The organism is Devosia salina, assembly GCF_019504385.1.
GTDB classification, from domain to species: domain Bacteria; phylum Pseudomonadota; class Alphaproteobacteria; order Rhizobiales; family Devosiaceae; genus Devosia; species Devosia salina.
In genome coordinates this window covers 857621-914967 of record NZ_CP080590.1, presented here as the reverse complement: position 1 = coordinate 914967, position 57347 = coordinate 857621, and the positions used below count along the sequence as shown (strand labels likewise).

At 62.2% G+C, this 57347-nt stretch carries 55 protein-coding genes and 1 pseudogene (2 of these 56 running past the window's edge); 34 read left to right on the top strand and 22 right to left on the bottom strand.

What is annotated here, in order from left to right:
- The 5 genes from K1X15_RS04355 to K1X15_RS04335 all read left to right on the top strand — a co-directional run.
- Positions 1 to 606, top strand: the end of a protein-coding gene (locus K1X15_RS04355; protein ID WP_220306262.1) for an ABC transporter ATP-binding protein. 1149 nt of this gene lie to the left of the window's left edge; 606 of the gene's 1755 nt are visible here — the last part of the coding sequence; its start codon lies off the left edge, out of view; the stop codon is at positions 604 to 606.
- Positions 607 to 1078: 472 nt separating this feature from the next.
- Positions 1079 to 2008, top strand: a complete 930-nt coding sequence (locus tag K1X15_RS04350) for an ABC transporter permease (protein WP_220306261.1) — start codon at positions 1079 to 1081, stop codon at positions 2006 to 2008.
- Positions 2005 to 2904, top strand: a complete 900-nt coding sequence (locus K1X15_RS04345; RefSeq protein ID WP_220306260.1) for an ABC transporter permease — start codon at positions 2005 to 2007, stop codon at positions 2902 to 2904. The genes K1X15_RS04350 and K1X15_RS04345 overlap by 4 nt, the downstream gene beginning before the upstream one ends.
- 2 nt (positions 2905 to 2906) lie before the next feature.
- Entirely contained in the window at positions 2907 to 4106 is a 1200-nt protein-coding gene (locus K1X15_RS04340; protein ID WP_220306259.1) for an aminotransferase class V-fold PLP-dependent enzyme, read from the top strand.
- 62 nt (positions 4107 to 4168) lie between these two features.
- The gene (locus K1X15_RS04335; protein WP_220306258.1) at positions 4169 to 4894 is read left to right on the top strand and encodes a FadR/GntR family transcriptional regulator; all 726 of its coding nucleotides are present in this window, start codon (positions 4169 to 4171) and stop codon (positions 4892 to 4894) included.
- A gap of 8 nt (positions 4895 to 4902) precedes the next feature.
- On the opposite strand, the gene K1X15_RS04330 is transcribed toward K1X15_RS04335, so the two are convergent.
- Together K1X15_RS04330 and K1X15_RS04325 are read right to left on the bottom strand one after the other, a co-directional pair.
- Positions 4903 to 6204 carry a PAS domain-containing sensor histidine kinase gene (locus K1X15_RS04330; protein ID WP_220306257.1) on the bottom strand — a complete coding sequence of 434 codons (1302 nt, stop codon included), beginning with the start codon at positions 6202 to 6204 and terminating at the stop codon, positions 4903 to 4905.
- 314 nt (positions 6205 to 6518) lie between these two features.
- Positions 6519 to 7016, bottom strand: coding sequence for a MarR family winged helix-turn-helix transcriptional regulator (locus K1X15_RS04325; RefSeq protein WP_220306256.1), 498 nt, complete (start codon positions 7014 to 7016; stop codon positions 6519 to 6521).
- Positions 7017 to 7296: 280 nt separating this feature from the next.
- Here K1X15_RS04325 and ectA point away from each other — a divergent pair, with 280 nt between their 5' ends.
- From ectA to K1X15_RS04275, 10 genes are all read left to right on the top strand, one after another.
- Positions 7297 to 7872: a diaminobutyrate acetyltransferase gene (ectA, locus tag K1X15_RS04320; protein ID WP_220306255.1), complete on the top strand. Its 576-nt coding sequence runs from the start codon at positions 7297 to 7299 to the stop codon at positions 7870 to 7872.
- Between the two features lie 54 nt (positions 7873 to 7926).
- Positions 7927 to 9216, top strand: a complete 1290-nt coding sequence (gene ectB, locus K1X15_RS04315) for a diaminobutyrate--2-oxoglutarate transaminase (protein ID WP_220306254.1) — start codon at positions 7927 to 7929, stop codon at positions 9214 to 9216.
- Positions 9217 to 9228: 12 nt separating this feature from the next.
- On the top strand, positions 9229 to 9621 hold the full coding sequence (locus tag K1X15_RS04310) for an ectoine synthase (protein ID WP_220306253.1): 393 nt from the start codon (positions 9229 to 9231) through the stop codon (positions 9619 to 9621).
- Between the two features lie 38 nt (positions 9622 to 9659).
- The gene (thpD, locus tag K1X15_RS04305; RefSeq protein WP_220306252.1) at positions 9660 to 10589 is read left to right on the top strand and encodes an ectoine hydroxylase; all 930 of its coding nucleotides are present in this window, start codon (positions 9660 to 9662) and stop codon (positions 10587 to 10589) included.
- Between the two features lie 70 nt (positions 10590 to 10659).
- Entirely contained in the window at positions 10660 to 12117 is a 1458-nt protein-coding gene (locus tag K1X15_RS04300) for an aspartate kinase (RefSeq protein WP_240549663.1), read from the top strand.
- Positions 12118 to 12189: 72 nt separating this feature from the next.
- Positions 12190 to 13056 (top strand): ectoine/hydroxyectoine ABC transporter substrate-binding protein EhuB, encoded by an 867-nt coding sequence (ehuB, locus tag K1X15_RS04295; protein ID WP_220306250.1) that lies wholly within the window; start codon positions 12190 to 12192, stop codon positions 13054 to 13056.
- A gap of 82 nt (positions 13057 to 13138) precedes the next feature.
- Entirely contained in the window at positions 13139 to 13810 is a 672-nt protein-coding gene (gene ehuC, locus K1X15_RS04290; RefSeq protein ID WP_220306249.1) for an ectoine/hydroxyectoine ABC transporter permease subunit EhuC, read from the top strand.
- A gap of 4 nt (positions 13811 to 13814) precedes the next feature.
- Positions 13815 to 14507, top strand: a complete 693-nt coding sequence (ehuD, locus tag K1X15_RS04285; RefSeq protein WP_220306248.1) for an ectoine/hydroxyectoine ABC transporter permease subunit EhuD — start codon at positions 13815 to 13817, stop codon at positions 14505 to 14507.
- Positions 14504 to 15280 carry an ectoine/hydroxyectoine ABC transporter ATP-binding protein EhuA gene (gene ehuA, locus K1X15_RS04280; RefSeq protein ID WP_220306247.1) on the top strand — a complete coding sequence of 259 codons (777 nt, stop codon included), beginning with the start codon at positions 14504 to 14506 and terminating at the stop codon, positions 15278 to 15280. Before ehuD ends, ehuA begins: the two co-directional genes overlap by 4 nt.
- A 506-nt stretch (positions 15281 to 15786) precedes the next feature.
- Complete coding sequence (locus K1X15_RS04275; RefSeq protein ID WP_220306246.1) at positions 15787 to 16872, top strand: PLP-dependent cysteine synthase family protein; 1086 nt, start codon at positions 15787 to 15789, stop codon at positions 16870 to 16872.
- A gap of 189 nt (positions 16873 to 17061) precedes the next feature.
- Here the strand turns inward: K1X15_RS04275 and K1X15_RS04270 are convergent, their stop codons facing one another.
- Entirely contained in the window at positions 17062 to 17922 is an 861-nt protein-coding gene (locus tag K1X15_RS04270; protein ID WP_220306245.1) for a hypothetical protein, read from the bottom strand.
- Between the two features lie 165 nt (positions 17923 to 18087).
- On the opposite strand from K1X15_RS04270, the gene K1X15_RS04265 reads away from it, so the two are divergent.
- Positions 18088 to 20067, top strand: coding sequence for a MobA/MobL family protein (locus K1X15_RS04265; RefSeq protein ID WP_220306244.1), 1980 nt, complete (start codon positions 18088 to 18090; stop codon positions 20065 to 20067).
- A 696-nt stretch (positions 20068 to 20763) separates the two neighbouring features.
- On the opposite strand, the gene K1X15_RS04260 is transcribed toward K1X15_RS04265, so the two are convergent.
- Entirely contained in the window at positions 20764 to 20988 is a 225-nt protein-coding gene (locus tag K1X15_RS04260) for a hypothetical protein (protein ID WP_220306243.1), read from the bottom strand.
- 137 nt (positions 20989 to 21125) lie between these two features.
- Here K1X15_RS04260 and K1X15_RS04255 point away from each other — a divergent pair, with 137 nt between their 5' ends.
- Positions 21126 to 22328, top strand: a complete 1203-nt coding sequence (locus tag K1X15_RS04255; RefSeq protein ID WP_220306242.1) for a hybrid nucleoside-diphosphate sugar epimerase/sugar transferase — start codon at positions 21126 to 21128, stop codon at positions 22326 to 22328.
- A gap of 6 nt (positions 22329 to 22334) precedes the next feature.
- Here the strand turns inward: K1X15_RS04255 and K1X15_RS04250 are convergent, their stop codons facing one another.
- From K1X15_RS04250 to hisH, 7 genes are all read right to left on the bottom strand, one after another.
- The gene (locus K1X15_RS04250; protein ID WP_220306241.1) at positions 22335 to 23204 is read right to left on the bottom strand and encodes an SGNH hydrolase domain-containing protein; all 870 of its coding nucleotides are present in this window, start codon (positions 23202 to 23204) and stop codon (positions 22335 to 22337) included.
- Positions 23119 to 23670: an acyltransferase family protein gene (locus K1X15_RS04245; protein WP_220306240.1), complete on the bottom strand. Its 552-nt coding sequence runs from the start codon at positions 23668 to 23670 to the stop codon at positions 23119 to 23121. Before K1X15_RS04245 ends, K1X15_RS04250 begins: the two co-directional genes overlap by 86 nt.
- Before the next feature lie 107 nt (positions 23671 to 23777).
- Positions 23778 to 24314: an acyltransferase family protein gene (locus tag K1X15_RS04240; RefSeq protein ID WP_220306239.1), complete on the bottom strand. Its 537-nt coding sequence runs from the start codon at positions 24312 to 24314 to the stop codon at positions 23778 to 23780.
- 56 nt (positions 24315 to 24370) lie between these two features.
- The gene (locus K1X15_RS04235) at positions 24371 to 25672 is read right to left on the bottom strand and encodes an aminotransferase class III-fold pyridoxal phosphate-dependent enzyme (protein ID WP_220306238.1); all 1302 of its coding nucleotides are present in this window, start codon (positions 25670 to 25672) and stop codon (positions 24371 to 24373) included.
- Entirely contained in the window at positions 25669 to 26235 is a 567-nt protein-coding gene (locus K1X15_RS04230) for a GNAT family N-acetyltransferase (protein WP_220306237.1), read from the bottom strand. The genes K1X15_RS04235 and K1X15_RS04230 overlap by 4 nt, the downstream gene beginning before the upstream one ends.
- Positions 26236 to 26237: 2 nt before the next feature.
- Positions 26238 to 26999: an imidazole glycerol phosphate synthase subunit HisF gene (hisF, locus tag K1X15_RS04225; protein WP_220306236.1), complete on the bottom strand. Its 762-nt coding sequence runs from the start codon at positions 26997 to 26999 to the stop codon at positions 26238 to 26240.
- Complete coding sequence (gene hisH / locus K1X15_RS04220; protein ID WP_240549661.1) at positions 26993 to 27847, bottom strand: imidazole glycerol phosphate synthase subunit HisH; 855 nt, start codon at positions 27845 to 27847, stop codon at positions 26993 to 26995. Before hisH ends, hisF begins: the two co-directional genes overlap by 7 nt.
- Between hisH and K1X15_RS04215 the strand changes: the two genes are divergently transcribed.
- From K1X15_RS04215 to K1X15_RS04175, 9 genes are all read left to right on the top strand, one after another.
- A complete protein-coding gene (locus K1X15_RS04215) occupies positions 27819 to 28238 on the top strand; it encodes a GNAT family N-acetyltransferase (RefSeq protein ID WP_240549660.1) in 420 nt (139 codons plus the stop codon). The genes hisH and K1X15_RS04215 overlap by 29 nt on opposite strands.
- A gap of 164 nt (positions 28239 to 28402) precedes the next feature.
- Positions 28403 to 29275 carry an ABC transporter permease gene (locus K1X15_RS04210; protein WP_220306233.1) on the top strand — a complete coding sequence of 291 codons (873 nt, stop codon included), beginning with the start codon at positions 28403 to 28405 and terminating at the stop codon, positions 29273 to 29275.
- Between the two features lie 3 nt (positions 29276 to 29278).
- Positions 29279 to 30028: an ABC transporter ATP-binding protein gene (locus K1X15_RS04205; protein ID WP_220306232.1), complete on the top strand. Its 750-nt coding sequence runs from the start codon at positions 29279 to 29281 to the stop codon at positions 30026 to 30028.
- 30 nt (positions 30029 to 30058) lie between these two features.
- The gene (gene pseB, locus K1X15_RS04200; protein ID WP_220306231.1) at positions 30059 to 31108 is read left to right on the top strand and encodes a UDP-N-acetylglucosamine 4,6-dehydratase (inverting); all 1050 of its coding nucleotides are present in this window, start codon (positions 30059 to 30061) and stop codon (positions 31106 to 31108) included.
- Positions 31109 to 31131: 23 nt separating this feature from the next.
- A complete protein-coding gene (gene pseC / locus K1X15_RS04195; protein WP_220306230.1) occupies positions 31132 to 32343 on the top strand; it encodes a UDP-4-amino-4,6-dideoxy-N-acetyl-beta-L-altrosamine transaminase in 1212 nt (403 codons plus the stop codon).
- A gap of 31 nt (positions 32344 to 32374) precedes the next feature.
- Positions 32375 to 33421, top strand: coding sequence for a pseudaminic acid synthase (gene pseI, locus K1X15_RS04190; protein ID WP_220306229.1), 1047 nt, complete (start codon positions 32375 to 32377; stop codon positions 33419 to 33421).
- A 31-nt stretch (positions 33422 to 33452) separates the two neighbouring features.
- A complete protein-coding gene (locus tag K1X15_RS04185) occupies positions 33453 to 34736 on the top strand; it encodes a hypothetical protein (protein ID WP_220306228.1) in 1284 nt (427 codons plus the stop codon).
- Positions 34733 to 35662, top strand: coding sequence for an aldo/keto reductase (locus K1X15_RS04180; RefSeq protein ID WP_220306227.1), 930 nt, complete (start codon positions 34733 to 34735; stop codon positions 35660 to 35662). Before K1X15_RS04185 ends, K1X15_RS04180 begins: the two co-directional genes overlap by 4 nt.
- Position 35663: 1 nt before the next feature.
- A complete protein-coding gene (locus K1X15_RS04175) occupies positions 35664 to 36875 on the top strand; it encodes an N-acetyl sugar amidotransferase (protein ID WP_220306226.1) in 1212 nt (403 codons plus the stop codon).
- Here the strand turns inward: K1X15_RS04175 and pseG are convergent.
- Both pseG and K1X15_RS04165 read right to left on the bottom strand, forming a co-directional pair.
- Positions 36867 to 37931 carry a UDP-2,4-diacetamido-2,4,6-trideoxy-beta-L-altropyranose hydrolase gene (pseG, locus tag K1X15_RS04170; protein WP_220306225.1) on the bottom strand — a complete coding sequence of 355 codons (1065 nt, stop codon included), beginning with the start codon at positions 37929 to 37931 and terminating at the stop codon, positions 36867 to 36869. The two genes, K1X15_RS04175 and pseG, sit on opposite strands and share 9 nt — an antisense overlap.
- Before the next feature lie 6 nt (positions 37932 to 37937).
- Complete coding sequence (locus K1X15_RS04165; protein ID WP_220306224.1) at positions 37938 to 38705, bottom strand: cytidylyltransferase domain-containing protein; 768 nt, start codon at positions 38703 to 38705, stop codon at positions 37938 to 37940.
- 97 nt (positions 38706 to 38802) lie between these two features.
- Between K1X15_RS04165 and K1X15_RS04160 the strand changes: the two genes are divergently transcribed.
- From K1X15_RS04160 to K1X15_RS04140, 5 genes are read left to right on the top strand one after another with little or no spacing between them, the layout of a single operon-like run.
- Complete coding sequence (locus K1X15_RS04160; protein ID WP_220306223.1) at positions 38803 to 39930, top strand: glycosyltransferase; 1128 nt, start codon at positions 38803 to 38805, stop codon at positions 39928 to 39930.
- Positions 39927 to 41087: a glycosyltransferase gene (locus K1X15_RS04155; RefSeq protein WP_220306222.1), complete on the top strand. Its 1161-nt coding sequence runs from the start codon at positions 39927 to 39929 to the stop codon at positions 41085 to 41087. Before K1X15_RS04160 ends, K1X15_RS04155 begins: the two co-directional genes overlap by 4 nt.
- The gene (locus tag K1X15_RS04150) at positions 41084 to 42310 is read left to right on the top strand and encodes a glycosyltransferase family 4 protein (protein WP_220306221.1); all 1227 of its coding nucleotides are present in this window, start codon (positions 41084 to 41086) and stop codon (positions 42308 to 42310) included. Before K1X15_RS04155 ends, K1X15_RS04150 begins: the two co-directional genes overlap by 4 nt.
- Before the next feature lie 53 nt (positions 42311 to 42363).
- On the top strand, positions 42364 to 44841 hold the full coding sequence (locus tag K1X15_RS04145; protein WP_220306220.1) for a hypothetical protein: 2478 nt from the start codon (positions 42364 to 42366) through the stop codon (positions 44839 to 44841).
- A gap of 2 nt (positions 44842 to 44843) precedes the next feature.
- Positions 44844 to 46343 (top strand): capsular biosynthesis protein, encoded by a 1500-nt coding sequence (locus K1X15_RS04140; protein WP_220306219.1) that lies wholly within the window; start codon positions 44844 to 44846, stop codon positions 46341 to 46343.
- Here K1X15_RS04140 and K1X15_RS04135 read toward each other — a convergent pair.
- From K1X15_RS04135 to K1X15_RS04125, 3 genes are all read right to left on the bottom strand, one after another.
- Positions 46340 to 48163, bottom strand: coding sequence for a polysaccharide biosynthesis protein (locus tag K1X15_RS04135; RefSeq protein ID WP_338033488.1), 1824 nt, complete (start codon positions 48161 to 48163; stop codon positions 46340 to 46342). The genes K1X15_RS04140 and K1X15_RS04135 overlap by 4 nt on opposite strands.
- A 796-nt stretch (positions 48164 to 48959) precedes the next feature.
- Entirely contained in the window at positions 48960 to 49193 is a 234-nt protein-coding gene (locus K1X15_RS04130; RefSeq protein WP_220306217.1) for a hypothetical protein, read from the bottom strand.
- 336 nt (positions 49194 to 49529) lie between these two features.
- Positions 49530 to 49718 (bottom strand): hypothetical protein, encoded by a 189-nt coding sequence (locus tag K1X15_RS04125; RefSeq protein WP_220307661.1) that lies wholly within the window; start codon positions 49716 to 49718, stop codon positions 49530 to 49532.
- A 176-nt stretch (positions 49719 to 49894) separates the two neighbouring features.
- On the opposite strand from K1X15_RS04125, the pseudogene tnpB reads away from it, so the two are divergent.
- Together tnpB and K1X15_RS21560 are read left to right on the top strand one after the other, a co-directional pair.
- Positions 49895 to 50068: pseudogene (gene tnpB, locus K1X15_RS21565) on the top strand (IS66 family insertion sequence element accessory protein TnpB); the annotation flags it as partial.
- Positions 50069 to 50287: 219 nt separating this feature from the next.
- A complete protein-coding gene (locus tag K1X15_RS21560) occupies positions 50288 to 50434 on the top strand; it encodes an IS66 family transposase (RefSeq protein ID WP_220306216.1) in 147 nt (48 codons plus the stop codon).
- 2 nt (positions 50435 to 50436) lie between these two features.
- Here the strand turns inward: K1X15_RS21560 and K1X15_RS04110 are convergent, their stop codons facing one another.
- The 4 genes from K1X15_RS04110 to K1X15_RS04095 form a co-directional block, all read right to left on the bottom strand.
- Entirely contained in the window at positions 50437 to 51327 is an 891-nt protein-coding gene (locus K1X15_RS04110) for a tyrosine-type recombinase/integrase (RefSeq protein ID WP_220306215.1), read from the bottom strand.
- Complete coding sequence (locus K1X15_RS04105; protein ID WP_220306214.1) at positions 51324 to 53291, bottom strand: AAA family ATPase; 1968 nt, start codon at positions 53289 to 53291, stop codon at positions 51324 to 51326. Before K1X15_RS04105 ends, K1X15_RS04110 begins: the two co-directional genes overlap by 4 nt.
- 109 nt (positions 53292 to 53400) lie before the next feature.
- The gene (locus K1X15_RS04100) at positions 53401 to 54243 is read right to left on the bottom strand and encodes a DUF4357 domain-containing protein (RefSeq protein ID WP_220306213.1); all 843 of its coding nucleotides are present in this window, start codon (positions 54241 to 54243) and stop codon (positions 53401 to 53403) included.
- Positions 54244 to 54322: 79 nt separating this feature from the next.
- The gene (locus K1X15_RS04095) at positions 54323 to 54469 is read right to left on the bottom strand and encodes a hypothetical protein (protein WP_220306212.1); all 147 of its coding nucleotides are present in this window, start codon (positions 54467 to 54469) and stop codon (positions 54323 to 54325) included.
- A gap of 477 nt (positions 54470 to 54946) precedes the next feature.
- On the opposite strand from K1X15_RS04095, the gene K1X15_RS04090 reads away from it, so the two are divergent.
- Positions 54947 to 55879: a WlaTC/HtrL family glycosyltransferase gene (locus K1X15_RS04090; RefSeq protein ID WP_220306211.1), complete on the top strand. Its 933-nt coding sequence runs from the start codon at positions 54947 to 54949 to the stop codon at positions 55877 to 55879.
- A 97-nt stretch (positions 55880 to 55976) separates the two neighbouring features.
- Here K1X15_RS04090 and K1X15_RS04085 read toward each other — a convergent pair whose 3' ends face one another.
- Positions 55977 to 56474, bottom strand: coding sequence for a hypothetical protein (locus K1X15_RS04085; RefSeq protein WP_220306210.1), 498 nt, complete (start codon positions 56472 to 56474; stop codon positions 55977 to 55979).
- An 11-nt stretch (positions 56475 to 56485) separates the two neighbouring features.
- Positions 56486 to 57347: the 3' end of an LPS-assembly protein LptD gene (locus K1X15_RS04080; protein ID WP_220306209.1), read on the bottom strand. The gene runs 1427 nt beyond the window's last position; the window shows 862 of its 2289 coding nt (coding positions 1428-2289); its start codon lies off the right edge, out of view — the gene reads right to left on this strand; it ends in the stop codon at positions 56486 to 56488.

Genomic DNA, 57347 nt, shown 5'->3' with positions numbered 1-57347 from the left:
ATCATCGCCGAGCCGTTGCATATCCATGGAATCGGCACGGCGCGGGAACAGCAGGAAACGGCTCTGAGCTGGCTCGAGCGCGTCGGCCTCGACCGGACCTATGCCAACCGCTATCCGCATGAATTGTCTGGCGGCCAGCGCCAGCGCGTCGCCATCGCCCGGGCACTGGTACTGGAGCCGAGCATTCTGGTGGCTGACGAGCCAACCTCGGCGCTGGACGTGACGGTGAAGGCGCAGATCATCGGCCTGCTCAAATCGCTGCAAGCCGAGATGGGCCTGTCCATGCTGTTCATCAGCCATGACCTGTCGACGGTGAAATCGCTCACCGACAGCGTGGTGGTGATGTATCGCGGCCGTGTGGTCGAGGAAGCGCCGACCGAGCGCATCTTCTCGGACCCGCAACATCCCTATACCCGCGCCCTGCTCGACGCCGTACCGGCCACCAATCCCAAGGAAAAGCGCCAGCGCACCTTCCTGTCGGCTGAGGACATCATGGCGCAGACGCCGCGCTACACGGTCATCCAGACCGGCGCCGCCCCGCACAGCGAACCGCAACTCGTGACCATCGCCCCGGATCACCGGGTCGAGGCATTCGTGACCAATTGAGGGAGGGTGAGATGATGGATCGCGTTTGTGGAATCACCCCACCATCATTCCCTGCCCATCAAGGGGAGCGAGGCACAGGGCCGAGCGGTCAGTGTTCATCGTCTCCCTCCCCCTTGAGGGGAGGGATCAAGGGTGAAGGTTCCGGCCCATCCTGGAACATTGGCGCGGTGGTCATTGCAGAACCCCCACCCCAACCCCTCCCCTCAAGGGGGAGGGGCTTTGGCCCCAATGCGCGGCGGGATTTGGAGGCCACCCCACCCCCATTCCCTCCCCATCAAGGGGAGGGAGGCACAGGGCCGAGCGGTCAGTGTTCATCGTCTCCCTCCCCCTTGTGGGGAGGGATCAAGGGTGGGGGTTCCGGCCCATCCTGGCGCATTGGCGCGGTGGTGATTGCAGAACCCCCACCCCAACCCCTCCCCTCAAGGGGGAGGGGCTTTGGCCCCAATGCGCGGCGGGATTTGGAGGCCACACCATGCTGACCTATATCCTGCGCCGGCTCGTCTCGGTCGCCTTCACCTTCATTGCCGTGTCGATCATCATCTTCCTGATGATGCATGCCGTGCCCGGCGGCCCGTTCGATGCCAATGACATGCCGGTTTCCGAGGCGGTGCGCGCCAAGCTCATGGCCCAGCTCGGCCTCGACCAGCCGCTTTATGTGCAATATCTGCGCTATATGTGGGGGGTGCTGCATTTCGATTTCGGCGTGCCCTACCAGAGCCCGGGCGAGAGCGTGTTGCAGCTGCTATCGCGCGCCTGGGTGCCGAGCCTGGTGCTGGGCGGGCTGGGCGTGTTGATCGGCGCCCCGCTGGGTATTCTCCTTGGCATGGCCGCCGCGCTCAATCGCAATAGCTGGATCGACTATGTCGCTTCGGCGGTTGCGACGCTGGGCCTGACCATTCCGGTCTTTGTCACCTCGATGCTGCTGATCCTGGTCTTTGCGGTGTGGCTCAAATGGTTTCCGGCCAGCGGCTGGCCGCATCCGGAACGCTGGGTGCTGCCGATCATCGCCTATGCCGCGATCCCCATCGCCACTTATGCCCGATACACCCGCTCGGCCATGCTCGACACGATGAGCCGGCCGTTCGTCACCGTGTTGCGCGCCAAGGGCCTCAGCGATCGGCGGATCGTCTTCCAGCACGTGCTGCGCAACTCGGCCATCCCGCTGGTCACGGTGTTCCTGCCCATGTTCATCGGCACCGCCACCGGCTCGATCTTCGTGGAAGCCATGTTCCGCGTGCCGGGCCTGGGCGCCTATTTCGTCTCGTCCATCGAGACACGCGACTATCCCCTGGAGATGGCGCTGATGCTGATGATCACCTTCATGTACTGCATCGCCTATCTCCTCTCCGACATCGTCTATGCGCTGATCAATCCGCGTATCCGCGTGGGAGGCGCAGAATGACCGACATCATCGCAACGCCTCCCGCCGCCGAGACCGCCGTGCCCCGCCAGCGCAGCCCGCTCTGGTTCGCCTGGCAGCGTTTCCTCTCCAACAAGGCGGCCCTGGCCGGGGGCATCGTGCTCACCATCCTGATCCTGATGGCGCTGCTGGCGCCGCTGATCACGCCGGTGCCGCCCGAGGCGCAGCTGTTCCTGACCCAGTCGCTGGCCTTCCCCTCGCCCGAACACTGGTTCGGCGTCGATAATCTGGGGCGCGATTTCTACACCCGCATCGTCTATGGCGCGCGCGTCTCGCTCTCCATCGGCTTCATTGCCGCGGGCTTCTCGGTGCTGATCGGCATACCGCTAGGGGCGTTGGCCGGCTATTTCGGCGGCAAGACCGACTGGGTGATCATGCGCATCATCGAGTTGTTCTCGGTGGTGCCGCCGCTCCTGGCGGCCATGCTGCTGGGCACGCTCATCCGGGGCGGCTATCCCTCCATCGTGGCCATCGCGGCCCTGTTCGGCTGGGTGCAGGTGTGCCTGCTGGTCCGCGCGCAGGTCAAGGCCTTCCGCGAGAAGGAATTCGTACGTGCCGCCCAGGCGCTGGGCGCCTCGCCCTGGTACATTATCCGCCGCCACCTCATTCCCAATTCCATCAGCCCGATCATCGTGGGCTTCGTGCTCGCCATTCCCATGGCGATGATGCTCGAGGCCTCGCTGAGTTTCCTGGGCATCGGCGTGCCGCCGCCGACCCCGACCTGGGGGCAGATGATCAATGAGGGCATCAATTTCATGTTCTACTACTGGCACCTGGCCGTGTTTCCCACCGCGGCCCTGGCCATCACCGTTCTCGCCACCTCGCTGTTCGGCGACGGGTTGCGCGATGCACTCGATCCCACCCTGAAAGGCCGCTGAAAGTGTCCGACAATCTCGCCCGGCAGTTCCTCCTTCGCGAGGACGTCGTCTTCCTCAACCACGGCTCTTTCGGCGCCTGCCCGCGCCCGGTGTTCGAAGCCTATCAGGGCTGGCAGCTCGAGCTGGAGCGCGAACCCGTGGAGTTCCTGGGCCGTCGCCTGCACGACCTGCTGCGGGCCCCGCGCGAGGCGCTGGCGGCCGAACTGGGCTGCGGATCCGAGGACATTGTGGGCGTGCTCAATGCCACGACCGGGCTCAACATCGTGGCCCGCTCGCTCGACCTCAAGCCAGGCGACCAGATCCTGACGACCGACCATGAATATTCGGCGCTGGAAAAGACCTGGGCCTATGTGTGCCGCAAGACCGGGGCGGAGATCGTCGTGGTCAAGGTGCCGATGCCGCTCACCAGCGAAGCGGCGTTCACAGACGCCATCATCGCCGGTATGACCGAGCGCACCCGCGTGCTATTCCTGAGCCATATCACCTCGCCCACCGCCCTGCTCTTCCCCATCGAGAATGCCATTGCCGAAGCCCGCCGGCGCGGTATCTGGTCGGTGATCGACGGGGCGCATACGCCGGGGCATATCAAGCTCGACCTCGAGGGCATCGGCGCCGATTTCTATTCGGGCAATTGCCACAAATGGATGATGACGCCCAAGGGTTCGGCGTTCCTCCATGCGCGGCCCGAGGTGCAGGGCCTGCTCGATCCGCTGGTGATCAGCCATGGCTGGACGGCGGAGTCCAAGGCGCCCGGCGCCAAGGGCGCCTTCGGCAATTCGCCCTTTATCGACGAGATCGAAATCCAGGGGACGCGCGACCCGGCCCCGTGGCTGACTGTTCCGGCGGCCATCCAGTTCCGCAAGGACAATGACTGGTGGGGCGTGGCCGCGCATTGCCATGCCCTGGCGCAGGATACGGCGAGGCAGCTGGGCGAACTGACCGGGCTTGCGCCGCTCAGCAGCCCGGAATTCTGCGCGCCGCAAATGGTGGCCATGCCGATCCCGGAATGCGACCCGCTGGTGGTGCATACGACGCTGTTCGAGCGCTATGGCATCGAGATCCCGGTGTTCCGCTGGCAGGACAGATGCATCGCGCGCCTCTCCGTGCAGGGCTACAATTCGCGTCCGCAGATGGACCGGCTGATCGATGCGTTGAGTGAGCTGCTGGAATTGGGAGCCCCACAGATCGCGGCACAAGGCTGACAAGCCGGCCAATTTGTGGTGTGAGTGGCCGCAAGGTCGTCGCACCTGGAGGAAAGGGCCCCATGAGTCGGGACACTGCCCTGAGCTATCTCGAGCCGCTGGAGAACCGCACACGCAATGTGGCGGTGCTGGATGCGCTTGCCGAAATGGTGGAGCGCGCCGGGCTCAAGATCGGCGACCGGCTGCCGCCCGAAGTGTCGCTGGCCGCCTCGCTTGGCGTGGGCCGGTCGACCATCCGCGAGGCGCTCAACCGCTGGGAGGGGCTGGGGATCATCCGGCGCCGGCGTGGCGATGGCACTTATCTCGCGGCAAAGGTCCAGACCTCGCGAGGGCTGGTGCCGACCATGGTGCGGCTCGAGGGTGAGGCGCTGCTGCGGCTCATCGAAATCCGCCGGACGCTGGAAAACGACGTGGTGCGCAAGGCGACGCTGCATGCGTCACCAAAGCAGAGGGCGGAAATATCGCGGCTCTGCGACGTGCTGCTGGTCGAGGTCAATTCCGGCCGGCCCTGGCGCAAGGCCGACCACGCCTTCCACAATGCCATCTATGATGCGTCGGGCAACCCGATGTATGGGCAGATCCTGACCAATCTCGACCATGCGCTGGAGCGGGGCGACATGTCCCCGTTCAACCGCGATGCCTTTGGCCTTGAGTCCTTCCCCATGCATCGCGACCTGGCGGACGCCATTGTCGCGTCGGATGCCGACCAGGCCGTCGCCGCGATCAACCGCATTCTCGACAGCGTCGAGGACGAGGTGCGCGCCATCATCGCCGACGGGCGGCTGTAACGGCGGGCTTAACTGGCGTTGAGCGGCACCCGGGCCTGCCAGAGCAGGCCCTTGTCGGTGAAGGAGAGTTCGGCCTCGCCCATGGTGGCGCCGGAGAACAGCCGGGTGAGCAATTGCGTGCCGAAGCCGTTTCCGGACTGCGCCTTGCCCACCGGGCCGCCATGCTCCCGCCAGGTCAGGGACACATAGCCGTCATCGCTTTCGGTCCATGAGAGCTGCACCCAGCCCTCGGGTTGGCTGAGGCTGCCATATTTGGTGGCGTTGGTGCCCAGCTCATGCACGGCCAGCGCCACATAGGGGGCAGCCAGCGCCGGGATTATGGTGGAAGCCGGACCCTCGAGCCTGACGCCGCTCAGATGCGAGACCTGTGCGGCCAGCAATTCGAAGAGCACGGCGTTTTCGGCGTCGGTGGCGAGCAATGCATCCTGGGCTCGAGCCAGGGACACGAGCCGCGCGTCCAGCGTGGCGAGGAAACTGTCGGACACCCCGCCCGACCGGGCGCTTTGCCGGACGATCGCCTGCACCAGGGCGAAGACGTTCTTGACGCGGTGGGAGAGTTCGCGCGCCAGCACTTCCAGCTTCTGCTCGTTGCGCTTGCGCGGGGTGATGTCCATGGCGCTGGCCACCACGCCGGCGGCGCCATCCGGACGGGAGAGCGGCACGGTCTGCACCGCCAGCCAGACCGCGTTACCATCGAGCACGAGGGGGAGCTCGCGCGACTGCGGCTCGGACAGGCCGCGGCGGAGTATGTCCTCGATTTCGCGGCCGACCTCCTCCCCGAAGGCCTGGCTGGGCGTGCGCCCGATCGGATCGCCCATCACGTTATGCGCCCAGGTGTAGCGCAGATCGCGGTCGTGCTCGGACATGGCGAGGCCCGATATGGCGGTGGCCAGGCTCAGCCGGTCGGCCACGGCCCTGTGGTGGTCGGTGGTTTCCTGCAGCTTCGCGACGGCTTGCTCGAGGCTGCGTTCGGCCTCGCGCAGCTCGGTCATGTCCTCGTTGACGCCAATCATGCCGGCGAACCGGCCCTGGTCGTCCGTATAGGGAGTGGCGCGCGTCCTGAGAATGCGCACCTGCCCATCGGCGCGGCGGTAGCGCCCCTCGCATTCGAAGGGCTGCTGGCTCGACATGCCCTGCCCGAAGGGCCCAAACACGGCCTCATGGTCTTCTTCGAGCAGGCTCGTTGCCCAGTCGAACGTGCCGCATTGATCGATGGTCAGGCCCCAGAATGCCCGCATCCGCCCATTGAGATAGACGCAACGGCCGGATGCGTCGCCCCGCCACAGCATGGCGGGAGAATCCTCGGCCAAGGCTGCAATCTCTGATCCACGATCAAGCTCCAACACACTATCCAATCGCTTCACACGCCTTTCGGGCGGAACGCCGCGGACCGTGCGGCTCCGCGGCCATGACCGGAGGATAGGCGAGCGCAAACGGCCTCGACACTCTCGCGCCGACCCGGGCTGTCGCCATCCAGATTGAACAAATGCATGATGTCCCTCGACGCCCCCGTATATCCATAACCCCGCGGAGCCGTTTCGGTTGCGCGGCAATTGGCACGTCGCCGGTCCGCCCCGCGCGTCAAGATCCGAATTGTCAGGCGCCGGGCCTGAGATCAGTGCTTCTATTCGTCCCGCGAGGGCACGTCGGCGGCCAGTTCGGCGACGTGGTCGATCACGGCCGCTGCGTCGAGGTGCCCACTGTCAAGCATGTCCGCGACGCGCTCGAGCGCAGTGACCAGCATGATCTGTTCCCAATCCTTGAGGGCAGAGAATTGCTGGTGAAACTGGGCATGCACCCCGTCGGGCGCGATAGCCAGGACCTTGCGGCCCATTTCGGTGAGTGACAGCCAGACCTGCCGGCGGTCCTTCTCGCCGCGCCGGCGCTGGATCATGCCGGCATTTTCGAGCTTTTGCAGCAGCGCCGTGGTGGTCGCCTGGGTGATGCCCATGCGGCTGGCAACGTGGCCGGCGGTCGTCTCCTGCTCACTGTCCAGGATCTGCAAAAAGATGAGCTGGGAGGGCGTGAGGCCCGTTTCCTGCATCAGCTTCTTTGAATTCGCCTCGGTCGCGCGCAGAATCTTGCGCATGGCGGTCAGGGCCAGCTTGGTCCGATCTTCCAATGGCGGTCTCCGGGAGTCGTCTGCGGCAATCTTACCTTTGTTGAAAGGAAAATCCCAAGCTTTCCGGGGTGCCATATTTCTTTAGCAAACACTAACTTCTTTTCCAAGCCCAAGGCCAATCGCGCCGTCCACAGGGAATATTTTCGGCGTACAAGGAGAACGCAATCGCCCAAAATCCGGCCTCTATGGCGGAAAATTTGGATAATGCTGCACATGATCGGGGAACCTTGGCGAAAATTTGGGGTTGCAATTTAGTTCTTACTGACTAAGTTTCTGGATCATGATTTACGGCAACTCAGCGCTATTCGACGCCAGCGCCCTGCACCGGCAGTCCGCAAGAGGCCCTGCGGCGACCATCCGGACGCCGCGCAGCACCGATGGTGCAAAGGTCTGGTCGCTCATCGGGGCCACCGACGCACTCGATGACAATTCGCTCTACTGCAACCTGCTGCAGACAACGCATTTTGCCTCGACCTGCGCAATTGCGGAGCAGGACGGCAAGGTTGCCGGCTGGCTTTCGGGCTATATCCCACCCGACCAGCCCGACACCTATTTCGTCTGGCAGGTCTGCGTCAGCGAGGCGGCGCGCGGCCAAGGGCTGGGGCGGCGACTGATCGGAGATGTGCTGGCGCGCCCGGCCTGCCGATCGGTGACGACGCTGCAATGCACCATCACCCATGACAACGAGCCGAGCTGGGGCCTCTTCGGGGGTATCGCCCGGAAGCTCGATGCCCAGATGCACCAGGTCGAGATGTTCGACCGGCACGCCCATTTCGAGGACCGGCACGACAGCGAATACGCCGTCAGCATCGGTCCGTTCAGCCCGGAAAAGGTCGTGGCGCTCACGAGCGCCTGACCGCCCGCCTTATCGCCCTTTGTTTCGACTATCCACGTCCAGGAGACGTTCCTTATGGCCACGACTGCAACGATCACGCCCATGACCACCTTCGAGCGCGTCGAAAGCCGCGTGCGCTCCTATTCACGCAGTTTTCCCAAGATGTTCGACCGGGCGCTGGGCGCCACCATCTATGGCACCGACGGCAAGGCCTATACGGACTTCCTGGCGGGCTGCTCGACCCTCAATTACGGGCACAACGACCCGGACCTGAAGGCCGCACTCATCGAATATCTCGGCAATGACGGCATTGCGCATGGCCTGGACATGTTCACCGATGCCAAGGAGCAATTCCTGTCGGCGTTCGAGCGGTTGATCCTGCGCCCGCGCGGCATGAACCACCATGTGCAGTTTACCGGCCCGACCGGCGCCAATGCGGTGGAGGCGGCGATGAAGCTGGCCCGCAAGGTGACAGGCCGCACCAACATCATCTCCTTCACCAATGGCTTCCATGGCGTGACGCTCGGCGCCCTGGCGGCCACCGGCAATGGCAAGCATCGCGGCGGCGCGGCGACCCCGCTCTCCGGTGTCACGCGGGCCGCCTATGACGGCTATCACGGCCCCGACATCAATACGGCGGACCTGCTCGATCGGCAGCTTTCCGACCCCTCGAGCGGCATCGACGCCCCGGCAGCGATCATCGTCGAGACCGTGCAGGGCGAAGGCGGGCTCAACGCCGCGTCGCCGGAATGGCTGCGCCAGATCCAGGCGATTGCCAAGAAGCACGGGGCCCTGTTCATCATCGACGATATTCAGGCCGGTTGCGGCCGCACCGGCGGCTTCTTCTCCTTCGACGGCATGGGCCTGTCGCCCGACATCGTCACCATGGCGAAGTCGCTCTCCGGCATGGGCCTGCCGCTGGCGGTAGCCCTGATCAGGCCCGAGCATGACATCTGGAAGCCGGCCGAGCATAACGGCACCTTCCGCGGCAACAACCATGCCTTCGTGACCGCCACCGCGGCGCTGGAGAAATTCTGGAGCGACGACCGCTTCATCACCGAGGTCAATGAAAAGGCCCGCTATCTCGGCGAGCGCCTGGGCGCCATTGCCGAGGAGCACGGGCTTTCGGTCAAGGGCCGCGGCATGATGGTGGGGATCGACGCCGGTTCGGGCGAAAACGCCGCTGCCATCTGCAAGGCCTGCTTTGCCAAGGGCCTCATCATCGAAACTTCGGGCAGCTTTGACGAAGTGGTCAAGGTCTTGTGCCCGCTCACCATTTCCCTCGACCAGCTGACTGCAGGCATCGACATCATGGAAAGCGCCTTTGACGCGATCCTGGGCTCGCGCCGTGCGGCGGCCGAATAAGGACATTCAGCAATGATCGTACGCGACCTCGAATCCGCCCGCATGGGCGACCGTCTCGTCCATTCCAATGGCTGGGACAGCACCCGCCTGCTGCTGGCCGGCGACGAGATGGGCTTCTCATTCCACATCACCCGCATCCATGCGGGCACCAGCCACGTGTTCCACTACAAGCATCACTTCGAGAGCGTCTACTGCATCTCGGGTGAGGGCTCGATCGAGGAGCTGGACACCGGCAAGGTGCACCAGATCCGGCCGGGCGTGATGTATGCGCTCAACCTCAATGACAAGCATCGCCTCTCCGCCAAGAGCGAGATGGTGATGGCGTGCTGCTTCAATCCGCCGGTGACCGGCCAGGAAGTGCACCGCGAGGACGGCTCCTACGCCCCGATTTCCGAAGACGCCTGAGCGTCTCTCCCCAACACACGAACCGAAAGGCGAGATTCATGACCCAGTCAGCTTTCGACACCGCCAATCACGACGACTACCCCACGCGCCTGCCCGCGGAAAAGTGGCAGGAGCGCAAGGACCCCGTGGTCTGGGGCAAGTGGACCCCCGAAGCGCCGCTGACGCGCGCGCAGACCGAAAGTTTTGAGAAGAACGGCTTCCTGATCCTCAAGGACGTGTTCTCGCCGGCAGAGGTCGCCGCGCTGCAGAAGGAGTCCGCCCATATGCGTTCGGGCGAAGCCGGAATCGCCGAGGACAACGTGATCACCGAGCCCGGTTCGGACGAGGTGCGCACTGTGTTCCGCCTCGACGAGGAGAATGCCCTCTTCGCGCGCCTCGCCAGCGACCGCCGCATTGCCGGCGCCGTCAGCTTCCTGCTCGATGACGATGTCTATCTCCATCAGTCGCGCCTCAACTACAAGCCGGGCTTCACCGGCAAGGAGTTCTACTGGCACTCCGATTTCGAGACCTGGCACGCCGAGGACGGCATGCCGCGCATGCGCGCCATTTCGGCCTCGATCCTCCTGACGGACAATGACGCGCTCAATGGTCCGCTGATGCTGATGCCGGGCACGCACAAGAATTTCGTCGCCTGTGCCGGCGAGACGCCCGAGGACAACCACAAGACCTCGCTCAAGAAGCAGGAAATCGGCGTGCCCTCGCATGACGCCCTGACCAAGATGGCCAAGGAACACGGCATCGAATACGCCGCTGGCAAGGCTGGCACCGTGGTGCTGTTTGACTGCAACACCATGCATGGCTCGAACGGCAATATCACGCCCTTCCCGCGCTCGAACGCCTTCTTCGTCTACAATGCCTGGTCCAACCGGGTGGTGGCGCCTTTCGCCGCGAAGAACCCGCGTCCAGCTTTCCTCAGCTCGCGCAACCCCAAGGCGCCGCTCGCCATCGAGGCCGGCAAGATCGGCTGAGGCCGATGCCGACCCGCCACCCCTCAATTTCATGGCTCCGCTCCCCGACCGGGGAGCGGCTGGAGACTTCATGACTATCGAAAGCCCGCGCCATACCGTCGAAAAGATCGGCGGCACGTCCATGTCCCGCACGGAAGAACTGCTCGACACAGTGCTGATCGGCGACCGCAAGGGAGCCGATCTCTACTACCGCATCTTCGTGGTTTCGGCCTATGCCGGCATGACCGACGAGCTGCTCGAGCACAAGAAATCCGGCAAGCCCGGCGTCTATGCACTGTTCGCAAGCGCCGAGAGCGGCTGGGGCTGGGGCGATGCGCTCAGCACCGTGGCCGACAAGATGTTCGCCCACAATGCGCGCATCTTCGCCGACGAGGGCGCGCGCCAGTCGGCCAACCGGTTCGCGCGCGAGCGGATCGAAGGGGTGCGCTCCTGCCTGATCGACCTGCAGCGGCTCTGCTCATTCGGCCATTTCCAGCTCGGGCAGCACCTTCTTACAGTGCGCGAAATGCTGGCCTCGCTGGGCGAAGCGCATTCGGCGTTCAACACCGCCCTGCTGCTCAATCTCAACGGCGTCCGCGCCCGGATGATCGACCTCACCGGGTGGCGCGACGAGGGCCAATACACTCTCGACGAAGCCATAGCGCGGGCTCTTGCCGATGTGAACCTGGCCTCTGAGCTACCAATCGTGACCGGCTACGCGCAGTGCAGCGAAGCGCTGATGGGCACCTATGACAGGGGCTATTCGGAGGTGACACTATCGCGCCTGACCGTGGTTACAGGAGCGCGCGAAGCGATCATCCACAAGGAGTTCCACCTCTCGAGCGCCGATCCGCGGCTGGTGTCGCCCGAGACTGTGCGTGTCATTGGCGAGACCAATTACGACGTGGCCGACCAGCTCTCGAACATGGGGATGGAAGCCATTCACCCGCGGGCCGCCAAGAGTCTGCGCCAAGCGGGCATACCGCTCCGGGTCAAGAATGCCTTCGAACCGGAACACCCCGGAACCGTCATTCGGTCGGACCTTGATGCGCAGGCGCCACAGGTGGAGATCGTGACCGGGCTCAGGCAGGTCTATGCCTTCGAATTCTACGACCAGGACATGGTCGGCGTGAAAGGCTATGACGCCGAAATCCTCGAAGCGCTCAAGCGCCACAAGGTCTGGATCATCGCCAAGACCTCCAATGCCAATACCATCACCCACTACCTCAAGGGTTCGATGAAGGCGATCAAGCGGGTCGAGGCGGACCTGTCGGCCGCCTTCCCCAGTGCCGATATCTCCCTGCGCAAGATTGCGCTGGTCTCGGCCATTGGCCGCAATCTGGGTGCTGCCCGGGTGCTGACCCAAGCCATGCGCGCCCTCTCGGAGGCCGGCATCGAGCCGCTCGGCGTGCACGACCTGCTGCGCAAGGTGGACCTGCAGGTCATCGTCGAGCCCGACCAGTTCGAAGCCACCATCGCGGCCCTGCACAAGGGCCTGATCGAAGACTGGGACGTCGCGCCGCAACAAAAATTGCACGCGGCAGCCTGATCCATGGCCGGCTGCAGGGATGGGCAGCAGCCGGCTTGAACCGCCCGAAGAAGAAGAAACAGGAGAACACACATGACCAAATTCGGAAAAACCGCAGTCATGGCGCTGTCTGCCATCGCCGCTTCGGCTCTAGCCTCCACCGCTGTCAGCGCCGCGACGCTGCAGGAAATCCAGGATAGCGGCTCGATCCGCATCGCGGTCGCCAACGAGATCCCGTATGGCTATGTCGACCCCAATGGCGAGGCCATGGGCGCCGGCCCGGACGTGGCCAAGGCCATCATGGAAAAGCTGGGCGTCGAGAACATCGAGTGGGTGACCACCAATTTCTCGTCCCTGATCCCAGGCCTGCAGGCCGACCGTTTCGACATGGTTGCCGCCGAAATGGCGATCCTGCCCGATCGGTGCCAGCAGGTGCTCTTTTCCGAGCCCAACTCGTCCTATGGCGAAGGCCTTCTGGTTGCCGCCGGTAACCCCAAGGACATCCATGCCTATTCGGACTTCGCCGAAAATCCGGATCTCAAGGTGGCCATCATGGCGGGCGCCGACCAGCTCGAAATGATGCAGAAGCTGGGCGTTGACGAAGCCAATCTCGTGACCATCGCGGCTAATGCCGACGCCATTTCGACCGTGTCGACCGGCCGGGCGGACGCCTATGCCGCCACCAGCCTCACCGCCAGCGGCCTTGCCGGGCAGAATGACGGCGTGGAAGTGGCCGGCGAATTCACCGACCCGGTGATCGATGGCGAGGAAGTGCGCAGCTGGGGCGGGTTCACCTTTGCCTCGGGCAACGAAGAACTGCGCGACGCCGTGAACGAGGCCCTGGCCGAGTTCAAGGCCACCCCGGAATGGTCCGAGACGCTCATGGGCTACGGCTTTACCCAGGCCGACGTCGATGGCTCCGGTCACAAGACCACCGAAGAGCTCTGTGCGGCCGAGTAATCTGGGCCATCGAGCGCATTTCTGGGCGGGTGCTCCGGCGCCCGCCCTCGGCGCGTTTCAACCTTTGGACGGAAACTGACACATGCATTGGACCGAATATTTCCCGCCCCTGCTGCAGGGCGCCTGGGTGACCGTTCAGCTCACGGTCTATTCGACGATTCTGGGGGCCGCGCTGGCCTTCATTTTCGGCATCGGCAAGCTGTCTACCAACTGGGCCATCAAGGGTGTTTCGGTCGCCTATATCGAGGTGTTTCGCGGAACGTCCCTGCTGGTGCAGCTGTTCTGGCTCTATTTCGCGCTGCCGCTGGCGGGCATGGCCATGGGCATCGATCTCAGGCTCCCGCCCGTGGTGGCAGGCGTGCTGGCGCTCGGGCTCAATATCGGCGCCTATGGAGCCGAAGTGGTGCGAGGGGCCATCCAGTCAGTCCACACGGACCAGCACGAAGCCGCACGCGCCCTCAATTTCACGCCCCGCCAGACGCTATGGAATGTCACCATTCCCCAGGCGATCCCGGAAATGATGCCGTCCTTCGGCAATCTGGCGGTGCAGAACCTCAAGGACACGGCGCTCGTGTCGCTGATCAGCCTGGGCGACCTCACCTTCCGGGCCGAGCAGATCCGCAATTTCACCCAGGACAGCACCACCATCTATTCCATGCTGCTGCTCACCTATTTCGGCATGGCGCTGGTGCTGACCGTCATCATGCGCGGGCTGGAAAGCTATGTAAGCCGCTGGCGCACGGCGAGGAGCTAGACCCATGCTATTCGGATATGAATGGGACCTTTCCAGTCCCCTCGCCTTCGCCGTTTCCATCCTGCCGATCCTGCTCACAGGCATGCTGGTGACCATCCAGGCGACCGTGGTCGGCTTCCTCGTTGCGCTGGTTTTGGGACTGGTGCTGGCGGTGCTCAAGGCCGCGCCGTCGCGCCTGATCGCCTGGCCGGCGCGGGTGGTGACCGAATTCATCCGCGACACGCCGCTCCTGGTGCAGTTGTTCTTCCTTTATTACGTGCTGCCCGAATACGGCATCGTCCTGCCCGCGTTCATGACCGGGGCCCTGGCCCTTGGCATCCAGTACAGCGCCTATACGTCCGAGGTCTATCGTGCCGGGCTCGAGGCCGTTGGCACCGACCAGCGCGAGGCGGCGCGGGCGCTCAGTTTCTCGCCGACCCACACCTTCACCCATGTGGTGGTGCCGCAGGCCATTCCGCGCATCGTGCCGGCCATGGGCAATTACCTCGTCTCGATCATGAAGGACGTGCCGGTGCTCTCGGTGGTGACGGTGCTCGAAATGCTCAACGTCGCCAAGATCGTGGGCGACCGGACCTTCGATTATCTCGTGCCGCTCTCCATGGTCGGCGCGCTCTATCTCATCATGACCTTGGTGGCCTCGAGCGGCGTGCGCCTGCTCGACAACTGGCTGCCCAAACAGGGGATTCCCTTGAAATGACCGACGATCCGATCATCAAGTTCGACCAGGTGGTGAAGCGTTTCGGCGACCTGACGGTGCTCAACAAGCTCGATTTCGAGGTCAAGAAGGGCGAGAAGGTCTCGATCATCGGCCCCTCGGGCTCGGGCAAATCCACCGTGCTGCGCATCCTGATGACGCTCGAGGGCATCGAAGGTGGCGTGGTCACCGTGGGCGGCGAGCCGCTGTGGCACGAAAAGGCGGCCGATGGCAGCCTCAAGCCCGCCAGCGAGGCGCATCTGCGCAAGATGCGGACACAACTGGGCATGGTGTTCCAGCAGTTCAACCTGTTTCCGCACATGACGGTGTTGCGCAACATCACCGAGGCGCCCATCAAGGTGCTGGGGCTCTCGAAAAAGGAGGCCAAGCAGCGCGGCGAGGAATTGCTCGAGCTGGTGGGCCTGGCCGATCAGGCGCACAAATATCCGCACCAGCTTTCGGGCGGGCAGCAACAGCGCGTCGGCATTGCCCGGGCGCTCGCCATGCGCCCCAATATCCTGCTCTTTGACGAGCCGACCTCGGCGCTCGACCCCGAACTGGTCGGCGAAGTGCTCAACGTCATCGGCAAGCTGGCCGAAGAGCACGACCTCACCATGCTGCTGGTGACCCACGAAATGCGCTTCGCGCGCGAAATCTCGGACCGCGTGTGCTTTTTCGACCGCGGCAAGATCCGCGAGGAAGGCGCACCCGAAGAGCTGTTCACCGACCCGAGCGAAGAGCGGACAAGAGAGTTTTTGAAGGCAGTGCTGGATTGAGGCGGTGGGCGCCAGGCCATGCTGTGACTGCGATCGCCGCCCCGCATGCAGAACGTGAATGGGCGGATTCATGGCCTTCAAACCGCCCCTATGCGCCTCTCTCCCTGCACCCTCTAATTATACAATATGTGTTTTCGGCCGGGCCCCATCCGCAGTCCCGCAAGAGGGGCGGATCCCTGCAACACCCCAAGCTTTCGCACTCGGTCGCGCTCGTCTCCCGCCATTCCGAGAAGTGCGGGTCCTCAAGACCGGCTCCGTCGGGTGCGGTTCAAGAAAATGGCGGCGCTCCGAGAGGCTCCGCCCGATGCGGGTCTCGACTGGTGCGTGCGCACCATTGCGCCATGCGCCTCCGATGCCGCCCCTCAAAGTCGAGCTTTCTTCTGGGTCCGGGCATCGACAGACGCGCCGATCTCGTTTCCGCCAGGGTTGACCGCCGCTTTGGTGTAGTATGCCTGCACGGACAAGGCGCGACCGTCTGCAGGCGGCCACAAAAAGGGAGACGGCAAATGAAGGACAGTTCGACCCGAACCACCCAGGGGCGCGGCAAGCGCTTTGATAGCATTCTTGAGACGGTGGGGGATACGCCCACCATCCGGATCAACAATCTGGGGGTGCCCGGCATCACCCTCTACGTGAAGGCCGAGTTCTTCAATCCGGCTTCATCGGTCAAGGACCGGTTGGCTCTCAATATCATCGAAGCGGCCGAGCGCAGCGGGGCACTCAGGCCGGGGCAGACGGTGGTCGAGGCGACCAGCGGCAATACCGGCATCGGGCTGGCCATGGTCTGCGCACAGAAGGGCTATCCGCTGGTGGTGACCATGGCGGACAGCTTTTCCATCGAACGTCGCAAGCTGATGCGCATGTTCGGCGCCAAGGTGGTGCTGACACCGCGCGCCGACAAGGCGCTGGGCATGTACAACAAGGCGGTCGAATTGGCAGAGGCCAATGGCTGGTTTTTGGCGCGCCAGTTCGAAACCGAGGCCAATGCAGATATCCACGAGGCCACCACGGCCCGCGAGATCATCAACGATTTTGCCGGCGCGCGTCTGGACTATGTGGTGACCGGCTATGGCACCGGTGGCACGGTGACGGGCCTGGCGCGCGTGCTGCGGCGCGAGCGACCGGAAACGCGCATCATCCTCTGCGAACCGGCCAATGCGCAATTGCTCGGCAGCGGCCAGCCGCAGGAGCGCAGCCCGGCAGGCACCCCCGCGCTCAGTCACCCAGCCTTTGCGCCGCACCCGATCCAGGGCTGGACGCCGGATTTCATTCCCCTGGTGCTGCAGGAGGCAATCGACACGAAGGGCTATGACGAGCTGATCCCTGTCGCTGGCGCCGATGGCATGGAGTGGACAAGGCTGCTGGCGCGCAAGGAGGGCATTTTCACCGGCATCTCGGGCGGCTCGACCTTCGCCGTTGCCCGCCAGGTGGCCGAGCGGGCCGAACCGGGCTCCGTCATCCTGTGCATGCTGCCCGACACCGGGGAGCGATATATGACGACCCCGCTGTTCGAGGCTATCGAAGCGGAGATGGATGTGGACGAAATCGCCCTCTCGCTATCGACGCCGGGCTATCAGATGGCGACTGCGTGATGTAGCCAGCCGAGCTGGTCGAGCGGCAGAGCGAAGTGGCGTTATCGAGCATTTGCCCCTGCCCTGCCGCATTCAACTCATGCCGAGCGCTCGAACCGCCCTTACCCAACGCAGCGCCTCGCGAACTCAGTATTGCCCGCAATAGAGAAGCGGGGCAGCCGTGGCCGTCCCGCTTGATCGATTCCAAGATCATTTCCTCGTCGAGGAGCTACTCGTGTTCGCATTGCGCGGGCCAACGGGGACGAAACCTGCGCGCGAAAAAGGAGCGGACGGGCGAGTTGCTTCGGCCGTCTGTTGAGGCGATCCCTGGACGGACGCCTCGGCAGTCTCCACATCCGCTTCGGGCGCGGCCGCGCTCAGGTCCGTCTCCGGTTCCTGGTCTTCGCCAGAAACTTCCTGCCGCACCGCCGCCCCCGCAGAGACAGCAGACGGCAGGCTCACGGAGCGGGACCTGAGACGCCTCACCATCTCCTCGTCGATCTTGCCCTTGCTCACGAGTTCCACCAACTCGCCCGCCAGCTGGGTCCGGATGGTGCAGTTGAAACGCTGCCCGAGCGCGATGAGCACATCGAGCTCACCCCGCCCCTCAAACCCACCCACAAGACCGTTGAAGCGGAGCTTGAGCTCAGCAGCGGCCTCACGGAGCTCAGGGGGCGGCGCCGCGAAGGGCACGAAGGCCCGAATGCCGACCAGGGGCCTCCGCTTGTTCGACTGGTACTCGGCGTCGCGGGCATGAAACCGCGCAACAGCGTCCGGGTTGCGGGCATTGTCGAGCACCTCCAGAAAGGCGCCGCGCAGCGCATTGCGATCCAGCGGGCAGGCGCTGAAGCCGATTTCTTCGGCTATCGCCGTCAGAGTGCCGCTCAGCGCCATTCCCGCCCGCGCGCTATCGAACTCAGCACGCGCCTGAAGCTGATTGCTCTTTTCCAGCCTCTCCGCGGGCGATCGGTTCCTGGGCAGCCGCGCCTTCTTGATCTGGCGCTGAACCTCATTGAGAGCGTCGAGCTGCTCTTTGATCGACTTCTGGCCGGGATGTTCCGATTCCGTCATCGGTATGTCCTTTACTCTTGAATCCGAGCAGCACCACGCCACCCAGCCCCGCTAGGATGATGGCCAGGTCAGCAAATATCCCGGGTCCCGAAGCGTAAAATTTGCATATGCGTCAAAAACTTGGGATTGATACTTGCATCAATCGCCTGCCGCCCCGGGACTGAAATGGCCATTCCTTACGCCCGCGCCACGCCTATCCAACGCTCGAGGGGCCACTCGACGATCCGCCGCCTTGCCTACAACACGCGGTCATTGCTGAACTCGAAACGGACCGGCGAACGCTTCGACTTCCGTGGTCGCTCCGACCTCGTCGCCAGCATGACCCTGATGCCGGCAGGGGTCGAAGCGGTCGACGATGCACAGGTGCTGTGGGAAGCAATTGAGGCCGCGAGCAAACGCAAGGATGCCGCGCTTGGATTCGAGCTCGTCCTTGCGCTACCCAAACCCACCGAGCTTCCGATCGAGACGAGTGCTCGCCTAGCAGAGGATTTCGTCAAGCGCGTCATTGTGGATCGGCATCAGCTGCCGGCAACGATCTGCGTCCACGCTCCCCACCATGACATGAGTGTCGATGAGGCCGCCGAGGAAGCCTGGGGCGAACATGGGGGCGACAGCTTTGCCGATCTCATCTCAACATCGACGTACAATCTGCACGCCCATGTCCTCGTCTCCCCACGTCGATTCACGACCGAGGGCCCGACCCGAAAGCGGTACACCGCCCTCGATCCCATCAATCGTGCAGGCCTGGTGACGGGGCGGAACTGGGGAAGACTATGGCACCACTGCCAGAACCAGTTCTTTGCCGAAGAGGGTCTCTCGCTTCGCGTCACGCCCAATCCTCCGATTCCACTCGATCCTGTGCCGCTTCAAGTGGTCCGACGCTGGCGACGTCGGATAGGCAATCTCCCGGATGGTGGGAGGGACCGGCTGGTCAATGCCGAACGTGAACGCGAGAACCAGCAACTGGTTCGGACCATAGATTCGGCAATGGCCTGCTTCCACGCCCCATTCACCCGCGTTGAATTGAAGTCCTTCTTTGCTCGGCATGTTTCAGATGACCTGGCCGAGGAACTTGTCAGCGCCGCCATAGGTCTTGGCGACTGCCACCAGATTTCTGTCCCCAGCAGTTCGATTGAATGGTTTGCCAGCACGCACCAGGTGCAACGGGAGTTGAGCGTCTTTGGCAAGGCGATGCTCCTGGGGGTTCAAAGCCACGGGCGGCGCGACGTCCACTCGATCGTCAGCGAGGGTTTCACGACTGAGGCACGGCAACTGTTGACGCAGGTCTTCGACGCACCAGACTTGACCATTGTGACGGCGAGCGGCGCGGTCGAAACACTGGTTGCGGATATGGCTTGGGTGGCGGAGAGGGCCGGGCTAGTACCGATTTCGATTGCACATGCCGCTGGCCACAAGATACCGAAGAGCGTCGTCCGCTCACCGCATTCGTTGCGTAGCACCATGGCTTCCGGCGGCATTCTCCTCGTCGACGACCCCGATTGCCTCGAGCCGTCGGAACTCCAATTGGTCCTTGCCGCAGCACTTGCTGGCGGCAATAAGCTCGTTCTGATCAGGCGGAAAGACAGTGATTGGCAGAGGCTTGAGCTGTTTGACCTGCTGGAGGTGCACGCACCCGGTCTGGAGTGGCGTTCATCCTATGAACAAGCTCACTCCCTTGTAGCCACGAGACCCAACACACCGCGCTCTGCAATCGTCTATCCGTTGGCTGGTCATTCCCAAGCCGCTCGGCCGGGATTTCCGAAATTCGCCCTCGGCCCCATTGGCGACATTGTCACGTCCCCCGACGAGATCGCCACTGTCACCGCCTTTCTTTTGACGGCATCCAACGAGCTGGATTGGCGCCACCCGTCGCTTCTTAGAGACAACGACTATGCTGATTTAGCACGCCAGCTCGGCGCATTGGTCAACATCGAGAACGAGCCAGACCAAGAATGGCTTTCGGCCCTGGAAATCGAGGAGGCAGCATTTGCGCAGCTGGAAAGGGGCCCGGATCAAAGTGAGCTCAACGATTTCGAGGATGATGCAGGCGCTGAACAGCCGGAGATGGATGCGGACGATTTCGATGACGAACCGGATGACAGAGAGGGCTATCACGAGGATTTGAACGAGTCTTGTGACATCTAGGCTTGCAGCGCAGATCGCTCACCGCGAAACGTTTCGCGCCTCAACGCGTTGAGCCTGCCGGCCGAATTCGGCGAAACCGGATTCAATGTCTGCGCAAATGAGAAAACGCATATTGTATGAAGAGGGTATAGGAGACAGACGCCTCATTGACCAATACCTTGTTCAGGTCTGCCGTACAGCTTGGGGACGGCCTTTGCCTTCGGAGCGACAACGGAGCCCTTTTTCACTCCTGATGAACACATCTAAAGCTTTGAAATATATCGAATTTCCTCGTCTATATCAATACGGTTTTGTATCTCTATCTACAGCGTTTTGTCCCAAAAAAATTGTCCCAAAAATAACCTCTGCCTTCTCGGCGGCGGTCAGAAGCTCGCGCCTCCACAGGCCTTTCACAGAGTCCATGAATTGAGAAAAGTGCATAGCCACCAGGTGGTTCCCACGGTGGAAGAGCACCAAACGGCATTGCCCTCAGTGCTTAAACCCAACCGCCGCCTGTCCGGTGAAACGGGGTCCACTCCAATGTGTTCGTTGCCGAGCGTCGGGACAAAGTTCATCGGGATGTGTCGCCAACAGAGAACTGTTCAACGACTCGAACAGCACCGATATCTCCTCGCCCGTCGCGCTCGCGCGACGGCTGACAACCTAACCCGGCCGGCGCCGACAGAACGCCAGGTTCATGCGTTCTGGATTGAACGGTTAGTGCGGAGCGGCAAGCGCCTCTTCAAGCGCCCCTTCCAACAGAAGTATCAGGCGTTCACGGCTGGCGATCTCCTCGTCGAGATCGACCGCTTTCGGTTCGCCGCTGACAAGGAAGCGCTCGATCTTGAGCGTACCACTGCGCAGTTCTTCGACGTCCCCTCGTATCTGGCCGATAAATTCCTCGTAACCACGAACGCGTTCCGTCTTGCTGAGCCAAGCCATGGGTCATCCTTTCGCTGATGTTTACTAAACCGCTTGCACCACAGACCGTTCCTGTAGCATGCAACCCTTAATCCGTGGGAGGAAAGCGGCTGAGGCGCTCTTCCACATGGCCGAATAGTTTTGCACCGGAGAATGCCTTGCGGATCGCCATATCAGGTGCCAGCGGTCGGATTGGACGCCAGCTCGTCCCACACCTACTTGCTCGCGGAATAGTGCCGCTTCTCGTGGGTCGCGATCCCAGGCGCCTCCAAACTATGTTTCCCGAATGTCCGTCGGCCGGCTACAAGGATCTCGCCACCTCGCTGGACGGCGTAGACCTCTTCGTCCACATGGCGGCGATCAACAATGACAGTGACGAAAGTGCTGCCAGCTTCGAGGCAGTCAACGTTGACCTAGCCGCGCAGGTCTGTGCGGCCGCGGCGGATGCTGGAGTCGACCGATTCGTCTATGTGTCGTCCCTGCACGCCCTGGATGAGAACAGCGCTTCGGACTATGCACGAACGAAGCGCTTGGGTGCCGATCAGGTCCTCAGCAATCCCGGCATTGATGTGCGCGTCGTCTATCTTCCAGCCATTGCGGGCGAGCGCTTCTCAGGCAAGCTCTCACTGCTCAACCATCTTCCAAGGCAGGTTGGCAGGGCAATGGCCTACATCCTCTCTGCCTTTCGACCAACTCTGTCCCTGTCGAAAGTTATGCCGCTATTCGTCGACCCGGCGTTCTTCACCGACAAGGAAAACAGGGTAGTTCTAACGCAGCGACAGGCGAACAACCTCGTCTATCGCGGCGCCAAGCGCGCCGTTGATCTCGGCTTCGCCTTGGCTATTCTTGTGTTCTTCTGGTGGCTCCTCGCTATCATCTGGATCGTGGTCTGCACGACATCAAGAGGGCCAGGCCTGTTCCGGCAAATTCGCGTCGGACGGGGTGGCAAGACATTCACCTGCTACAAATTCCGGACCATGTATCTCTCCACCCCGCAGGCCGCGACCCACGAGATATCACAGGCTGCGGTGACCGACTTTGGGTCCTTCTTGCGCCGCACCAAGCTCGACGAACTGCCGCAGATCTTCAACATTTTCGCCAACCAGATGAGCCTGGTGGGGCCCCGGCCCTGCCTGCCATCTCAGAAAGAACTGATTCTGGAGCGACAGAGGCGCGGGGTTCTGGATGCGCTGCCTGGCATAACTGGGCTGGCGCAGGTCAACAATATCGACATGGCTGATCCCCAACTCCTCTCGCGGTATGACCAAGCCTATGTGCAGCGGCAGTCGCTGCTGCTCGACCTGCAGATTATCTGGCAGACGCTGTTTGGCGCCGGAGCGGGCGATCGCGTCGCCGTGTAGTAACCATCAGTTCGCTGGCGCGAGCTCGTTTTCCAGAAGCGCTTGGAAGGGTTCGGACAGCTTGCGTGCAAGAGGCTCGGAAATGTGGTTCCAGTCCCACATCAGGTAGGTACCTCGGTCATCCAGCACGTCCAACCAGTCCTCGTCGCCATAAATGGCGGGCAGCGGATCCCAGATCGTTATGCGGTCAGGATCATCGGCGACGAGTGCCATGAAGACCGCGTCCTGCTGGCCCCGAGTCCATTCGTCCTGCTGCCGTTCAATCCGGCATACGCTCGAGCCGAAGAGGCGAATCTGAAGTGCGCAGGCAGAGCTCGTGGCCACAGCCCCCATCAGCGGCGTGTCTGCGATCAGCACGACGCGCCCCCCTTTGCCCGCGAACCGTTCTAGGAACGGCTTGGTGCGCTCGATGAAGGTCTGGCTGACGTCGTTGATCGCAAACGGCTCGGATACGGGGATATGGCGATCCCGTTCGGCATTGAGATGCCCGCGGTGGAATGCGATTGTCAGGACGTCGCCCGGCCGGGCATGCTCGATGATGAAGTCGAGCAAGGGGGAAGCGGAGGACTGGTGGAAGAACCCCACCGGAAAATCCTCGTAATTCTCGGGATTGATGAACCTGACCTGGAACGGCAGTCCCTCAGTTGCAGCCTGCACCATGGGCAGCAATTGCGCGGCGTGGGAGTCGCCGATGAGAAACAGCGCATTCGGCCTGTCGGCGCTGCGGGCCGGCAGCAAACAATGCTCGAACGGCTCCGCCAGCAGTGCGACCTTGTCGCGCCCCTGGCAGTCATCCGCGGGCCATTGCCGGCGGCGGCGGGACCTTGAACATGGCCGGCAGAAAGTTGTTGGCGCTCTGTGCCTGGGCCGGCGCAATCGTGCTGGTGAAGTAGAAGGCCGGCCACAGCGCGCCCAGGAGACAAACGACCGCCAGCGCGGACAGTACCGAATGCCGCAGTGTTCGGATTGGCCGCTCGACCAGCCAATAAGAGAGGCAGGCGAGCACAAAGCCGACCAGCAGGCAAAGGCAGACGGCCAATGCGCTGGTGCCGATCGTCCACTTGCCGATGATCAGCGCCGGCCAGTGCCACAGATAGAGCGAATAAGAGAGCCGGCCGACACTGACCAGGGGCGCGGCAGAAAGTGCATTGCCGACCAAGGAGCCTTGCCGCGAGCCTGCGAGAAGCATGCCTGTAAGCAATACCGCGCCCGGCGTGGTGATCGCGTTCAAACCGGCTGGCGCTGCAAGGGAGGCAATGAGCGCGCCAGCCACCGCCAGTTCCACCAGGGGGCCGGGAGTGAAATGTCGCCGGCTGGCAAACCAGTAGACCAGAGCGCCCAAGCCGAGCTCCCAGAACCGCGTTGGCATCAGGTAAAAGGCGGCCTCCGGTTGTCGACCAGAAAAGATCAGCCAAGCGACAAACGAAATGACGCTCAATACGCCGAGCGTCAGTGCGAAATTCCGCGGCGCGGGTCCCCGCTATGCCAGGTCCAGCCGAGGATGGCGAACAGGGCCGGGTAGATCAGATAGTACTGCTCCTCGACGCCCAGCGACCAGGTATGGGTGAAGGGGTTCAGCCCCGCCTCAAGGGCGAAATAGTCCTGGCTCGCCAGAAACAGCTGAATGTTCGACAGCCCCAGCAAGGCCCAAGCGCCAGTATCGAAGACGTCCTTGGGCGGGCGCGTCGTCACCAGGACAAACGCCCATGCGGTGACGAGTATGCACAGCAAGAGCGCCGGCAGCAGGCGCCTTATCCGGCGCGAGTAAAAGTCGAGAACATAGCTCGTCAAGCCGCGCTTTGGGGCACGGACCAGGTAGCCGGTGATGACGTAGCCCGAGATGACAAAGAAGATGTCGACGCCGAGATAGCCCGAGCCCAGCAGGCCCGGGCTCGCGTGAAATGCAATGACGGCGAGCACCGCAATAGCCCGCAAGCCATCGATGTCACGACGATAGCCGGCAGTTCCATGCTCCGCTGGCTTCATGACTGATCGCAAAGCTTCCGGGTGCGCGCGTTCTCTGTCAGTCGCAAAGCCATGCCTTAGCGCACTTTGAACAGCGGCTTCAGCGGCTCGCAACGCAGGACCTGGTTCAGGCGCCTATCGGCGATGGCATCACACAGGAACGGGAACACTTCGTCATAGACAGCCACAAGCCGGTCGATGTCCGCAGCACCATGGGCATAGGACATGTTGTGCGTGCCGACCGACAGGATGCCTCGCGACAGGATTTCCTGCATCCACAAGGTCTTGATGTCCCAGGTGGAGTAGCCCTCAGCATCCTTGATGTGCAGGAACGACCAGGTGGGGTGCCCGCTCATGGACAGGAAATGACCGCACTGGTGACGTTCGATCAGCTCGGCGACGCGACGCTTGAGGTCGGCGCCGCGCTCGGTCATGCTCGCGATGACGTTGTCGCGCTTGAGTTTTTCCATCGTCGCCTTGGCGGCGGCAAGGGACAGCGTCTCGCCGCCCATAGTAAAGGAGAAGAAGATTTCTTCGAACTCGCGCATGACGTCGGCACGGCCGGCGACGGCCGAAACCGGATAGCCGTTCGCAAGACCCTTGCCGAACGTGGCGAGGTCCGGCTTCACCCCGAACAGTTCCTGGGCGCCGCCATTGGAAAAGCGGAAACCGGTGATCGTTTCATCGAAGATGGCCAAGGCACCATGCTTGTGGGCGAGGTCAACGACGCCCTGCAAATAGCCGGGGTTGGGCTCGGCCACGTTCATGGGCTCGAGGATAACGGCGGCAAATTCACCGGGATGCGCGTCGAGCACGGCTTCGAGGGACTTGAGGTCGTTGTAGACAAAGGTCGACGACAGCGAACTGGTCGCCTTGGGCACGCCCTTGTTGCGTGCGGTGGTGCCGATCGACCAGTCTTGCCACCCATGATAGCCGCACATTGCCACGCGGTCTCGACCGGTGAAGGCACGGGACGCCCTGATGGCGCCGGCGGTGGCATCCGACCCGTTCTTGCCGAAACGCACCTTTTCGGCGCAGGGGACCATTTCGATGATGAGTTCGGCGACTTCGGCTTCGAGCGGGTGCGACAGGGCGAAGACCACGCCGTCCTTGAGCTGGCGCTCGACGGCCTCGGTGACGTCGGGATCGCAGTGGCCGAGGGTGACAGCCGCAAGGCCATTGGCGAAGTCGATATAGTCATTGCCGTCGAGGTCCGTGGCCACCGAGCCCTTGGCGCGCTGGATGAAGAACGGCGAAACACCACGCGGAAACTGCGTATAGCTCTTGGAGAAGGTCTGCGTTCCAAGGGGGATGGAGCGCAGCGCACGGTCGAGCATCTGCTCGGAATTCTGATACGAGCGCAGGGTGTCGTCGGTCATGACAGTAATGCCTTTCGGGTGGCAGCCAGATCTTGGGCGATCAGGCCACATTCAAGAATATCGTGCAGTTCGCCATCGATCAGGCCATGCTGCCGACGCAGGCCCTCCTGGTGGTATCCAGCCTTGATGAAGGCCCGATACGAGCCTTGATTATTCGCGTACATGCCCGATGCCAGCTTGGCGACGCCCAGCGTATCGAAGGCATAGATGCTGATTGCGGCAATGGCTTCGGTGGCCAGACCCTGTCCCCAGGAAGCGCGGTCGCCGATGAACAGGCTCACGTCTCCGCGACGATGCAGGGCGCTAATCGGCCCGACCTTGATGTTGCCGATATGGCGACCATCATCGCGTCGGAACATGCCGAACAGGTGCTCGTTCGGCCTGCTGTTGACGCCGGCCACGAAGCCCTGGATCAATTCGATCGTCTGCTCGGAATGGCGCGTCTCGAGATAGCGGTTGACCTCTGGATCCAGCAGCCAGGCCAGGTAGGTCTCCCCGCAATCGGACATTTCCAGCTTGCGAAAGTTCAGTCTCGGACTTTCAAACGCATAGTCTTGGGACATGGTCAGACAACCTTGAACGGCAGGCCGTGGTTGGACAGGAAAGCCTTGGCGCGGAGTGGGTTGGTATCGGAGAAGTTGAACAGTGAGCCGCAGGCGATGGCCGCCACATCGGTCTTGAGAAACGCCTCGCGCAGGTGGTCGATGGCGCCCGAGCCGCCCGCGGCAATGACCGGCACGGGGGCCGCCCGCATGACACGGTTGATGAGGTCAATGTCAAAGCCCTGCATCATGCCGTCGCGATCGATCGACTGGATCATGATCTCGCCGGCACCGGCCGTGACGACATTGGCAATGTGCTCCTCGAGCGTCACCCGCTCGGTCCGCCGGCCGCAATCGGAGTAGAGTACCGGCTCACCGTTTTCGCCCAGCCGCACATCGATGCAAATCACCACGGCCTGGGTTCCAAAGCGGTTGGCCGTTTCCGAAATGATCTCGGGCTGATTATAGGCGCGCGAATTAAGGACGATCTTGTCGGCGCCATTGAGGATCATGAAGGCGGCATCGTCGATGCTCGCAATGCCCCCACCCACCGAAAGCGGCATGAAGATCACTTCCGAGACCCGACGCAGATACTCGCGCAAGGGTGCGGTATCGCGATGATCGCGGGACACGTTGAGAAAGATCAGTTCGTCAGCCGTGTTCGAATTGTAGACGGCCGATGCCTTGACCGGATCGCCCACATCGCGCCAGTCGTCAAACTTGATCGACTTGACCAGCCGCTTGTTGGACAGCAGCTCGATGGGAATAATTCGCTTTTTCAGCATTTCCCGTCCCAGTTACAGAAGTTATCCAGCAGCTTGAGACCGTTGATCTGGCTTTTTTCAGGGTGAAACTGAAAACCGATGACGTTGTCCCGGCCGACGATGGACGTGAAGCGCTGCCCATAGACGGTCTCGCCGAGGCTATGTTCGGAGCACTCCGTTTGCATCGCGTAGGAATGGACGAAGTAATAGTCGGCCCCGGGACGCACACCTGAAAGAACAGGGTGCGGTCGCGTGAATTCGACCGAGTTCCAGCCCACATGGGGCACACGCAGCATCTCGTTGCCTTCGGCCAGCCTTTGGACGCGCGCCGGAATCAGATCGAGGCCGGGCGACTCACGACCCTCCGTTCCCGTCGTCGCGAGCAGTTGCATCCCGACGCAAATGCCAAGCGTGGGACGCCCCGAAGCCGCGAAGGCCCTGACCTTGTCCGGCCAGCCATCGGCATCAAGCTGGGCTTTGACAGCCATGAAATGCCCGACACCCGGCATGATCAGATGCGTCAGCGAATCCATGTCGGACGTGGGGTCAAGCAGGACAGGATCAAGCCCGTTCTCATAGACGGCATTCAGTACCGATTGGAGATTTCCAATCGGCATCTTTATGATCCCAACTTCGTTCATCGGCGCTCCAGCATAGTTCGCGCCTTTCGAGCATGCCCGGTCGAACGCGGTTGCATTCTTAGACCCACAAACGATAGTGAACAATACCCTGCCGGAGCATCCGGCGGGCGCTTCGATGCGGTGACGATAAGGCCAGGCAATCTTGAAAACCTTGATAGTTCGCCCAGCGCAAGCTTCGGACAGCGCACGCATTCTGTCGATGCGCAATGAACCGAGAACGCGCGCCATGTCGCTGACGACGGACGTCGTGACTCAGGACCAGCACGAAGCATGGTTCGCCAAAACGCTCGCGAGCAGCTCCAGGAAACTCTACGTGGCCGCTCTGCCTGCGGCGCCCGATGCGATCATGGGCGTCTGTCGCTTCGACATTGCCCAATCGGGCGACGAGGCCGAAATCAGCATCAATCTGGCGGAAGCAGCCCAGGGACAGGGATTGTCGCCGATCCTGATCACCTCCTGCGTTTCGCTGTTTCAGGTCCACAACCCGGCCATCAGGACCATCCTGGCCCGGGTTCGGCACGAGAACGTCGCCAGCCAGAAGTCATTCCTCCGCGCCGGTTTTCAACAGGACGCTTCCCCTGTCGAAGCCGGCTGCCTTTGGTACCGCCTTGAAATTTAGCCACACCGGGCCAGGGAAACGCGCCGTGACCGGGCATTTGCTTGACCCGGCAGGGTTGAGTGGATATCAGAGCGCCAATTTTACACTCAGGTGTTCACCCAGGTGTCGTGAATCAGTTGCGCCGCACAGGGCAACCAGAACCCGCACTGCTGCCGGAAAAAAATATGGACACGTCTGTGACGACTGACAGATCGGCCTCCAGCGCCGAGGTAACGAAGGTCTATGGCCCAGCGGCCAACGAAAACCCCTTTCGCGTGGCCTATGAAGACGTTGTTGATGGACTGCGCAGGAATGAACTCTGGCGCACGCTCGGTGTTCTCGACGTCAAGCGTCGCTATCGGCGCACCCTGCTCGGGCCGTTCTGGGCCAGTGGCCATATCGCGCTCTATATCATCTGCGTCGGCTTCATCTTCTCGACCCTGCTCGAGGCCGATCGCGCGACGTATATCCCGTATCTGACGACTGGCTTCGTCGCCTGGACGTTTATCTACCAGATGATGAACGATGCTCCCGCAGCCTTCATATCGGCGTCGAGCCTGCGGCAGCAGATCAATTTCCCCTATTCGATGTTCATCTTCCAGATGATCTTCAGGGGACTTTTCGTTCACCTCCATCACTATGTACTGCTGGTCCCGGTGGTGCTGGTCTACGGGCTGAACTTCAATCTGAACACGCTGCTGATCATTCCGGGCTATATCCTGGTGCTCGCCAACATGACCTGGATCGGCATGCTGCTGGCCACCATGGCGTCCCGGTACCGCGACGTTCAGCAATTGGTGTCGTCGGTCATCCAGGTCCTGATCTATGTGACGCCGATCTTCTATTCGATAGACCGCCTGACCGAGTTCCAGCGCATTTGGATCCTGACGCCGAACCTGCTCTATCACCTCGTGGTCGTGCTCCGCTCGCCGCTGATGGGCGAGGCAGCCCCGCTGTCCAGCTACCTGATTCTCTGCGTTGCGTTTGTCATCGGTTCGCTCTTTACGGCCTGGTTCTTCGGCCGTCGGAAGCACAATATCGTTTTCTGGATCATCTAGACCATGGCTGAAATCAAGCTCGACAATATCAGCCTGGAATACCCGGTCGTTGACGCGGAGCGCTCGTTCCGCAAGGCATTGCTGTCTCCTCTGGGTGGCGTGATCGGCCAGAAAAAGGGCGCCCGTCCCCATGTGCGGGCACTCAACAATATCAACCTGACTGTTCGCGATGGCGACCGCCTGGGCCTGGTCGGCCATAACGGCGCCGGCAAGACGACCCTGATCAAGCTGCTTGGGGGCGTGCTGCAGCCAACCACGGGCACCATGTCGGTGTCCGGCTCGACGGCGACGCTGGTGACCCAGGGCCTTGGCGTGGACGCCGAGGATACCGGCTACGAGAATATCAAGCTGTGCGGGCTCTACCTCGGTATGACCCCACGCGAGATCGAGGCCAAGACCAAGGAAATCGCCGAGTTCACCGAACTGGGCGACTTCCTGCATCTCCCGGTCAAGACCTATTCTACCGGCATGGTGGTTCGTCTTTCCTTTGCGATCACCACTGCCGTTTCGCCTGAAATCATGATCATGGACGAAGGTATTGGCGCCGGCGACGCGCGCTTTGCCAAGAAGGCTCAAGAGCGTTTCGAGCGCATGGTGGATACGAGCAAGATCATCGTGCTCGCATCACATTCCCCAAGCTTGATCGCACAGCTCTGTAATAAAGCTATCTTGATGTCGCATGGCGAGATAGTTCAGTCCGGAAGTGTGGAAGAAATTCAGAAGGCGTATGACGCCTTGAACGCTGCAGCCTAGTGCCCAGACAGCCCGGGATCGGAAAGAACAATGTCCTTCAAAATTCGTGACTACTCGCTCGGCGGCTTCGATTTCAATGACGCCTCCATCCTCGTTACCGGCGGCACCGGGTCGTTTGGCAAGAACTTCGTCCGCTACCTGCTTGAACACTACAAGCCGCGCCGCTTGGTGATTTTCAGCCGCGACGAACTCAAGCAGTTCGAAATGGCGCAGGAGCTCCCCGAGTCGAAGTACCCCTGCCTGCGGTATTTCATCGGCGACGTCCGCGACCAGGCCCGCCTGGAAATGGCGATGAAGGGCGTTGAATACGTGGTGCATGCCGCCGCGCTCAAGCAGGTCCCGATTGCCGAATACAACCCCTTCGAGTGCATCCACACCAACGTGATCGGTGCCGAGAACGTCGCCCAGGCCGCGATCCGCGCCGGCGTGAAGCGCGTCGTCGCGCTCTCCACTGACAAGGCCGCAAACCCGATCAATCTCTACGGTGCGTCGAAACTTGCATCCGACAAGATCTTCGTCGCCGCCAACCACCTCTCCGGCGCTGACGGCACCCGTTTCTCCGTTGTGCGCTACGGCAATGTTGTGGGTTCTCGTGGCTCGGTCGTGCCGTTCTTCCGCAAGCTGATCGCTGACGGTTGGGACTACATTCCGATCACCCATGAGGACATGACCCGCTTCTGGATCACCCTCGAACAGGGTATCGAGCTCGTCGTCTCGTCCTTCAAGCTGATGCATGGCGGCGAAATCTTCATTCCGAAGATCTATTCCATGAAGGTCACCGATCTGGCGGCAGCCGTGGCTCCGAACCTGCCCACCCGCGTCATCGGTATCCGTCCGGGCGAAAAGCTGCACGAAGTCATGGTGTCGGTCGACGACGCCCGCAACACGATCGAGCTCGACGATCGCTATGTGATCGAACCGGCATTCTCCGGCTGGCGTGGTCCCGGCGGAGGCATTGTCGGCAAGCCAGTGGATCCGAACTTTGAATATTCGTCCAACAACAATAGCGAGTGGCTCAGCATCGAAGACTTCCATGAAGTTCTCAAGATTGCCGATAGTACGGGAAAGCGCGACCTCTAAAGGTTTGATAGTGGGGAATAAGGATGTCTGAGCAGCCAAAGAGCTTAATTCCCTACGGCAAACAATCGATCGACGACGACGATCTCGCCGCCGTCGCGGCCGCCTTGCGCGCCGACTATCTGACGACCGGCCCGCGGATCGCCGAGTTTGAAGCGGCATTCGCCACGGCCGTCGGCGCCAAGCATGCCATGGTGTGCTCCAATGGCACCGCCGCCCTGCACCTGAGCGCCATGGCGCTTGGGATTGGACCTGATGACATTGTGCTGGCGCCGACCCTGAGTTTCCTCGCGACCGCCAACGGCCCTCACTATACCGGCGCCCGCATCGTCTTCATGGACTGCGATCCGGAAACCGCCCTGGTTCGCCCCCAGGACGTCGAAGACGCCCTCGAGCGAGCCGGCGGCAGCGTCAAGGCGATCTTCATCACGCACATGAATGGCCAGATCTGCGACATCGAGGCGATCAGCAAGATCGCTCGCCGCATCGGCGCCTATCTCGTGGAAGACGCCTGCCACGCTGTCGGCACCGAGTATACCGACAGCCAGGGGATCACGCGTCAGGTTGGGGACGGCGCCTATTCGGACCTGACCAACTTCTCGCTCCATCCCGTCAAGACCATCACGATGGGCGAAGGCGGCGTAGTCACGACCAATGACAGCACCCTGCACAAGCAGATGTGCCGTCTGCGCTCGCATGGCATGACCCGCGATCCGGATGAATTCGAGGTCGAGGAGCTGGCCTTTGCGGCCGATGGCCTTCCCAATCCTTGGTATTACGAGATGCCCTCACCGGGCTACAACTACCGGGCCACCGACATCCAGTGCGCACTGGGCATGACCCAGCTGGCAAAGCTACCGCGTTTCGCGGAGAAGCGGCGATCGCTGGCGTCCGAATATGACGCGCTCCTCGCCAAGCACAATGGTCCGATGCGCCGTTTCGGCCGCGTCGAAGGCTGCGATCCGGTCCTGCATCTCTACGTCGCCCTCATCGATTTTGCCGCTATTGGCCTTGATCGCGGCGGGTTCATGCGACAGCTCTCGGCCCTCGGCATCGGGACGCAGGTCCACTACCTGCCCATCCACCGCCAAACCTACTATGCCAAGCTGAACCCTGGACTTTCGCTGCCGGGCGCAGACACCTATTATTCGCAGTGCCTGTCGCTTCCGCTCTATGCGGACATGACTTCAGAAGACGTTCGTCGTGTCATGGATGCGCTAAAGTCTTTGGGTGCGTGACGCGCCGAACGCCAACTTGAGGAACAATACCATGTCTTTGCAGATGGAGATTGCCGGTCGCAAGATTGGCCCGGATCACCCGCCCTATATCATTGCGGAACTGTCGGCCAATCATCGCGGCAGCCTCGATGAGGCGCTGCGCATGATCGACCTCGCCAAGGACGCCGGCGCCGACGCGATCAAGATCCAGTCCTACACGCCCGACACCATCACCATCGATCACGATGGCCCGGGCTTCGTGATCGAGGGCGGCCTGTGGGCCGGCCGGACGCTCTATGACCTCTACAAGGAGGCATACACGCCCTTCGAGTGGCACGCCGCCATCTTCGAGCATGCCCGCAAGTCCGGCATCACGCTGTTCTCGACGCCGTTCGACGAGACCGCCGTGGACCTGCTCGAAAGCCTCGACTCGCCCGCCTACAAGATCGCCTCGTTCGAAGCCATCGACCTGCCCCTGATCCGTCGCGTCGCCGAGACCGGCAAGCCGATGATCATCTCGACCGGCATGGCCAATCACGCCGAAATGCAGGCGGCTCTCGACGCTGCGCGCGGCGCCGGCGCCACGCAGATCGCCATGCTGCACTGCATTTCCGCCTACCCGGCTCCGGCCGACAAGTACAACCTGCGCACCATTCCCGATATGGCGAGCCGGTTCGGCATCATTCCGGGTCTCTCCGACCACACCCTGGGGACGGCGGTCGCGGTTGCGGCAACGGCCCTGGGCGCCTGCGTGATCGAGAAGCACTTCATCGACGATCGCAGCAAGGGTGGCGCCGACTCGGCGTTCAGCCTCGAGCCTCATGAATTCCGCCGCATGTGCGATGATGCCCGCGAGGCGTTCCTCGGTCTCGGCACTGCCGACTATGTGCGTGACCGGTCCGAGGACTCCATGCGCATCTTCCGGCGTTCGCTCTATGTGACGCGCCCGATCGCCAAGGGCGAGCTCTTTTCCAAGGACAATATCCGGTCCATCAGGCCCGGCCTCGGCCTGCCCCCGGACCGGATCAGCGATTTCCTGGGCAAGGCCGCAGCCACCGATATCGCTTACGGAACGCCGCTGAGCGACGAACACCTGTAACCAGATGTCCCTACCGCAAAGGATTGGCCGGGTGCTGCGGGACCCGGCCCGAGCCGCGCGACTGGGTCTGCGCGGCCTGCTGTTCTGCAGAGGCCTTGTTCATCCGCTGGCGCGCCTCGTCGGTGCCAATGGCATGGCCCGGCTGGCGTCTCTGGTGCTTGAACCGGACAATTCGCCAGGCAAGAAAACAGCGGTCCTCGTCCTCGACCGGCTTTATTTCGAAAAGGATGTTGATGTTCTGCGCCGCTACGGGCGCATGCACTACGTCACCCTTCATACCCATGTCCTGTCCGTGACCCAGGAAGCCTGGCTGCCGGAGGCCGCGCAAATCCAGGTGGACTATGTTCTGGCGGAGGGCCCCGCAGCCGAGGCGGCCTGGGAGACCTGCGAAGACTATGCGCAGAAAATCCTCGACATCGCCCGCCAGCGCTTCGGGGTGAAGGCCGTACTGGCCTCCAATGTCGACTATTGGCAGCACGAAGGGTTTCGGCGCGCCTGCGCAGCGTCGGACATCCCCTTCCTCGTGCTCAATCAAGAACTGCAGACCGTGCCTGCCGTTTATCAGCTGAGCCTCGACATGTATGCGCGGACCACGTTCCGCTTCAATGGCACCGCCTGCGCGGTGTTCGGGCAGGCGACAGCCGACATGCTGGTTGAAAGCCAGGTCTGCGCGCCGCATCAGGTCGCACTGACCGGTGCGCCGCGGCTCGATCCATGGCTGATGGAAACGCTCGATGCGGGCGTCGAGCAGGACTCCGTCGTCCTGCTGGCCTTCGACGGGGAGCAGTATTTCGCACCCAACTGCTATATCGAGGCCCTGTTGGCATTTGCCGAGGCATCCTTGCGGCACCCGAATCTGCGCTTCGTGCTCAAGGCGAAGGACGCGGAGGACGCGGCGCGAAGCCTCGCGCATCTCGAGGGCAAAGATCACCGTCTCGTCATCACCCATGTCGAGCCGCTAACGGCGCTGTTTCCGCGCTCCAGACTCATAATAGGCTACATCTCCATCGCAGTTATTGAAGCATTGCTCAGCCGTCCGGTGGTTGCCGTGCCCTATTGGAACGATGCGCGAAAGCCAGCACACGAAATGAACCTGGATCCGGATGACGCCTTGACGCAGCAGCATGTGACGTTCCTCGATAGTCCGGATGCCCTCCTGGCTGCGATCGAGGAAGTTTCGAGGGCGCCCGTCGGGCCCGGGTCGATGGCGTCGCGCGCTGACCTGGTCTACCGCTTCTTCCACCGCCCCGGCGAAGGTGGGGCCACGGCCGAAACCGAGAAGTTCATCGACCGCCATATCGGGACAGCTCAATGAGCAGGCTTGTTCTGGGCACCGCGCAGTTTGGTTTAGCCTATGGCATCACCAACGCCACCGGCCGGGTCTCGCCAGGCGAGGCTAAGGCGATTCTCGATCTGGCTGCAGAGGCGGGCATCGATGAGATCGACACCGCCGCGCTCTATGGTGACAGCGAGAGTACTCTCGGTCAGCTCGTGCCCGCTCACCGCGGGATCGTGACCAAGACGAGCAAGATCGAAGCCGGCATGTCCGATGCCGAGGCCGTGAAATTGCTCGAGGATACTTTTGCGCAATCGCTCGAGCGCCTTGAGACCAAAAGCGTCAAGGCCCTGCTCGTCCACGAGTCAGAGGACCTGCTGGGTCCGTGCGGACCGGCACTCTGGCAGGCGATGTCGCGGCTGAAGGCGGCGGGCCTGACACGGCAGATCGGCGCATCGGTCTATACCGGCCAGCAGATTGACGCGCTTTCGGCGCTATACGATCTCGACATCGTGCAACTGCCCTTCAACGTCGTCGACAAGCGGTTGATCGCCGGCGGGCAGCTTGACCATCTTGCTTCCGCTGGCGTGGAGGTGCATTGTCGCTCCGTGTTTTTGCAGGGGCTACTTTTGCAGGAACCAGCGGCGATTCCCGATCGCTTCGGCGAGCTTGCTGCCGTGGTGGGCAAGCTGAGGGACATATTCAACAGATATGGACTGACGCCGCTGGAGGGCCTGTTGGCCGCGACTCTGGAAACTACAGGTAATGCCAGGCTTGTCGTCGGTGTGACCAGCACCAGAGAGCTTGAGCAGATGGTCGCTGCCGAAGGCAGGGCCGCTTTATTTTTCGCCGGTGGCGGGCGACTGGCGGAGGATCTCCGCGGCATTGCCATTAGCGATCAAAGAATACTTTCCCCAGCGCTCTGGGGACAATTAGTCGACTCCAAGCTTTCCGCGAAGGACTGAGATGAACAACCTCCACAAGTGCACGAAGTGTCTCCTCCCCGAGACCTATGAAACCATCGAATTCGACAAGGCGGGCGTGTGCAATGTCTGTCACGGCAAGGAATACCGTGACGAGCATATCGACTGGTCGTCGCGCAAGACCCAGCTCGATGCGCTGATCGAAGAACATCGCGGCAAGCACGACTATGACATGATCGTGCCGTTCTCGGGCGGCAAAGACTCCACCTACACGCTGTACTACCTGATGAAGGAGTACAAGATTAAGCCGCTGGTCGTGCGCTTCGACCATGGCTTCATGCGCGAGACCCTGATCGAGAACAATACCCGCACCTTCAAGAAGCTGGGCGTGGACGTCCTGAACTTCACGCCGAACTGGCGCGTCACCAAGCGCCTGATGCTGGAAGCGCTGCGCCGCAAGGGCGATTTCTGCTGGCACTGCCACACCGGTATCTTCAGCTATCCGATGCACGTTGCCGTTCGCTACAACGTTCCGCTGGTCATGTGGGGCGAGCCGTCCTCGGAATACACCCAGTACTACGACTACAAGGACAACGAAATCGAGGAAGTGGACGAAACCCGCTTCAACCGATTCGTTAACCTGGGCATCACGGCCGAAGACATGGCTGGCATGATTTCCGGCGACTTCGACTTCGATCCGCGTGACCTCGCTCCCTACACCTATCCCAAGCTGCGCGATCTCAAGCGCCTGCAGTACCGCTCGGTCTGCCTCGGCTCGTATATCCCCTGGGACGTGAAGGCCAATACCGCCCTGATCCAGAAGGAATTGGGATGGAAGGGCGACCAGGTCGAAGGCATGCCGTGGGAAGAATACCCCTACGAGAAGATCGAATGCTACATGCAGGGGATGCGCGACTACATCAAGTATCTCAAGCGCGGTTATTCGCGCGTGAGCCAGATGGTGGCGCTCGACCTTCGCAATGGCCGCATCACGCAGGAACGCGGCCAGGAACTCGTCGACAAGTATGAAGGCCGCAAGCCGCCTAGCCTCGAGATTTTCCTCGATTATGTCGGCCTGACCGAGAGCGAGTTCAACGAAGTCGTCGGCAAGACGGTTATCCCGCCCTTTGAGCCCGATTTTGGTGCCAACGAATTTGCACCCAGGACTTGGGACTTCGAAAACTGGTACCGCGAAACCGGCGACGACAAGGGTATCGACTACCGCAACAAGGTCAGTGCGAAGACTTCAAGCTGACTTTGAGTCAAGCCGGTCGCTGATTGCAGCGACAATGCGCTCTACTCCCTGCCCGTCGCACAAGCGGCGGGCAGATTTGCTTAGGGCGACCCGCGCGTCGGCGTCGGCAAGCAGATGATCGAATGCAGCGACGAGGCTGGAATCGAACCGGTCGGATCGCCGATCCAGCATCAGCGCCGCGCCCTGCGCAGCCATGGCATGTGCCAGTTCGAGTTGGTTGTCGACGACGACGACGGCAATGCTCGGAAGTCCAAAGCAGCAGCGTTCATAACTCGACTGTCCCGACGCCCCCACCGCAATGTCTGCCTTGGCAAGGATCGCGCCCATATCGGGCGGATCAATGAAGACGCGCAAATTGGGATGACTCGCGGCCAAACCGCCGATGGCATCGAGCCCCTGGGCGGCGGGACCCATGATGGCGTCGATCTGCAAATCGGGGCGTCCCGCCAGCAACAGCTGGGCCACATGGGCAGTGATGCCACCCGTATCGGTAAATCCGAACGACAGCATGATCGTTTCCGGGGATTTCCGGGCGCGCTCCGCGGACCAGTCGCCTGGAATGCTGTCCCGGATTTCCGTCCGGATCAGTGCGTAGTCGGACCCGGCGAGGACAAGCGCCTGGCGTGGAACCCTCCCTGCATATGACGCGGTCGAGGCGACGATATTGGTATTGACGAGGATATCGCAATGCCGACTGCCTTCGGCCAGCCCCGAGGGCGTCGCGAAATCATCAAAGACCAGGCAGAGGCCGGCAATTCCGGCCATGCTACGCTCATAGTCCGGCGTGGACCGATAGTGGTCGATGACGACCAGGTCCGGCCGCGCGAAGGCGCCCGAAAACCGGCCGATATCCGTATCGTCGAGCAGAAAGCCGTCCATGACGGTGATGTTCTGGCTGCGCAGCTTGGGAACGACAATAGCCGCGCCGGTATTGGTCGCGAACGCGACGTCCCACCCCGCGGCCTGTAGCCCGGCGGCCAGGGTAAGGCAGCGCATGACATGACCACCGCCGAGAGCCGGAGACGCATCACAGCGAAAAACAGCCGTCCGGGCCATGAACGTTCAGGCTTTCCCGAGGCTGTTGCGCAGTTTCTCCAGACTCAGTCTGTAGCCCTCGTTCCGCTCGATATTGGCATTGACGGCCATGACCTCGGGATTGTCCGCGAGGAAAGCCAGCACATCGGCGCTCGTGAAATCGCGCTTCGAGGGGTAGAGCGCCTCGTAAACCCGGGTCACGAAGTCAAAGTCGGCGGGCTCGTCGACCGTCCAGCGCAGCCCGGAAAGGTCCGTCTCGCCCTTGACGTGGAACAGGCGAAACTTCTCGGGATTGGTATTGATATAGGGCGTCACATGCTCGCGCTCGACGGGCGTCTGTGCTTCGCGCCAGCACTGCTCGAGGGCGGCAAAGGTCATCACTTCGCAATCGAGGCCATCCGGCCAGGTCGGGTGCACAGCGTTGGTGGCATAGTCGTAACTCCTCTCGACCGCAGCATCGATGACCCGGTCGATCACCTCCGCGTCGGCCAGCGGGCAGTCGCCAGTCAGGCGGACCACCCAATCGGGATTGGCCGCAGCCGCAGCGCCATAAAACCGGTCCAGCACGTCCTCGAGCGACCCGCGGAACAGGTCGATCCCCACGCTCTGGGCAATGTCGACCATCCCGTCATCCTCGGGCTGGTCGCTGGTCGCCAAAACCAGCTTGTCGATCCGCTGGGATCGCAGCACCCGCTCGATCTGCAGCGACAGCATAGGGCGCCCCAATATGGGCAGCAGCACCTTGCCGGGTAGACGGCGCGACGATACGCGAGCTTGCAGAACTGCAACGATCATTGCCAACTCCAAATTTGCCCTCATGCCCTAGCGCAAGGCAACGCATGACGCTAGAGACCAGCCTCAGCACTCAAACTCCGAGCCGGGCTTTAGACCAATGACGCATCCACCCGCGCGGGCCAAGCGAATTGCCATTGTTCTGCACTCGATCGATCGAGGTGGTGCAGAGTCGCTTGCGCTGAAGCTGGGGCAGGATTGGTCGAGCAAGGGCGCGACGGTGACAGTTGTCACGGTGGCGGATGCGGCCAATTCCATGCCCATCCCGGTAGGGGTCGCGCATGTCAGCCTCTCTCATCCGAGCTCCGCTGCCAATCCGGTCGGCAGAATGGCCAGGCTGGTGGCGTCGAGCCTCCATATGCGCCGGTCATTGCGGGCGATCCAACCCGATCTCGTCGTCGCCCATGGTGACCGCACCAACGTGTTGGCGCTGATCGCCACAATGGGCATAGCGGTGCCCGTCGTGGTCGTGGAACATAATTCGGTTCGTCGTCATGCCATCGGCCGGTTCTGGAATAGTCTGCGCAACCTGACCTATCCACGGGCCCACAGGATTGTCGGGGTCAGCAACGGCGTCGTCAGCGGGTTTCCGGCAGCCTGGCAGGCCAAGGCCGTCAGCATACCCAATCCGGCCCCCCGACTTGATCGCACAGGTGCACCGACCGCGGGCCCCCGCCAGTTCGTCGCCCTCGGGCGTCTGGCATGGCAGAAGGGTTTCGACGTGCTGGTCCGGGCCTTCGTGCCCCTGGCCGCCGAATTTCCAAATGCAGCCGTGACCATCTATGGCGAAGGCAATGAGCGCGCAGCGCTGGACAATCTGGCTCGGCAACTGGGAATTGCGGAGCGGGTCCATTTTCGCGGGCGGACGGACGACCCGGTCTCGGCGCTGTCGGCATTCGAGAACTTCGTGTTTCCATCCCGCTATGAGGGCTTTGGGCTGGCCCTTGCGGAGGCGATGAGTCTTGGACTTGCGGTCGTCGCGGCCGATTGCGATAGTGGCCCGGCCGATATGATCATCGACGGCCAGAACGGTCTACTTGTGCCTGTCGACGACGTCGAGCGATTGTCGGAAGCGATGCGCCGGCTGATCGTGGACCGTGACCTGGCGGAGCGGCTCGGTCGCGAGGCATGCGGCATTTCCGACCGATTCAGCGATGAGCTGTTCTTTTCCCGGTGGTCGGACCTGGTCCAGGTTACCCCTGCCGCCGGGGCGGGCCCGACTTCATGAACGTCCTCATTGTCTGCAACGACCTGCCCTATTTCCTCGCACACCGGCTGCCACTGGCGCGGGCGATCCTTGCAAGCGGCGGCCGCCTGGCGCTAGTCTGCGGGGGAGACAGCAGCCTTGCCGCCGCCTTGCCGCCGGAGGTCGAGTTTCACCCTATCGCCGTTGATCGCCACCGTCTCAACCTCCTGCCCGATATCGGTCTCGTCCGCAAAGTTCGCTCGCTGCTGCGAACCTTCCGTCCGGATGTGATGCATTGCATAACCATCAAGCCAATCCTGATGGCCGGACTGGCCCTGGCGTTAAGCCGGCAGAGGACCCGCACCAGGGCGGTCTTCACCTTTGCCGGGCTCGGGCGGGTATTCGAAGCGGGGGGCGGCGCCAGTGCCCTGCGCAGGACAATCGTCGTAAAGGCCCTCAAGCTCGCCACGGCGCGCCTCAACTGCGCGGCGACCTTCGAAAACCAGGCAGACGCGGACACCTTGGTCCGCTACGGCATTTTCGCGCCGGACCAGACACACGCGCTCTTTGGTGCGGGCATCGACACCCGAGCCTTCACGCCGCCGTCGCAGCCACGGACCGGGCGCCTCACGATACTCTTTGCCTCGCGCCTCTTGCGCGCCAAAGGTATAGATATGTTCCTGGAGATGGCGAGTAAGTTCCGCCAATCGGGAGCGGAGGCCGACTTTCTGGTTGCCGGACTTCCCGATCCCGGCAATCCCGACGCCATCGATCCCGCCGCAATCGCTGAAGCGGAGCAACAGGGATGGGTACGGCATCTCGGCCCGGTGTCGGCCGAGGCCATGCCCGATCTTCTCCGCGGAGCTGATATCGTCTGCCTCCCGACCCGTCTCCGGGAAGGCTTTCCTCGGGTCCTGATCGAAGCGGCGGCCTGCGGCTGCGCCCTTATCGGGTCGCGGCAGCCATCCATCGCACAGGTCATCGAGGACGGCAGCAACGGGTGGATGGTGGATACAGGGACGACGCAGGAGCTGGAGGCGGCCCTGGCCTCCGCCATTGCCGACCCGGCGAAGACCCGCGCCATGGGCATGACCTCCGCTGCCATGCTGGAAACAAAGGTCGTGGATGAACGCGATGTTTCGGCGCAGTTTCTGGCAATCTACCAGGCGAAGGCCGTGAAAAGAGAAGCAAGCTTATGAGCGGAAAAAGACGCCTCGCCCTGGTCATCGACGTCCAGGATTGGGCCTTTGACAATATTGCCAATCAGGTCTCCCCGGCCCTCGAACAGGAGTTCGAGATCAGCCGCCACTACGTCATGGATCATCCTGACCTGGCGACCCTTCTGGTTGAGCTCGCAAGCCTGCCCGACGACACTGTCATCCATGTCTTCTGGCGGCAGCTCTGGTTCGATCTTCTGGATCGGGGACTGGGCAGGCGCGCCGAAGCGTCTGCCCGCTGGCCCGAGGGCGAGGCACTGCGCCGGCTGTCGAGGCATGTCCTCACCACCAGCGTCTATGATCACAGCGGCCTCAGCCCTGCCGATGCTGCCCGCCAGGCGCGCGTTCTTTCCGCGCTGGACGCCTATTTCACTGCCTCGCCCATTCTCGACGAGATTTACCGCAACCTGCCCGGCATGCCAGAGCCGGTGGCCATCCTCGCCGACGGCGTCGACACCGCCTACTACCGGCCGAATGCCCTTGAACGGCTGCAAGAGACCGATCGAGCGTTCAGGATCGGCTGGGTCGGCAACAGCCAGTGGGGGCTTCTCGAAGGCATTCCGGACGCTAAGGGGCTCAATTCGGTCATTCGTCCCGCCATCGAGCAGTTGCAGCAGGAGGGCCTGCCAGTCGAGCTCAGACTGGCCGACCGGGCGGAGAAGTGGATGCCGCGCAAGGCCGTTGCCGACTTCTACAACGAGCTGGATGCCCTGCTCTGCGCATCCCTGTTCGAGGGTACGCCAAACCCGGTGCTGGAAGCCATGGCTTCCGGCGTCCCGATCATTTCCACGGATGTCGGCATTGTCCGGATGTGCCTCGGGCCGGCGCAGCGCGACCTCATTGTCGAGCGGACACCCCAGGCCTTCGCCGAAGCCATCCGGCATATGGTCTCCACCCCGGATCTTCGGCACCAGTTGAGCCAGGAAAACCTTGCGGCCATAAAAGAGCAAAGCTGGGCCGCTCGGCGGCCGCTCTGGCTCTCGTTCTTCGACCACGCGCTGCACAGGGCGCCGCAGCGAAGCCATGATGAGCGGCATGTCGCCCTCAAGCGCGCTTCCGACGCGCTCGTCCCCACGCTCAAGATGCGGGTGCGCTCCTTCCTTCGCGGTTCACCGCGTTTGTACGCCGCCGCTGCCCATAGTCTGCACGTGACGCTCATTTCCTATAACCGGGCACTGAACTGGGTGCGTCAACGCCTTGACTAACCCTTCCAGTTGACTAGGGATGCAGCGGACGCCCGCCCGAGGAACTGGACAGTATGGTCAAAGCAATCTCCGCAATCGCGGCCCGGCCGGGCCGCGTCCTCTATGGATTCTATATCTTTGCTTTGATCCTGGGCGTTCTCGCCTTGGCCTTCGGACAGCGCACTGAACCGTCCTGGTTCGCCATTCCGCAGCACTTCAGCTCACCCTATCCGGAAGTCCTGCCGGCCATGGGCGATGGCGCCCTCTTGATGTCCGGCCTGGCCATACTTGGGATTTTCTTCCTTCTGACCTGGTGGCGCTCGGGCAGTGTCTCATTCGCTTCCTATGGCCCGCAGTTGCAGGCCATGGCGTTTGGCGTGTCGTTCATCGCCGTGGAGCTGGCGCTTTGGAAGTTCGGGCTGGGCTGGCTTTCGGTGGCGATCGCGGTAGCCAGCCTGGCCATTGGCTCATGGCTCATCCGGCGGGCCCTGCCCCTCCCGTCGATCTACTACTATGTCGCCGTTCCGCTCTTTGTGGGCATGGGCAGCATGCTGGCGCTGTCGGTCCTTGTCGTGTTCGGTGTCGGCGCGCTCGCCGGGCTGATTGCCATGGATCCCACGCTGAGCCGGAGTTTCGGGGTCGTCCATGAGGGTCTGAACTTCGCGCCCGAACGCTGGTTGATCCCGGCAACGGCAGGCCTGATCGCCGCCTTCATCATTCGCAAGGCCGCCAAGCGCATCCGGCCCGGACACCTCATCAGCGACCCCGAGGATATCAGGAGACTGGGCGCCGCTCGCTATGCCCGCCTGGCACAGTTTTCGCGCATGGTCGGCGGCCTCAATGCCCGCCTGTTCTTTCTCGCGGCGATGGTGGTGACCTCCTATGCCATCGTCACGCCGTCGGGCGCCGATCTTGGATGGTGGCGGACCGGCTACTTCATCGTGCTGCTGCTGCTGGTCGTGGCGGCCGTCATCACGTTCCTCGCCGCGAACTTTTCGGGCGTCATGCGCAAGTTGCGCACCATTCGCTACGCCATGCGGACGCGGACGTTCTGGCGGCAGTCGCACGACATCCTCAGCCGCGTGCCGCAGCCAAAAGATCCCAAGGGCTACGTGTTCTTTTCGACCCAGAACGATACCTACACGCTGGCGAGCCTGCTCATGGTCATCATCCGCCTCAAGCAGCTGGGCTGGGCCCTCGTCGTGACCGACAACTGGCCCTTCCATGCCGAACGCACTGGTGACGACACCGTGGATCGGTTCTTCGCCATCGAACTCGGCCGCCAGGATTCCCTCAATTTCGATTGGACGATCGATTGGAAAAAGGGTCAGGTCGAAGCCGCGGGCATGAACTTCTACCACCCAATCTGGGAAGCACTGAGCCGGCATTTCGGGCGCTACACCGTCGACATGCCGCCCAACTCCGATGTCGAAAGGATCTTCATCGAATTGCTCAAGGTGGCGGATAGCACCCTTCACCAGGCGTTCCGCATCGCCAATTCGGTGGCGGGCAACGGCAAGCCGGTCCGCGTGGTCGGCGCCTCGGGACAATTCGTGCCCAATGCGGTCTGGAACATCTTCTGCCGCGAGCGCGGCAAGGACCGCGACATGCACTTCGTCTGGGTCCAGCAGGGCTACCAGACCTATTATGCGGACAAGGCGCGCCTGTCCACGCGCATCACCTTGGACAACATGACGCGCAAGTGGCCATATTCCAATCCCTACCTGCCGGCCAAGGTCGACTTCGACGCCTGGGTCGCCCGCGGCCAGGACGTCAAGAAAATCACCGAGCGTGCGCTCACTTGGACCAAATCCAACCGGGCGACGGACCGCGCGACCATGTCGGCCAGCGCCCGCTCGGCGATGGACCGGATCGTGGCGCACAAGCAATCCGGCCGGCCGGTCGTGGTTGTGCTGGGCAAGATGGTGTTCGATCTCTCGACGCCATACGAGCGCGGCCCTGCCCATGACGGTATGTTCGATTGGCTCAATCACACAGTGGACGTGGCGCGCCGAAATCCCAACATCCTCTACCTGATAAAGCCCCATCCCTATGAATCGCGTCCGGAAATCGCGGGCCGCGTGGCGCAATATTTCACCGACATGATTGAGCAGGTGGTGCCGGATAACGTGGTCATTCTCGGCCATAGCTGGTTCAACCTGCACACCCTCTTCGCGCTCGTGGATTTGGGCGTCCTCTGGAACGGCACGTCCGGGCTCGAGCTCGGCCTGCATGGAATTCCGTGCATCATTTGTTCGGACTGGGGACCGATCGACTATCCGGTCGGCCTGCTGCATCCGACCGACCGCGCCGACTATGAACGCATGCTGTCCGACCCCAGGTCGCTCACCCTGCCCGAGGGCTTCGTCGAACGTTGCGCTCTGCTGCTCGAATACACGGCCAGCGACGAACTGATGATCCCCTATGACTACGCGGCCCGCCCGCTGACCAATGAGCCCTTCGGTCCGCCGTACTGGTATATGGACCAGGTCGAGCGGTTCTTCCGGGAGGGGGATCCCAATATCGACCGGGCGGCAGAGCGTTTCATCTAGAAGTGAGAATCCTCTTTCACACCAATGTCGACTTCGCGGCCTGGACGGCGCATCTCGCCCGGGCTTTCGCGAGCCGCGGGGGTGTATTCGGCGCCGATGCAATCGTCTCTGTCGAAAGCGGCACAGCAACCGCTCTGCGCGAACAAAACCGCTTTCGCTTCGATCGCGTGGAGGCCATCTGCGATATCGAAGCGTTGTGGCTGACGGGACCGGCCGCGGGGCTGGAGAAATGGCGCGCGGCGCTGGGCCGTGGCACCGTTCAGGACATACTGATCTCCGATCGCGAACTCACGAGCGGCGTCATTCCGCATGGGCTCCATCCGCTCTCGCCATTGCGCCACGCGACGAAAAATTTGCGCGTCGCCGAGGCCTATATCGCCGGCATGCTGGACTATCTCGACGGTGTGCTCGACGAAGGGCATTACCGGGCGATCGTTGCCACTTCCGTGCAGGACGCACCGGGCGTGGCGCTGGCCCACCTGGCGAAACGCCGGGGCATTCCGTTCATTTCCCCCAAGGCGACCGGGTTCGGACAGATCATCAATCTGTTCGACGATCCGCTGAACATGCGCCTCACCTTTGCCGACCAGTTCCAGGCAGCGCAGGACCAGGACAGGCAGGTGCTGGAGCAGCTTGCGGAGCGTGGCCGACCTGCCTTGCAGGCATTCCGCAATTGGCCGGCGGCGCCAGAATATATGGCCAACCCCGTAAACCGCCCGGTGCCCTGGCCCCGATTGCTCGATAGCGCGGCGCTGCTCTGGCGCAGCCTCCGCAATGTCGCTCCGGCGAACATGCGCTACCCCTATCCACTCGCGCGCCTGGTGTTCGAGTGGCGCCGGGCCATTGTCGGGCGATGGCATCTGGCAACGGGCAGGTTTGGCAAGCTGGACGACCTGAGGGGGCGCAAGACCATCTACTTTCCACTGCATTTCGAGCCGGAGGCGAGCCTACTCGTATCGGCGCCAGAACAGACTGATCAACTGGCGGTCATCGAAAAGCTCCATGCTGGCCTGCCGGCCGGCTGGCTCATTGCCGTCAAGGAACACAGGCCGATGCTCGGCAGGCGGCCCGCCGATCTCTACAAGGCCCTGTCCCGCCTCCCCAATGTGCGGCTCATCGACCCATTCATCAGCGGCTTTGAGGTGCAGAGCCAGGCGCAACTGACCGCAACGATCACTGGGACTGCAGGGCTGGAAGCGGTCCTGCTGGGGCGGCCGGCGCTGTTTTTCGGCGCCAACCCGATTCTCCTCGTCAACAATGGCGGCTATCGCGTCGCCGAAGGAGAGGACATCGGTAAGGCCATCGAGGTCGCATGCCAGCAGCCTCCGGCTGACGAGACCGCGCTCGCCGCCTTTGTTGGAGCCCTGATCTATTGGGGCCTCGAGCACCCGACGGCATCCGTCTGGGGTAGCCTCGATGCGCTGAGTTTCGAGGATGTCGATCAGATGAGCGAGGCGGTGCAGCGCCTCTCCCAGCTCATCGCCGAGGCCGCCGACCTCTAGCGACTGGGCTGCTCTTCTGCGGCATTGATCGCATCAAACAGGATGCGCCTCGCCGCGCGCTCATCCTTCTGATCGAGGGCATCGCGCAACTCGCGAAGCCGCTCGGGCAGCGCCAGATAAAGCGCAGCATCAACCTTGAGGATCTTCGGGTGCGATGTCGTCTCGGCCCTTGAGGGATCGTAGAACAGCTCTTCGTAGAGCTTCTCGCCCGGCCGCTTCCCAGTGGCGATGATCTGGATCTCGCCGTCCGGATTGCCTTCGTTTCGCACCGTCATGCCCGCGAGGCGAACCATGTTCTCCGCCAGTTCAGCGATCAGAATGGGCTCGCCCATGTCGAGCAGGAAGATGTCGCCGCCTTTGGACATGCCGCCGGCCTGGACGATCAATTCGGCCGCTTCCTGAATTGACATGAAATAGCGCGTCATCGCCGAGTCGGTCAGGGTAATTGGGCCACCTGCCGCGATCTGCTCCTTGAAGAGGGGAACTACCGAGCCGTTTGAGCCGAGGACGTTTCCGAAGCGCACGGTACAGAAATGACGGTTGAGGTCCGACTTCAGGGCCTCCGCGGCCTTTTGGCGGACGAGCAGTTCCGCCCAACGTTTGGTGGCGCCCATGACATTGGTTGGCCGAACCGCCTTATCCGAGGAAATCAGCACGAAATCCTGGACCCCACAATGCAGTGAAGCATCAAGGATGGAGAGCGTGCCGAAGACATTGTTCTCGATACCCTCAAGCGCGTTGGCCTCAACCAGTGGCACATGCTTGTAAGCAGCAGCGTGAAACACGACGTCCACACTATTTTCTTGCATGACTTGGTCGACAAGCCGCTTGTTGATGACCGAGCCAAGTACAGGAACAGTCGATAGGCCCGGCGTGCCGGACAGCTCGCGATCGATCTGGTAGAGGGCAAACTCGTTGGCGTCGAGCGTCACCAGCCGCTGCGGATGCAGACTGGCGATCTTGCGGCAAAGCTCGGACCCAATCGACCCTCCGGCCCCCGATACCATGATCGTTCGACCGGCAACCATCTTCTTTAGCAGAGCCATGTCGGGAGGAACGGATGATCGGCCCAACAAATCGTCAATCTGGATTTCCTTGACTTGGCTGACCAAGTACTTCCCAGTCACAAGGTCGGTCAGACCTGGGAGGGACTGCACGGTCACACCCATCCCGCTCAAATTGGCGACAATTTCCTTGCGCCGCGCCACTGAAAGTGTGGGCATCGACAGTATCACCTTCTTCACACCGAAGTCGCGAATAAGCGTAGGTAGATGTGAGGGCGGAAAAACTCGTATGCCAAGCAATTCTCTGTATTGAAGATGAGTATCGTCGTCGAGAAAGCCGACTATGAAGTGGCTACTAACCAGCGACTGGGCCAGTTGCGTTCCGGCCTGGCCAGCACCATAAATCACAATGGCAGATGAGTTAGGGGAATTGGACTTGGCATTTGGCCACAATAGCCGCTTCGCCGCCAATCTACTGCCAATGATGACAGTAGTTGAAAGCGCCCAATAGATTACTGGTACAGATCGCGGTACGGTACCGTTGCCGGTCATTTGCAGCAGAAAGGCTGCAAGAACCCATAAGACTACGCTCAGTGTTATGGCTTGCAGAATTTTCCATAATGCGCGCTCCGGCAGGTAACGAAGCACTGCCCTGTAAAGCCCCATGCGGACGAATATCGGAATAGCGAGCAATGGAGCCAGAAATATCTTCATCAGATCGAATGACGTTTTGGGCAACGCCCACTGGTCCAGACGAAGTGCGAAGCTAAGCCAAAGTGCCGTTGACAATACTGCGAAATCAAAGACAACCAACAAGCCGCGCTTCCACGCTCGCGGAATGTTAAGAATATAGTGTCGGATCATATTCCGGCTGTAAAGCTTGCAATTCGCGAGAACAGCTAAGAGGCGAATATTAGCGGCCATCTAAAGCAACATAAATACCCGCGCACAAAAATATCAATTACCGTCACCACATTTGACAGTATACTTCATATTGAATGCGCTCCGTCGCGACGAATTTTGTAAATCAGAGATGCGGTGCTCACGTTTTCCAACAAACGCTGCCAACGACAGGGACGGTATCGAACTTTTCACGACAGCATTGAACTAGCGCTGGACATCGCATAAGCGGTATAGACCCTTTCAACAAGCGTCAATCGTTACATGGGCATTAAGCTCGATCCATTCTACGTCGCATACGACTGCCATTCCAGTCAGCGACTGACCAGAGCGAGTTAGCGGCAATCAATCTTGTGTCCTCCCGAAGAGGGTTCCTCAACAGCGCGCACTGGTGTGGCGTGGCGCTCCCGACCACGCCATCACGATATCGGAAATCGAAGCTGCGGAGGTTTTTCAGATCAGCCCATGACTGAGGTTCACGAGACTTCTCTATCCGCCCGCGAGATTGCAGGAAGCATTGCGTGGTCAGCCATATAGCCAACACGGACTGTTCGAAGACCTCCTTGGTCTGCGCCGGAAATGGCGGGTTCGGAACTTGAATTTCTGTCCGCAAGTCCGATGACGAGACCCAACGGCAAGCCGCTGACCTTTCAGCGCCACATTGACGGTTCAAAAGGTCGCACATGTAGTACTCGTTTCGCAGAGCGCAAGTTTAGGTGGTTTCACCAAAAGGCGGACCGCCTAGAGGTACATGATCATCCGCAAGCTCGCCAGCGCCGATGCCGGCCGCTTGCTGCGCAATTATCGCGCGAGCTTGGCCTATTGTTGATATTGTCTTTCCACAAGTGCTGCAGGATATTGTCAAGAGCTCATCCGCGCGCTCTGCGACGTCTATTCGATTTTCAATGCCGCAATGCGGGCATTTTGTCTTGATTTGATTTTTCATGTCAGGACTCCTACTTATCCCATCAAGCTTGATTCACGAAATGCGTTCCGGTCGTCGCCCAGCAAACATCAATTTGCGCGATCCCCGCAACACGACGACCATCTGGTTTGTGAGCATCGGCGCGAGCGTTATACTCAAAATGGCGGGGAATACCCATAGCGCCAAGCTGACCCCCTCTGTTCAGCGGGTTGAGGCAGCGGTATTTGGCACCCTCTGGTTGGTGGTAGGTGTTCGATGTCTGCGACTATGCGCGCGGATAGAAGTTCCCACGTGATCAAGGCTGTTCCGAATCGGGCCGCGATGGTCGCGCGGAGTCTGGGGCCGGGTGCGAACGCGTCAGGGCTCGCGCGTGAGATCGGGATCTTGCCATCGCAGCTGTTCGGCTGGCGGTCCGAGGGCCGCATGGGTAAAGTAGAGCGGGTGAGGAAGAGCGCGACGGGGGCAGGAACGGCGGACGGCACGGCCGTCGAGTTTTTCGTAGATGGCATGCTGGTCCGTGTCGGCGCTGACGTTGATGAGGATCATTTGCGCCGTGTGCTTCGCGCCCTGCGCTCGGCATGCCCCCCCTCGGGCGTGAAGTTGTTCCTGGCTGGCCAGCCGGTGGACTTTGGGAAAGGATCTGATGGTCTTCTTTGCCTGGTGCGTGATGCCGACGCCGATCCGTTCGACGGCTCTCTCTATGTGTTCCAGGCAAACGGGCCGATCGGATCAAGATCGTTTGGTGGGGTGGGGCCAGCCTTTGCCTCGCCAAGCGGTTGGAGAAGGCGGCATTCTGCTGGCCGCGGATCGGCCGCAGCCGGATTCAGTTTAGCACTGCGCAACTGCCGGCGCTGCCGGAGGGGATGGACTGGAAACGAGTGTACAAGTGTACCTGAGAGCATCTCGCAACCGGCTGGGCAAAAGCGTGCGGCAGACTGACTCACTAGCGCAAAAAGCTGAGGCAATCCGGGGTGTTTTGTGCCATTATGTGGGCCTGAACCCGGCAGATCCGCAGCAACTTCCTGATGACACCGACGACATCAAGGCGATGATCGCTGCTGCCCACGCCAGGAAGACGTTCACCGATCACCGCTCGGCTGGAATCGATCGTTGCCATGCTCAAGCGGGCGCAGTTCGGGACACGCTCGGAAAAGCTACGGATCGATCCGCTCAATGCCGAGCAGATGGCCGTTGTGTTCGTTGAACTGCAGACGGAACCGGGTGAGATCCGGGCTGATGGAAGGAGTAGGCTGAGGCATTAGAACTAACTCCAAACGTCAAGATCGACATTCTCTACATAGCGGGCCACGACGTTCATTGACCGCCATCCCCCTGCCCTCATGACCTGGAGAATGCCGCGACCGTTGAGCACCAATTGCTGGGCGGCGCCCACGCGAAGTGAGTGGCCAGATACTTTTGACGGTCCGGTCGTCTGCAGGTCTGCACGTTTCGAGAGCTTCTTGAGCACCCGGCCGATGGTAAGCGGCTCGAGATAAAGTACCAATGCCCGGCTCCGATAGACCGGGCGCAGGAGTGGTCCTCTCGTCGCGCCGATCGCGGTGAACCAATCGTCCACGAGCGCGCTGCTGCGCGTCGAGAGATGCGCGGTTCGGCCAGCGCCCTCGGGATCGTTCTTGGCGCGGCGGATGAGCACGTTGTACCGGCCATCCTCTCGTTTGGTGAGGTCGGTGACGGACAGGGCCACCAACTCACCGCGGCGACACAAAGTGTCGAACCCAACACTGACCAGGACCCGGTCACGGAGGCCGATCAGGTCGTCGGTGCATTGGGCGAGAAGACGATCCCGCCTCTCAGCGGTGATGCCCAGCGCCTGCTGAGGACGGGATGGTTGGGCCCGGCTGGCGCGCCGCATGGCGAGATCAACTTCTGCGTCTCTCGTGGGATCTCCTTCACCTGCCAGCTGATGGAGCTTCCGGATTGCCGCGAGGCGCCGCTTGAGCGTCCCTGGCTTGAGACACATCCGCTCGGCTTCGATATAGGCGGCGACCGTCTCGCCGGTGGCCGGCAGGAAGGGCCGCCGGCGCTTGCGGCACCAGGCGGCAAAGAGCCCGAAATCGCTCCGGTAGGACCGGAGCGTGTGATCGGAAAAGGCACCATCGAGCCGGCCGATGTGTTTCAGCCAATGCGCGGTCATTTCGGGGTCACCTGCGCATTGGACGGCGCCTTGCGAGGCTTTCGGCTCGATGGGCCCGCCACAGCCTCAGCGTTCGCCTCGCCCATAGCGTGACGGTCGAGGATGCACTTGACCGCATCGCCCTTGAGGAAACGCCGCTTCTGGAGTTCGCTGGCAAGGGCCAAGACCTGCCGACGGTGCAGCGTGATCAGCTTGAGGGCCCGGTGCAGCAGACGCTTGACGGCTTCATCGGCAAAGTCGAAAGCGGCCTCGCTGTTGGGATCGAGCTGTCCCAGCGTGTCATAAAGCCCCCATTCGCACAGCCCGCGCAAAAGCAGCGCGGTGGCCAGCTGGATATCGACCGCCGCACCCGAATGGGCACCAAGGTCCCCGAGGACAAGATCGGCGGCACGCCCGGCCATCGAAACCGTGACGATATCCTCGAGCTGCTGGCGATTGAGCATCGCCCCAGGCGGCACGGTGCGCGTGACCCCGCCGCTGCCGCCCTTGGCAATGATCGAGACGTGCTTGATCCCGATCCCGAGCCGCGTCGCAACAAAAGCGTGCCCCGCTTCATGAAGGGCGATCGCCCGGATTTCATCGGGGTCACGCGCATCGGGGGGCGCCACCACATCGAGCACGTCCTCAATCGTGAGCTCTCTGTCATGATGACGCGCCTCCGCCCGCGCCTGCTTGACCCAGGCCTCGATCTGCGCCGGCGTCGCGCCGGCGGCAATGCTGGCGACACTCCCCAGTTCGCTGGCCCGAATCTCGGGCGCCAGATAGTGGGCGAAGATGGCGCGAACCTCGTCCTCGGTCTCAGGCACCGGCACATGCACACGCCGCTCCATGCGTCCGGGGCGCACCAAGGCCGCATCGAGACGCTCGAAGAAATTGGTCGCGCCGATGATCATCACCGGCCTGCCCGAGCTGCGGACGCGATCGATCTGCTTGAGGAATAGGTTGACGACCGGGGTCCACCATTGCCGGTCGCGGGCATCGAGCGTGGCGCGATCGGGCAGGCCATCGAGTTCATCGATGAAGCCGACGCAATTTTCGGTCTCGAGCAGCGTGTCGAAGAAGCGGACGATGGCCTTGCTGACGCCGCCCAGATGCCCATCGCTGCTGTCGAACCAGTCCCCCATGGTCGCCGATACCAGGTGCCAGCCCGCCGAGCGCGCCAAGGCTTCGGCAATCATCGTCTTGCCCGTGCCCGGGGGCCCTTCGAGCACAGCAAAGCGCAATTGCCGCGGGTCCAGCGTGCCTCCCCAGACCTGATTGAGATCGTCGAGACAGCTCATCGCCCAGCCCCGGACAGTGGTCGGCAGCGGCAGATCTGCGAGACGCGGTCCGGTGCTGCGCCGCGCGGCACCCCGGGCCACCCGCTGCTTTGCGGCCAGGGCCTTGATGCGCCGAACGCAATTTCGGGCCGAACTGCCGGGACGCATGGCCATGATCAGATCGGAAAAATCGAGCTTTTCGATATCCTCGGTCGCAAGACCGTTCGCCCGCTGGCCGCAAAAGGCGCGAATGGCGCGATTGAGAGCGGCAACGTGGATCCGCGGCAACTCTAGGCGCAGGTCGATCGCGCCCTGAACTTCGACGGCAAGAAGGTCTGGCTGGTCCGTGGTCGAAAGAAGGCAATGCACCCCGCTCATCAGCTGTGCCTGCATTTCGGGCACGATCCATGCATTCTTGTCCTTCTTGACCTCAGTCACGGTCAGGGTTCGCACTCGCGGATGAGCGAGTTTGACCTCCCGGCTGAGAGCCAGAGCCCAGGCCGGGCTGGGCGACACGATCTGGATGACCTGTGGCACGTCCGAGCGCAAAGCGGCCCGGATCGCCGCGGTCCTTCCCTTGAGCAAAGCCTCCACGAGCAGCCGATCGGGCCGGATTGGCTTGGCGTCGGTCGCGGCCTCGACCGTATCGGCATTGTCGAACTCCTCATCCTCGAGGGCGAGGGTCATGTTTTCAAAATTGGCCATGATGGTTCCTTGGCGGCCGCGTCTTCGCGCGCCGCAGCAAAAGGGAGAAAGAGGGGATGCGGGTGGCCCGGAGCCACCCGTTACGGTGTGGGCCTCAGGTCTTGGGGCCTCAGGTCTTGGGACCCCATGTCTTGGGGCCCATGCCGCGAGCCTCGGCCAATGGCCGCCAAAGCTCGGGTTTGACCCTTGAGCCGGCCACGAAATTGGCGGCGCCCGATGGCGTGTCGAAACCGACATCCACGGTCAGGACCAGATGATCGCCCTCACGAACGAGGCCGCCATCGTGCGAGAGATCCTGGCGCTCCTTGAGCGCGGCGCTGCCGGCCGAAGGGACAGGCTCGAGCCGGACCTGACTGCCCGCCAGCACGAAGAACTTGCCGTCCGCAATCCTCGCCTGGGCGGTGACGCCGCAGCTTTCCATGATGAGGTGCTGGCCTTCCCCCTGCCCGTCCGGTGCGGCTTCGAGCGGCTGGGGTTCGAACGGCCCAGGATTGGTCCTGTCGAACGGTCCCGCAGCGGGGGCAACGGGATCAAGCAGCCCAGCCTGTTCGATGCGCTCGAAGAAGGTGGCGACGAAGCGATCGGTGGCCATATAGGGACCGGAATCGAGCCGATCGCCGGCCGGGAGAGCATTGATGAGCGTGAGTCCCGGATGCTTGTTGACCCGTCGGGCGGCAAGGCGCTCGGCGGTGCGGGCCTGGGCTTCGCTCATCAGCTGATGCTTGTCGACCGCCGCGATGATGCGATCGGGCAGGCCATTGCGCCGCAGATGCGCGCCCCAGGCAATGCGGCAGGCCGTGTCCCCGGAACGGCCGACATAGACGGCGCTGCCATAGAGGGCGAGGTAGATGCCCTTCTGCCGCAGCCGCGGCTCCTGGACGAAATAGGAGCGGTCGATGCCCGAAGCAAAGAAGATGTCGGGTTCGGGCGAAACGACCCTGAGATGCTGCACGCCCTTCTTGATGGGCTGCGGCGATGCCGTTCCCTGACGCAGAGGCGGGTTGACCCGGCGCGCCACCTGACTATGGGCATCAATGAGACCGGACGAGGCGATGACGAGCGCTCCCTCGCGGATCGGCGACGAGGCCGTCGAGCACCATGATGGGACGGGTGTGGGGGATATCGCTCGAAGCGCGCTTGCGGGCGGGCGCATCCGCGCCCAGAATGGCATCAGCCATTGGGTTTCTCCTGTGGAAGCAGTGAGTGCCCTTGGTTAGGCTGGCAGTGTGCTCCAACACACTGTCAGCCGCCTCTGGTTCGCGGGGGCGAACCAGCGCCTCATGAGGAGACGCGGCCTCGGGATCGGCCCGGAATGGAACCGACGCTGGTCAGGAGAGCGGAAGTTCTTCTGGCTGTCAACGCCGATGTTGGCGCTTTGTTCTCAATGGTTAACGCGCATCGAGGATGACGGGCATTGCCTGGAACGGGCCCGGTTTTGCGCGGGTTTGGCCCCTCGGAAGGCCCGGATTTCTGGCCAATGCGCGATAGTGCCGGTCTCAGCGCTTATGGCCTGTGCTGGGCAAGGTTCAAGACCACGCAATCGCTGCGAAGACGGGCGCCACGGCGGTGCCAAAAGGTCTCGACATCACGTTCCGGTCTTTTGCCCGTGGCCATTCGCTGCTACCTGACCCAGGCACGATCGGGCAGGAAATGAGATGACAATTACCGCAGTGACAGGATTTTACGATGTGGGCCGGGGCGGCTATGACAACCGCACGCCGGACCAATATGTCGCCTGGCTGAACCAGACGCTGCAAGCGCCGCTGCCCTTCATCATCTTTCTCGACCCCGCCTTCGATGCCAGCGCGGTTCGTCCCAAACGGGGAGACCGCATTATTCGGGTGACGAAGGACGAGCTGACCATGTTCGGGCATCGCAGCCGGATCGAGGAGATCGTCGAGGGCAGCGAGGCCGTCAATCGGCGCGACATCGCCTTCAACCTCGTCGAATATGGCATGATCGTCATGTCCAAGCCCGAGTTACTCAAACGCGCGGCCCGGGAAACGGACGCTGAGTTCCTGTTGTGGGTGGACGCCGGGCTCTGTCGGTTCATGCCGGATCTCAAGGGCAAGACGGTCAGCGTCATGCCTTCCGAGCTCGAGGGCATGCGCATCAGTCTCAACACCACCTGGCACCTGGCGCAACGGATGCGCATCGGCAAGTTCCCTCGTAAGATGGTGGGACGGACACTTGCCATGATGAGTGCTGGGGATCTGATCGTGCGCCGGGACTTCGCGGAAGAGTTTTCCGACCGGTTGGAATTCCTGGTGGAGAGGGAGTGGCTGCCGGCCGGGTTGTGGGACAATGAACAGGTGGCGATCGGCAATCTCTTGTTCAGGGGCGGCCTGCCAGGCGCACGCGTGCTGAGGACCGATGTCGGCGGCGGCGGCAATACCGTCAGATGGCTCTTTGGCGCCCCACCCTACCCGTCGCGAACGCCGCTTTACGTTCGATGGCGCTTGCTGCTCGACGAGTTTCGCACCCGGCTGGCGCCGGCGCATGAGTGCTATCTCCGTGGCGACTTTCCGGAGGCGGAATTCAGGGCCTGGCAGGAACAGAAGAGACTTTATGGGAGCGCTTCCCACTGAGGCTCGACACGGGGAGTTGAGACCTGACCCGCGCTCCCCAGGTCAAAGCAGCGGCGGCATGTCTTGAGGGTCTTTGGTGAGGCCGCCCGAGGTGCTGCTATGGCGCGGGGCGATAGCCGGAGAGGACGGAGATCCGCAGGGACTCGGCTGCGGCGCGCGCCGCCGTTTCCTGGGCGCCTTGGGACGATGCAATATCGACTGGGGTCAGCTTGCCGCTCTGATAGGCGGTGTCGGCGAAGCGGGTGGCTTCGAAAAGCACACGGTCGTCGTTGGTGATGGTCACTGTGGCCTGAACCCGAACATTGGTCGGCCGGGCCACGGCGAATGCATTCGACATCGATCCGGGCAGCGAAACCGCGCTTGCCGCGATGTCGAGGACCGGGTCATTCGGTCCCGCTTCGCCGGGAAAGGCCAGCTTGAGGCGATCGAAGATGATCTGCTCTATGCGGCTATCGGGGGAAGCGAAGTTGAACCTGACCGATTCCATGCCGGCGCCGGGCCTGTCGCCATAGACCGGCGTGAAGCTGGTGCAGGCGGTGAGAAGACTGGCAAGCAGCGCCATGGTGGCGAGGGAAAGAAGCTTCGTTCTGGTCATCGTCCCCGCTCCTATTCAAGCCAGCTATTGATCGGCACTGCGCCCGAATAGCCGACATCCAGACCCGCTGGCGCCAAAAGCCGGAAGGTAGCGGTGGCGCGCAGATCGTTGGCCGAGCTGTGGGTCGGGCCGGTTCGCGTCACCGCGCCGGACAGCACCAGATAGCCGTCATTATAGGTCAAGCCGCCGCCCACCTGGAGGTAGCTTCCGGCATTGATGTCCCAATAGGCTTTGCCCGTCACAGTCCAGTATTCGGCCACGGGCACCGAAAGCTCGGCGCCGATTTCGTGCATGTCGCGGATATTGCCGGTCGCCGGCGTGGCGGCGGCAAAGCCGTAATTGAGTGCTCCCGACCAGCCGTCGCGGTTGTAGCTCACGCCCAGTCCGGCGCGGGAGATCGCGAGATTGCTCGTATCGACCTGCAGCTTGGCCCCGGCCTTGATTGTGTCGGCGATGGCGCCATAGGCGCCCACGACGGCGTAGGAGGCCGCGTTTTCAAGCCCGGAACCGACGCCCACCTGCTGCCGGTTGGGCAAGGCAAAGACGTTGGTTCCGGCCAGCTGGAAGGACTGGCCGCCGACCAGTTCCACATAGCTGCCGTCATTGAGGCTGGCGAGATAACGGCCGCCGACATTGAGGCGCAGGCCGGTTTCCTGGCGGTCGATGCCGCTGAAGCGGTTGTAGCTGAACACATTGGTGTCGTCGAAGACCAGGCTCTGGGAGTCTTCGTTGGTGATCCCGGGCGCGGTATCGGAAGCGCCACGATAGACGATCTGCGCGATCGGCTCGATCAGGTGCGTCACCCCACCGCCATAGGCCGCCAGCGGATAGCGCACGTCCAGCGCTGCAATGGGGGTGGCGCTGAGCAAGGTC

Coding starts and splice junctions, on each gene's coding strand:
- K1X15_RS04205 (WP_220306232.1), top strand. CDS start 29,279: ATGGCTGAAATCAAGCTCGACAATATCAGCCTGGAATACCCGGTCGTT.
- K1X15_RS04145 (WP_220306220.1), top strand. CDS start 42,364: ATGGTCAAAGCAATCTCCGCAATCGCGGCCCGGCCGGGCCGCGTCCTC.
- K1X15_RS04345 (WP_220306260.1), top strand. CDS start 2,005: ATGACCGACATCATCGCAACGCCTCCCGCCGCCGAGACCGCCGTGCCC.
- K1X15_RS04110 (WP_220306215.1), bottom strand. CDS start 51,327: ATGACCGCGCATTGGCTGAAACACATCGGCCGGCTCGATGGTGCCTTT.
- K1X15_RS04230 (WP_220306237.1), bottom strand. CDS start 26,235: ATGTCCCAAGACTATGCGTTTGAAAGTCCGAGACTGAACTTTCGCAAG.
- K1X15_RS04350 (WP_220306261.1), top strand. CDS start 1,079: ATGCTGACCTATATCCTGCGCCGGCTCGTCTCGGTCGCCTTCACCTTC.
- K1X15_RS04130 (WP_220306217.1), bottom strand. CDS start 49,193: ATGAAAAATCAAATCAAGACAAAATGCCCGCATTGCGGCATTGAAAAT.
- ectB (WP_220306254.1), top strand. CDS start 7,927: ATGGCCACGACTGCAACGATCACGCCCATGACCACCTTCGAGCGCGTC.
- pseG (WP_220306225.1), bottom strand. CDS start 37,931: ATGGCCCGGACGGCTGTTTTTCGCTGTGATGCGTCTCCGGCTCTCGGC.
- K1X15_RS04175 (WP_220306226.1), top strand. CDS start 35,664: ATGAACAACCTCCACAAGTGCACGAAGTGTCTCCTCCCCGAGACCTAT.
- K1X15_RS04335 (WP_220306258.1), top strand. CDS start 4,169: ATGAGTCGGGACACTGCCCTGAGCTATCTCGAGCCGCTGGAGAACCGC.
- K1X15_RS04165 (WP_220306224.1), bottom strand. CDS start 38,705: ATGATCGTTGCAGTTCTGCAAGCTCGCGTATCGTCGCGCCGTCTACCC.
- thpD (WP_220306252.1), top strand. CDS start 9,660: ATGACCCAGTCAGCTTTCGACACCGCCAATCACGACGACTACCCCACG.
- K1X15_RS04150 (WP_220306221.1), top strand. CDS start 41,084: ATGAGCGGAAAAAGACGCCTCGCCCTGGTCATCGACGTCCAGGATTGG.
- ehuD (WP_220306248.1), top strand. CDS start 13,815: ATGCTATTCGGATATGAATGGGACCTTTCCAGTCCCCTCGCCTTCGCC.
- K1X15_RS04235 (WP_220306238.1), bottom strand. CDS start 25,672: ATGACCGACGACACCCTGCGCTCGTATCAGAATTCCGAGCAGATGCTC.
- K1X15_RS04125 (WP_220307661.1), bottom strand. CDS start 49,718: ATGATCCTCATCAACGTCAGCGCCGACACGGACCAGCATGCCATCTAC.
- K1X15_RS21560 (WP_220306216.1), top strand. CDS start 50,288: ATGCTCAAGCGGGCGCAGTTCGGGACACGCTCGGAAAAGCTACGGATC.
- hisF (WP_220306236.1), bottom strand. CDS start 26,999: ATGCTGAAAAAGCGAATTATTCCCATCGAGCTGCTGTCCAACAAGCGG.
- K1X15_RS04300 (WP_240549663.1), top strand. CDS start 10,660: ATGACTATCGAAAGCCCGCGCCATACCGTCGAAAAGATCGGCGGCACG.
- K1X15_RS04310 (WP_220306253.1), top strand. CDS start 9,229: ATGATCGTACGCGACCTCGAATCCGCCCGCATGGGCGACCGTCTCGTC.
- K1X15_RS04105 (WP_220306214.1), bottom strand. CDS start 53,291: ATGGCCAATTTTGAAAACATGACCCTCGCCCTCGAGGATGAGGAGTTC.
- hisH (WP_240549661.1), bottom strand. CDS start 27,847: ATGGCGCGCGTTCTCGGTTCATTGCGCATCGACAGAATGCGTGCGCTG.
- pseC (WP_220306230.1), top strand. CDS start 31,132: ATGTCTGAGCAGCCAAAGAGCTTAATTCCCTACGGCAAACAATCGATC.
- K1X15_RS04180 (WP_220306227.1), top strand. CDS start 34,733: ATGAGCAGGCTTGTTCTGGGCACCGCGCAGTTTGGTTTAGCCTATGGC.
- K1X15_RS04155 (WP_220306222.1), top strand. CDS start 39,927: ATGAACGTCCTCATTGTCTGCAACGACCTGCCCTATTTCCTCGCACAC.
- K1X15_RS04240 (WP_220306239.1), bottom strand. CDS start 24,314: ATGAAGCCAGCGGAGCATGGAACTGCCGGCTATCGTCGTGACATCGAT.
- pseI (WP_220306229.1), top strand. CDS start 32,375: ATGTCTTTGCAGATGGAGATTGCCGGTCGCAAGATTGGCCCGGATCAC.
- K1X15_RS04265 (WP_220306244.1), top strand. CDS start 18,088: ATGGCCATTCCTTACGCCCGCGCCACGCCTATCCAACGCTCGAGGGGC.
- pseB (WP_220306231.1), top strand. CDS start 30,059: ATGTCCTTCAAAATTCGTGACTACTCGCTCGGCGGCTTCGATTTCAAT.
- ehuC (WP_220306249.1), top strand. CDS start 13,139: ATGCATTGGACCGAATATTTCCCGCCCCTGCTGCAGGGCGCCTGGGTG.
- K1X15_RS04260 (WP_220306243.1), bottom strand. CDS start 20,988: ATGGCTTGGCTCAGCAAGACGGAACGCGTTCGTGGTTACGAGGAATTT.
- K1X15_RS04270 (WP_220306245.1), bottom strand. CDS start 17,922: ATGACGGAATCGGAACATCCCGGCCAGAAGTCGATCAAAGAGCAGCTC.
- ectA (WP_220306255.1), top strand. CDS start 7,297: ATGATTTACGGCAACTCAGCGCTATTCGACGCCAGCGCCCTGCACCGG.
- K1X15_RS04085 (WP_220306210.1), bottom strand. CDS start 56,474: ATGACCAGAACGAAGCTTCTTTCCCTCGCCACCATGGCGCTGCTTGCC.
- K1X15_RS04215 (WP_240549660.1), top strand. CDS start 27,819: ATGCGCAATGAACCGAGAACGCGCGCCATGTCGCTGACGACGGACGTC.
- K1X15_RS04210 (WP_220306233.1), top strand. CDS start 28,403: ATGGACACGTCTGTGACGACTGACAGATCGGCCTCCAGCGCCGAGGTA.
- ehuA (WP_220306247.1), top strand. CDS start 14,504: ATGACCGACGATCCGATCATCAAGTTCGACCAGGTGGTGAAGCGTTTC.
- K1X15_RS04275 (WP_220306246.1), top strand. CDS start 15,787: ATGAAGGACAGTTCGACCCGAACCACCCAGGGGCGCGGCAAGCGCTTT.
- K1X15_RS04160 (WP_220306223.1), top strand. CDS start 38,803: ATGACGCATCCACCCGCGCGGGCCAAGCGAATTGCCATTGTTCTGCAC.
- ehuB (WP_220306250.1), top strand. CDS start 12,190: ATGACCAAATTCGGAAAAACCGCAGTCATGGCGCTGTCTGCCATCGCC.
- K1X15_RS04095 (WP_220306212.1), bottom strand. CDS start 54,469: ATGGCTGATGCCATTCTGGGCGCGGATGCGCCCGCCCGCAAGCGCGCT.
- K1X15_RS04090 (WP_220306211.1), top strand. CDS start 54,947: ATGACAATTACCGCAGTGACAGGATTTTACGATGTGGGCCGGGGCGGC.